Source organism: Paraburkholderia eburnea, assembly GCF_002917095.1.
Taxonomy (GTDB): Bacteria; Pseudomonadota; Gammaproteobacteria; order Burkholderiales; family Burkholderiaceae; genus Paraburkholderia; species Paraburkholderia eburnea.
In genome coordinates, this window is record NZ_PQGA01000015.1 from 1 (window position 1) to 57,132 (window position 57,132).

50 protein-coding genes and 1 pseudogene (1 of these 51 only partly in view) are annotated in these 57,132 nt (G+C 64.7%); 22 read left to right on the forward strand and 29 right to left on the reverse strand.

The window, feature by feature from the left end:
• The 11 genes and pseudogenes from B0G62_RS31950 to B0G62_RS22490 all read right to left on the reverse strand — a co-directional run.
• A pseudogene (locus tag B0G62_RS31950) lies at positions 1–667 on the reverse strand (hypothetical protein); the annotation flags it as partial.
• A 547-nt stretch (positions 668–1,214) separates the two neighbouring features.
• Positions 1,215–3,392 carry a dipeptide ABC transporter ATP-binding protein gene (locus B0G62_RS22445; protein WP_103706419.1) on the reverse strand — a complete coding sequence of 726 codons (2,178 nt, stop codon included), beginning with the start codon at positions 3,390–3,392 and terminating at the stop codon, positions 1,215–1,217.
• Positions 3,389–4,276, reverse strand: coding sequence for an ABC transporter permease (locus B0G62_RS22450; protein WP_103706420.1), 888 nt, complete (start codon positions 4,274–4,276; stop codon positions 3,389–3,391). The genes B0G62_RS22445 and B0G62_RS22450 overlap by 4 nt, the downstream gene beginning before the upstream one ends.
• A 21-nt stretch (positions 4,277–4,297) precedes the next feature.
• Positions 4,298–5,344 carry an ABC transporter permease gene (locus B0G62_RS22455; protein WP_103706421.1) on the reverse strand — a complete coding sequence of 349 codons (1,047 nt, stop codon included), beginning with the start codon at positions 5,342–5,344 and terminating at the stop codon, positions 4,298–4,300.
• A gap of 35 nt (positions 5,345–5,379) precedes the next feature.
• Positions 5,380–7,089, reverse strand: a complete 1,710-nt coding sequence (locus tag B0G62_RS22460) for an ABC transporter substrate-binding protein (RefSeq protein WP_103706422.1) — start codon at positions 7,087–7,089, stop codon at positions 5,380–5,382.
• Between the two features lie 242 nt (positions 7,090–7,331).
• The gene (locus B0G62_RS22465) at positions 7,332–8,384 is read right to left on the reverse strand and encodes a HoxN/HupN/NixA family nickel/cobalt transporter (RefSeq protein WP_103706423.1); all 1,053 of its coding nucleotides are present in this window, start codon (positions 8,382–8,384) and stop codon (positions 7,332–7,334) included.
• A 13-nt stretch (positions 8,385–8,397) separates the two neighbouring features.
• Positions 8,398–8,934 (reverse strand): cupin domain-containing protein, encoded by a 537-nt coding sequence (locus B0G62_RS22470; RefSeq protein ID WP_244193336.1) that lies wholly within the window; start codon positions 8,932–8,934, stop codon positions 8,398–8,400.
• Positions 8,935–9,105: 171 nt separating this feature from the next.
• The gene (gene fusA, locus B0G62_RS22475) at positions 9,106–11,214 is read right to left on the reverse strand and encodes an elongation factor G (protein WP_103706424.1); all 2,109 of its coding nucleotides are present in this window, start codon (positions 11,212–11,214) and stop codon (positions 9,106–9,108) included.
• Between the two features lie 296 nt (positions 11,215–11,510).
• Positions 11,511–12,020 carry a DUF192 domain-containing protein gene (locus B0G62_RS22480; RefSeq protein WP_103706425.1) on the reverse strand — a complete coding sequence of 170 codons (510 nt, stop codon included), beginning with the start codon at positions 12,018–12,020 and terminating at the stop codon, positions 11,511–11,513.
• 224 nt (positions 12,021–12,244) lie between these two features.
• Positions 12,245–12,445, reverse strand: coding sequence for a hypothetical protein (locus B0G62_RS22485; protein WP_027817526.1), 201 nt, complete (start codon positions 12,443–12,445; stop codon positions 12,245–12,247).
• 376 nt (positions 12,446–12,821) lie between these two features.
• Positions 12,822–13,418 carry a pseudouridine synthase gene (locus B0G62_RS22490; protein WP_103706531.1) on the reverse strand — a complete coding sequence of 199 codons (597 nt, stop codon included), beginning with the start codon at positions 13,416–13,418 and terminating at the stop codon, positions 12,822–12,824.
• 336 nt (positions 13,419–13,754) lie between these two features.
• Here B0G62_RS22490 and icd point away from each other — a divergent pair, with 336 nt between their 5' ends.
• Positions 13,755–15,011 (forward strand): NADP-dependent isocitrate dehydrogenase, encoded by a 1,257-nt coding sequence (gene icd / locus B0G62_RS22495; protein ID WP_103706426.1) that lies wholly within the window; start codon positions 13,755–13,757, stop codon positions 15,009–15,011.
• Positions 15,012–15,164: 153 nt separating this feature from the next.
• Here the strand turns inward: icd and B0G62_RS22500 are convergent, their stop codons facing one another.
• The gene (locus B0G62_RS22500; protein ID WP_103706427.1) at positions 15,165–15,743 is read right to left on the reverse strand and encodes a lipid-binding SYLF domain-containing protein; all 579 of its coding nucleotides are present in this window, start codon (positions 15,741–15,743) and stop codon (positions 15,165–15,167) included.
• 721 nt (positions 15,744–16,464) lie between these two features.
• On the opposite strand from B0G62_RS22500, the gene B0G62_RS22505 reads away from it, so the two are divergent.
• Positions 16,465–18,051, forward strand: a complete 1,587-nt coding sequence (locus B0G62_RS22505; RefSeq protein ID WP_103706428.1) for a multicopper oxidase family protein — start codon at positions 16,465–16,467, stop codon at positions 18,049–18,051.
• Between the two features lie 209 nt (positions 18,052–18,260).
• Here the strand turns inward: B0G62_RS22505 and cspD are convergent, their stop codons facing one another.
• Positions 18,261–18,467: a cold shock domain-containing protein CspD gene (cspD, locus tag B0G62_RS22510; protein ID WP_017776809.1), complete on the reverse strand. Its 207-nt coding sequence runs from the start codon at positions 18,465–18,467 to the stop codon at positions 18,261–18,263.
• A gap of 782 nt (positions 18,468–19,249) precedes the next feature.
• Between cspD and clpS the strand changes: the two genes are divergently transcribed.
• From clpS to B0G62_RS22525, 3 genes are all read left to right on the forward strand, one after another.
• Positions 19,250–19,564 (forward strand): ATP-dependent Clp protease adapter ClpS, encoded by a 315-nt coding sequence (clpS, locus tag B0G62_RS22515; protein WP_028213389.1) that lies wholly within the window; start codon positions 19,250–19,252, stop codon positions 19,562–19,564.
• A complete protein-coding gene (clpA, locus tag B0G62_RS22520) occupies positions 19,561–21,852 on the forward strand; it encodes an ATP-dependent Clp protease ATP-binding subunit ClpA (RefSeq protein WP_103706429.1) in 2,292 nt (763 codons plus the stop codon). Before clpS ends, clpA begins: the two co-directional genes overlap by 4 nt.
• Positions 21,853–21,990: 138 nt before the next feature.
• Positions 21,991–23,397 carry an amino acid permease gene (locus B0G62_RS22525; protein ID WP_244193337.1) on the forward strand — a complete coding sequence of 469 codons (1,407 nt, stop codon included), beginning with the start codon at positions 21,991–21,993 and terminating at the stop codon, positions 23,395–23,397.
• A gap of 71 nt (positions 23,398–23,468) precedes the next feature.
• Here the strand turns inward: B0G62_RS22525 and dut are convergent, their stop codons facing one another.
• From dut to B0G62_RS22555, 6 genes are all read right to left on the reverse strand, one after another.
• Positions 23,469–23,915, reverse strand: a complete 447-nt coding sequence (dut, locus tag B0G62_RS22530) for a dUTP diphosphatase (RefSeq protein ID WP_103706430.1) — start codon at positions 23,913–23,915, stop codon at positions 23,469–23,471.
• Positions 23,916–23,959: 44 nt separating this feature from the next.
• Entirely contained in the window at positions 23,960–24,964 is a 1,005-nt protein-coding gene (locus B0G62_RS22535) for an LLM class flavin-dependent oxidoreductase (protein ID WP_103706431.1), read from the reverse strand.
• Positions 24,965–25,025: 61 nt separating this feature from the next.
• The gene (coaBC, locus tag B0G62_RS22540; RefSeq protein ID WP_227473017.1) at positions 25,026–26,255 is read right to left on the reverse strand and encodes a bifunctional phosphopantothenoylcysteine decarboxylase/phosphopantothenate--cysteine ligase CoaBC; all 1,230 of its coding nucleotides are present in this window, start codon (positions 26,253–26,255) and stop codon (positions 25,026–25,028) included.
• A gap of 48 nt (positions 26,256–26,303) precedes the next feature.
• On the reverse strand, positions 26,304–26,837 hold the full coding sequence (gene lspA, locus B0G62_RS22545; RefSeq protein WP_103706432.1) for a signal peptidase II: 534 nt from the start codon (positions 26,835–26,837) through the stop codon (positions 26,304–26,306).
• Positions 26,837–29,686, reverse strand: a complete 2,850-nt coding sequence (gene ileS, locus B0G62_RS22550) for an isoleucine--tRNA ligase (RefSeq protein ID WP_103706433.1) — start codon at positions 29,684–29,686, stop codon at positions 26,837–26,839. The genes lspA and ileS overlap by 1 nt, the downstream gene beginning before the upstream one ends.
• A gap of 177 nt (positions 29,687–29,863) precedes the next feature.
• Positions 29,864–30,859 (reverse strand): bifunctional riboflavin kinase/FAD synthetase, encoded by a 996-nt coding sequence (locus B0G62_RS22555; RefSeq protein WP_103706434.1) that lies wholly within the window; start codon positions 30,857–30,859, stop codon positions 29,864–29,866.
• A 175-nt stretch (positions 30,860–31,034) separates the two neighbouring features.
• Here B0G62_RS22555 and purN point away from each other — a divergent pair, with 175 nt between their 5' ends.
• The 6 genes from purN (at position 31,035) to nadC (ending at position 38,288) form a co-directional block, all read left to right on the forward strand.
• Entirely contained in the window at positions 31,035–31,709 is a 675-nt protein-coding gene (purN, locus tag B0G62_RS22560; RefSeq protein ID WP_103706435.1) for a phosphoribosylglycinamide formyltransferase, read from the forward strand.
• Positions 31,706–33,097, forward strand: a complete 1,392-nt coding sequence (locus B0G62_RS22565; RefSeq protein WP_103706436.1) for an RsmB/NOP family class I SAM-dependent RNA methyltransferase — start codon at positions 31,706–31,708, stop codon at positions 33,095–33,097. Before purN ends, B0G62_RS22565 begins: the two co-directional genes overlap by 4 nt.
• 124 nt (positions 33,098–33,221) lie before the next feature.
• Positions 33,222–34,610 carry a mechanosensitive ion channel family protein gene (locus B0G62_RS22570; protein WP_103706534.1) on the forward strand — a complete coding sequence of 463 codons (1,389 nt, stop codon included), beginning with the start codon at positions 33,222–33,224 and terminating at the stop codon, positions 34,608–34,610.
• A 239-nt stretch (positions 34,611–34,849) separates the two neighbouring features.
• Complete coding sequence (locus B0G62_RS22575; protein ID WP_103706437.1) at positions 34,850–36,046, forward strand: DesA family fatty acid desaturase; 1,197 nt, start codon at positions 34,850–34,852, stop codon at positions 36,044–36,046.
• Positions 36,047–36,257: 211 nt separating this feature from the next.
• A complete protein-coding gene (gene nadA / locus B0G62_RS22580) occupies positions 36,258–37,388 on the forward strand; it encodes a quinolinate synthase NadA (RefSeq protein WP_103706438.1) in 1,131 nt (376 codons plus the stop codon).
• Positions 37,389–38,288: a carboxylating nicotinate-nucleotide diphosphorylase gene (gene nadC / locus B0G62_RS22585; RefSeq protein ID WP_103706439.1), complete on the forward strand. Its 900-nt coding sequence runs from the start codon at positions 37,389–37,391 to the stop codon at positions 38,286–38,288. It abuts the gene before it with no gap.
• 82 nt (positions 38,289–38,370) lie between these two features.
• Here nadC and nadB read toward each other — a convergent pair whose 3' ends face one another.
• From nadB to radC, 4 genes are all read right to left on the reverse strand, one after another.
• Positions 38,371–39,972, reverse strand: a complete 1,602-nt coding sequence (gene nadB / locus B0G62_RS22590) for an L-aspartate oxidase (RefSeq protein WP_103706440.1) — start codon at positions 39,970–39,972, stop codon at positions 38,371–38,373.
• A 273-nt stretch (positions 39,973–40,245) separates the two neighbouring features.
• Positions 40,246–40,413, reverse strand: coding sequence for a 50S ribosomal protein L33 (rpmG, locus tag B0G62_RS22595; RefSeq protein WP_027817504.1), 168 nt, complete (start codon positions 40,411–40,413; stop codon positions 40,246–40,248).
• A gap of 10 nt (positions 40,414–40,423) precedes the next feature.
• Positions 40,424–40,657: a 50S ribosomal protein L28 gene (rpmB, locus tag B0G62_RS22600; protein ID WP_027794135.1), complete on the reverse strand. Its 234-nt coding sequence runs from the start codon at positions 40,655–40,657 to the stop codon at positions 40,424–40,426.
• Positions 40,658–40,915: 258 nt separating this feature from the next.
• On the reverse strand, positions 40,916–41,614 hold the full coding sequence (radC, locus tag B0G62_RS22605) for a RadC family protein (RefSeq protein WP_103706535.1): 699 nt from the start codon (positions 41,612–41,614) through the stop codon (positions 40,916–40,918).
• A 277-nt stretch (positions 41,615–41,891) separates the two neighbouring features.
• Here radC and B0G62_RS22610 point away from each other — a divergent pair, with 277 nt between their 5' ends.
• From B0G62_RS22610 to B0G62_RS22640, 7 genes are all read left to right on the forward strand, one after another.
• Positions 41,892–42,347, forward strand: coding sequence for an FKBP-type peptidyl-prolyl cis-trans isomerase (locus B0G62_RS22610; protein WP_103706441.1), 456 nt, complete (start codon positions 41,892–41,894; stop codon positions 42,345–42,347).
• A gap of 9 nt (positions 42,348–42,356) precedes the next feature.
• A complete protein-coding gene (ispH, locus tag B0G62_RS22615; protein ID WP_103706442.1) occupies positions 42,357–43,316 on the forward strand; it encodes a 4-hydroxy-3-methylbut-2-enyl diphosphate reductase in 960 nt (319 codons plus the stop codon).
• Between the two features lie 577 nt (positions 43,317–43,893).
• A complete protein-coding gene (locus B0G62_RS22620; protein WP_103706443.1) occupies positions 43,894–44,454 on the forward strand; it encodes a hypothetical protein in 561 nt (186 codons plus the stop codon).
• 210 nt (positions 44,455–44,664) lie between these two features.
• Positions 44,665–45,615, forward strand: a complete 951-nt coding sequence (locus B0G62_RS22625) for a branched-chain amino acid ABC transporter permease (protein WP_103706444.1) — start codon at positions 44,665–44,667, stop codon at positions 45,613–45,615.
• Positions 45,616–45,630: 15 nt separating this feature from the next.
• A complete protein-coding gene (locus B0G62_RS22630; RefSeq protein WP_103706445.1) occupies positions 45,631–46,800 on the forward strand; it encodes an ABC transporter permease subunit in 1,170 nt (389 codons plus the stop codon).
• Between the two features lie 12 nt (positions 46,801–46,812).
• Entirely contained in the window at positions 46,813–47,589 is a 777-nt protein-coding gene (locus tag B0G62_RS22635) for an ABC transporter ATP-binding protein (protein WP_103706446.1), read from the forward strand.
• Positions 47,589–48,305: an ABC transporter ATP-binding protein gene (locus B0G62_RS22640; RefSeq protein ID WP_103706447.1), complete on the forward strand. Its 717-nt coding sequence runs from the start codon at positions 47,589–47,591 to the stop codon at positions 48,303–48,305. The genes B0G62_RS22635 and B0G62_RS22640 overlap by 1 nt, the downstream gene beginning before the upstream one ends.
• A 93-nt stretch (positions 48,306–48,398) precedes the next feature.
• On the opposite strand, the gene B0G62_RS22645 is transcribed toward B0G62_RS22640, so the two are convergent.
• The 3 genes from B0G62_RS22645 to B0G62_RS22655 form a co-directional block, all read right to left on the reverse strand.
• Entirely contained in the window at positions 48,399–48,869 is a 471-nt protein-coding gene (locus tag B0G62_RS22645; protein ID WP_103706448.1) for a GNAT family acetyltransferase, read from the reverse strand.
• Between the two features lie 16 nt (positions 48,870–48,885).
• Positions 48,886–50,070 carry an acetylornithine transaminase gene (locus B0G62_RS22650; RefSeq protein ID WP_103706449.1) on the reverse strand — a complete coding sequence of 395 codons (1,185 nt, stop codon included), beginning with the start codon at positions 50,068–50,070 and terminating at the stop codon, positions 48,886–48,888.
• A 320-nt stretch (positions 50,071–50,390) separates the two neighbouring features.
• On the reverse strand, positions 50,391–51,422 hold the full coding sequence (locus B0G62_RS22655) for a CDP-6-deoxy-delta-3,4-glucoseen reductase (RefSeq protein WP_103706450.1): 1,032 nt from the start codon (positions 51,420–51,422) through the stop codon (positions 50,391–50,393).
• A gap of 95 nt (positions 51,423–51,517) precedes the next feature.
• Here B0G62_RS22655 and B0G62_RS22660 point away from each other — a divergent pair, with 95 nt between their 5' ends.
• The gene (locus B0G62_RS22660; RefSeq protein ID WP_103706451.1) at positions 51,518–52,621 is read left to right on the forward strand and encodes an NAD-dependent epimerase/dehydratase family protein; all 1,104 of its coding nucleotides are present in this window, start codon (positions 51,518–51,520) and stop codon (positions 52,619–52,621) included.
• A 43-nt stretch (positions 52,622–52,664) separates the two neighbouring features.
• Here B0G62_RS22660 and B0G62_RS22665 read toward each other — a convergent pair whose 3' ends face one another.
• Together B0G62_RS22665 and B0G62_RS22670 are read right to left on the reverse strand one after the other, a co-directional pair.
• Positions 52,665–52,853 (reverse strand): hypothetical protein, encoded by a 189-nt coding sequence (locus tag B0G62_RS22665; RefSeq protein ID WP_103706452.1) that lies wholly within the window; start codon positions 52,851–52,853, stop codon positions 52,665–52,667.
• Between the two features lie 154 nt (positions 52,854–53,007).
• A complete protein-coding gene (locus B0G62_RS22670) occupies positions 53,008–53,715 on the reverse strand; it encodes a pseudouridine synthase (RefSeq protein ID WP_103706453.1) in 708 nt (235 codons plus the stop codon).
• Between the two features lie 291 nt (positions 53,716–54,006).
• Between B0G62_RS22670 and poxB the strand changes: the two genes are divergently transcribed.
• The 3 genes from poxB to B0G62_RS22685 all read left to right on the forward strand — a co-directional run bounded on the left by poxB (position 54,007) and on the right by B0G62_RS22685 (position 56,439).
• Positions 54,007–55,725 carry a ubiquinone-dependent pyruvate dehydrogenase gene (gene poxB / locus B0G62_RS22675; RefSeq protein WP_103706454.1) on the forward strand — a complete coding sequence of 573 codons (1,719 nt, stop codon included), beginning with the start codon at positions 54,007–54,009 and terminating at the stop codon, positions 55,723–55,725.
• 285 nt (positions 55,726–56,010) lie between these two features.
• The gene (locus B0G62_RS22680; RefSeq protein ID WP_103706455.1) at positions 56,011–56,244 is read left to right on the forward strand and encodes a DUF1902 domain-containing protein; all 234 of its coding nucleotides are present in this window, start codon (positions 56,011–56,013) and stop codon (positions 56,242–56,244) included.
• The gene (locus tag B0G62_RS22685; RefSeq protein ID WP_103706456.1) at positions 56,245–56,439 is read left to right on the forward strand and encodes a type II toxin-antitoxin system HicA family toxin; all 195 of its coding nucleotides are present in this window, start codon (positions 56,245–56,247) and stop codon (positions 56,437–56,439) included.
• Between the two features lie 241 nt (positions 56,440–56,680).
• On the opposite strand, the gene B0G62_RS22690 is transcribed toward B0G62_RS22685, so the two are convergent.
• Positions 56,681–57,132 carry the 3' portion of a hypothetical protein gene (locus tag B0G62_RS22690; RefSeq protein WP_244193338.1) on the reverse strand. It continues 382 nt past the right edge of the window, so the window shows 452 of its 834 coding nt (coding positions 383–834); its start codon lies beyond the right edge, outside the window; it ends in the stop codon at positions 56,681–56,683.

The window sequence follows — 57,132 nt, forward strand, 5'->3', positions numbered from 1 at the left end:
CACCGCCACCGCCACCACCGCCACCACCACCACCACCGCCACCGCCACCGCCACTGTTGCCACCGCCACCCGAGCCGGAATTGCTCGATCCGCTGGTCGCACCGCCGACGCCCGAGTTGCCGCCGCGGCCCGTGCCCGAACTGCTGCTTGATCCCGAACTCGTGCTGCCGGACACGCCCGCGCTGGCGGAACTCGACGACGATCCGTTGCCGCCGCGGCCGCCTTGACCGCATTTGCCGCTGTTGGAGCCATAGCAGTTCGTCGGCAGGAAAACCGTGGCCGCATCCGAGGCTTCGCTCACGGTCTCGCTGTCGGGCGCGCCGCCGGTGCCGGCTGTGCCCGCCGTTCCCGGTGCGCCGCCCGCGCCGGCCGCCTTGCCGGGGCCACTCGCACCACCCGCGCCGCTTGCCGGTTCCGCGCTGGCCGCGGCGAACGGACTGGTGCCCGGTCCCGAGCCTTGCACCGGCATACCCGCATCGTTGACGGCGCCGCCGCCTGGCGGCAACGCGGCATCGGCGACGACGATCCAGGTCGGGGACGTGACGTTGCCCTCGGCGTGCGCGCCGATGGCGGGCAGGAGCAGACTGGCTCCCGCCGCGCCGATTGCAACGATTGCGAGTCCTCGGCCAACCCGGTAGCAGTACTGATGAAATGATCTGTTCTTCATGACGTCCTCCCGGGAAGCGATGGCGAGCGTCCGCTTCGCTTCTCTTGCGCCTTGTGTCTGGCGCCGCGCAGAAACTGCAACGGCGTCGACCCCCGTCAGGCTGAATCCGCTCTACGCCGGTGTGCGCTCCATACGTGGGGGCGTCACGTCATGCCGGTTGAAACGGTACACGAGGCACACGGCCGGCTTCGCATCGGATGACCGGTTTGTGCAGGAGTCCTTGCCGATTGTCGGAGCCCTATGACGGGGCGGCAGAAAGCAGGTGCGTCGTGCGTCCGGTCATCCGTTCGTCCGGCGAGGGCGTAGCGCATGGATGCGCGGCGGAACCTCGTCAGGCGGCGACCGGATGCCTGGGGTCTATATAGCGAGTTCTGTGCCATCCGGCGCAGAAGGCCGCGCACAGAGGACTTAACAATTGACCTACGATGCTGCCGCAGAAAAAATCGCTGAAAACGTTTCGGCGATGAAACGTGTCATTGCCGGATGTCGAATTGCGTTGCAAATGCGGACAGCGCAACGAATTTCGTCTGATCTTCGGCGCGCCTTCTTACGACTTGCCGGGAGCCACGGCGCTCGCGCGTTGCAGTTCGCGCAGTTCGGCGGCGGGGATGTGGCAGCGGATGCGATGGCCGTCCGTATCGGATACGAAGGGCGGGGCGATTTCGTCGCACTGCGCGCCGAGCTTGCGCGGACAACGTCCGCTGAACACGCAGCCCGTGCCGGTGGAGGGCGTGCCGCTGGCGGCCGCGTCGCGCGTCGGTTGCTTTCCTGTCGCTGAGGCGGCGTTCAGCAGCGTTTCGGTATAGGGATGGCAGGGGCCGCCGAGCACGGCGTTCGCCGGGCCGCTCTCTACTACGTGGCCCGCGTAGAGCACCATGACCCGATCCGCGAGATAGCGCACGACGTCGAGATCGTGCGAGATGAAGAGATAGCTCACGCCGCGTTCGCGTTGCAGACGGGCAAGCAGGTTGAGAATCGCCGCCTGCACCGAGACATCGAGTGCCGAAGTCGGCTCGTCGCAGATCACCACGCGCGGATCGCCCGCGAAGGCCTGGGCGATCGCCACGCGCTGCTTGAGGCCGCCCGAAAGCTGCCGCGCCCGCGCGTTGAGATAACGGATGGGCACGCGCACCGCATCCAGCAAGCCGGCGATGCGGGCTGTGTTCGCGCTGCTCATGCGCTCGCCCCCGGCACGCGCGAGCGCGCGTCCTACCAGCCGGTTGACGGGCAACGCGCGATTGAGCGAAGCGTCGGGATGCTGGAACACGATGCGCAGCGCCCGTAACGCTTGCGCGTTGCGCCGCGCGAGACGCCCCGCGAGCGGCTGGCCGTCGAGTTCGACGATGCCGCCTGCGTCGGCGGCATGCACGCCCAGCAAGAGCTTCGCGAGCGTCGTCTTGCCGCTGCCCGATTCGCCGACGAGGCCGAGCGTTTCGCCCGCGCGCAATTCGAGCGAGACGTCGTTGAGCACGCGCAGCGACCGCGCGCCGTGACCGAAGGTCAGTGAAAGATGAGTCGCGCGCAATACGACTGGCATGGCCGCATTCACGGCGGGCTGGCCTGTCTGTGCGCTTGCGCGCACATCGATCTCATCGATGTCGCTCGCCTCGGCTGCCTCGGCTGCATTGGCGGCATCCGCGACGGGCAAGTCGATGGCGCGCTCGTGGTAATGGCAGCGCGACATCTGTTCGCCGTGCGGCGCTTCCATGCGATGCGGCGGCGGCGCGTGCTCGTGGCAGCGCGCGTCGGCCATACGGCAGCGCGGGGCGTAGATGCAGCCGTGCGTGAGCGTGCCTGGCGCGGGCAGCTCGCCCGCGATCGTATCGAGCGTGCCGTGCGCCCTGGTGCGGCCAGGCGCCGGCAGGCAGCGCAACAAACCCACCGTGTACGGGTGGCGCGCGCGTGCAAACACGTCCTGCGTCGGGCCTTCTTCGACCAGACGCCCCGCGTAGAGCACGCCCACGCGCTCGCACATGCGCGCGATCACGCCAAGATCGTGGCTGATGAGCAGCACCGCCATGTCGAGTTCTTCGCGCAGTTGCGCGACGAGCGCGAGGACTTCGGCTTCGACGGTGGCGTCGAGGCCCGTGGTGGGTTCGTCGAGGATCAGCAAGGTGGGATTGGAGGCGAGCGCCATGGCGATCACCACGCGCTGCTGCATGCCGCCCGAAAGCTGATGCGGCCAGCTCGCCATCACGCGCGCGGGATCGGCGATGCGTACGCGCGCGAGCATCGCGTGCGCCTGATCGAGCGCATCGGCGGGACTCGCGCCCGCGGCTTCGAAGGCCTCGCTCAACTGGCGCACGATCGTCAGCGTCGGGTTGAGCGCGCTCGCCGGGTCCTGATAGACCATCGATACCTTGTGCGCGCGCAACAGGCGCAGGCCTTCGCGATCGAGCTTGAGGACGTCCTCGCCCGCAATCGCGATGCGTCCGGATTTCACGCGGCCGTTATGCGCGAGGTAGCGCAGCACGGCCAGCGCGACCGTCGATTTGCCGCAGCCCGATTCGCCGACGAGACCGTAGGCCTCGCCGCGCCCGATGCGCAGCGAGACGTCGGTGAGCACGTCGCGCTCGCGCCCACGCACGCGGTACGACACGCTCAGGCCGACGAGCGCGAGCGCATCGTCGGCGCGCGGCGCGCCGAAGGTGGCGAGGGCGGGGCTGCGCGATGGGCGTGCGTCCGCGCGGGTGGCCGCGCCTTTGCCTGTGTCAGGGCGGTTCACGTTTGCAGCACCTCGCGCAGACTGTCGGCGATCAGATTCACGGCCACCACGAGCGAGGCGATCGCGAGCGCATCGAACGCCACGCTCCACCACGCGCCGCCCGCGAGCAGCGCATACGACTCCGCCAGCGCCAGGCCCCAGTCGGCGGAAGGCGGCTGGATGCCGAAGCCGAGAAACGAGAGCGTCGCCACCGCGAAGATCGCATAGCCCAGACGCACGGTGGCCTCCACGACGATCGGCGGCCAGACGTTGGGCAGGATCTCCGCGAACATCACGTAGAGTGCGCGCTCGCCGCGCAGGCGGGCGGCGGCCACATAGTCGAGATGGCGTTCGGCCAGCACGGCGGCGCGCACCGTGCGCGCGACGAGCGGCGCGAAGGTGATGCCGATCACCAGCACGACGGCGAGATTCGACGCGCCCACCGCCGCGAGCACCAGCAGCGCGACGATCACGAGCGGCAGTGCGAGCACGGCGTCGAGCGCGCGCGCGAGCAGCGTACCCGCCCAGCCTTCGAGATAGCCCGTGAGGAGACCGAGCGCCGCGCCCGCGAGCGTGCCGGCCAGGGTGGCCAGCGGCGCGATCGTGAGAATGTCGCGCGCGCCGACGATCACGCGCGAGCAGATGTCGCGGCCGAGCTGATCGGTGCCGCACCAGTGTGCGTGGTCGGGCGGCGTCAGCGAACTGAGCGGATCGGACGCGTAGGCGTCGTACGGCGCGATCCATGCGCCCGCGAGCGCGCAGACGATCCACGCGAGCAGGATCAGCGCGCCCAGCACGAAGGCGGGCGAGCGCAGCAGGAGACGCAGCGTCGCGAAGCCTCGCGACGACTCGTGCGGGGTGACGGACGCGCCGTCGTTGATCGTTTCGGAGGCCGTATCGTTCATGCGTGCTTTGTCGGCAGGTCTTTATCGGCTGGCGGGATTGCGCAGGCGCGGATCGAACAGCGCGTGCAGCAGATCGGCGCCGAGATTCGCGAGCGTGTAGACGAGGCCCACCGTGAGCACGCCCGCTTCAAGCAAGGGGAAGTCCTTCGCCTTGGCCGCGTTGTAGATCAGCGAGCCGATGCCCGGGTAACGGAACAGCGATTCCACCACCACCAGCCCGCCGATCAGATAGCCGAGCTGCGTGGCCGCCACCGTCACGCTCGGCAGCAGCGCGTTGCGCAGCACGTGGCGCACGATCACGGTATGGCGCGGCAGGCCCTTGAGGATCGCGGTGCGGGTGTAATCGGCGTCGAGCGCGTCGAGCATGCCCGCGCGCGCGATCCGCGCGAGATAGCCGAAGAACACCAGCACGAGCGGCAGCACGGGCAGCACGAGATGACGCAGCGTCTCGAACGCACCCGCGTCGGGCGGCGCGACGGCCTCGATCGGCAGCCAGCGCAGCCACACGCCGAACACGAGAATCAGCGCGATCGACGAGACGAACTCCGGCACCGCGCTCGCGCACAGCCCGAGCGTGCTGATCAGGCGATCGAGCCAGCGCCCGCCGTTGAGCGCGGCCCACACGCCGCCGCCGATGCCGAGCGGCACCACCACGACGAAGGCGAAAAAGCCGAGCTTCGCCGATTGCAGCAAGGCGTCGCCGACCATCGGCGCGACCGGCTGGCGAAACGTCCACGAACTGCCGAGGTCGCCGCGCAATGCGTGGCCGATCCAGGCGGCGTATTGATCGAGCAGCGGGCGGTCCGCGCCCAGTTGATGATTGAGCGCGGCGACGGCGCGCGCATCGGCAAGCGGCCCCAGCACGGCGCGGCCAATGTCGCCCGGCAGCAACTGGCCGCCCGCGAACACGAGCACGGAGAGCAGCCAGAGCGTGAACAGCGCCCACGCGGCGCGTTGCGCGAGAAAACGCGCCGCGCCGCCGCCGGGAGCCAGCGGAGGGCGGCTCGGGCGGCTCGGGCGGCTCGGGCGCGGCTCGGGGTGAGGCGGTTTCGTCAGCTCGGTGGCCATCGTCCTGGCAAAAGTGCGCAACTGAGCGCAGCGAATCAGCCCGCGAGCGTGGCGCGGTCGAAGTACAACTGCGCGAGCGCCGTGAAATGCACGCCGGAGAGCGTCGTGCGCTGCGCGATCAGCTGATCGTAGAAGTACGGAATGACGATCGGCGTTTCGTCGAGCAGCAGCGTCTGGATCTGCGCCGACACCTGCTTTTGCGCCGCCACGTCGAGCGTCGCCACGAACTGCGCCACCAGCTTGTCGTACTGCGGATTGCGGAAATGCGCCGCGTTCCATGTGCCGCCGCTCGTGAGCGGTGCGTTGAGGAACACGTTCGGCACGCCGCGATGACCGTAATCGGTGATGCCCATCGGCGCGTCTAGCCAGTCCGATTTGCCGTAGGTGCCCGCGCCGTAGTACTGCGACTGGCTCTCCACCTTCAGCGCGATGCGCACGCCGATCGCCTTGGCCGCGTTCTGCACGACCACGGCCAGATCGGCGATCTCCATGTATTTCTCGGTCGTGAGTGTGACGTCGAAGCCGTTCGCCACGCCCGCCTGGGCGAGCAACTGACGCGCCCTGGCCAGATCCGCCTTGCGTTGCGGCACGGTCGTGGCCGTGGACGGGAAGATCGGCGCGAACGGGCTGTCGTTGCCCACCACGGCGCGGCCCTTGAAGAGGCCGCGCACCATCACGTCGCGATCGAGCGCGAGCGCCAGCGCCTGGCGCACGCGCTTGTCCTTGAACTGCGCGACATCGTTGCGCATGTGGATCTGGCGGTGCGCGCTCGAACGCACGCCGATCACCTTGAAATCGGGATTGTTGAGGATGCCGAAGCCGCCCTGCACGGTGAAGGTGCCCATCACATCGGCCTGACGGCCCTGCAGTGCGAGAATCTGCGCCTGCTCGTCGGCGTAGAAGGCGAACTGCACGCGCGCGGGCAGCGCCTTGTCGCCCCAGTAGCCGTCGTGGCGCACGAAACTCGCGCCGCGCCGCGCTTCGTACTTGTCGAGCTTGAACGGCCCGGTGCCGATAAAAGTTTTCTCGTAGTTGCCCGCGTAGTTTGCAGGCAGCAGCACGGCGTTGTAGTTGTCCGAAGAAACGTAGTACGGAAAGTTGCCATTGGGCGCGTCGAGATGAAACGCGACGGTGTGTTCGTCGATCAGCTTCGTGCCGCCCTTGGACAGCACGCCCTTGAGCACGGACAACGCCGCCGAACCGCTGGCCGGATCGGCGAGCCGGTCGAACGTGGCCACCACGTCCTTCGCGCCGAACGGCTGGCCGTCGTGGAACTTCACGCCGGTGCGCAGCTTGAAGGTCCAGACGTCGGCTTTGTCGTTGGGCTGCCAGGAGAGCGCGAGGGCCGGTTGCAGACGGCCGTCGGCGTCGTCGTTGGCGAGAAATTCGCCGGTCTGGTTCAAGAGGCACAGTGCGCCCGCGTCGGTGACGGTGAGCGGATCGACCGCGCCCGCCGGCATCAGATGCGCGACGCGGATGGTCTGGTCGCCCGGCTTGCCCGCGCCCTGGGCGCGGGCGCCGCGCGGCGCGATCAGCCCGCCGCCTGCGAGCGCGATGCCCGACAGGCCCAGCACGCCCGCGTAGCGCAGCAGTTCGCGGCGGGTGAGGCGGCCGGCGAGAAACTCGTCGATGGCGTGGTTGCCGTAGTCGCCGGCTTCATGGCGCAAGGGTTCGAGAGTGGACGATGCGCGCTGGGGCGCGAGCGGGCGGGAAGGCCTGGACTGCCTGGACTGCGGACGTTTCATCGGCGCGAGATTCCGTGCGGTTCCGTGGATGGGCGCGACCGCATCGAAGCGGACACGACGGCGGCATACGGGTGCGGCAGACGACGGATGAGGCTTGCGCGGCCAGTTTACGCGTTTTCGGAGATCGGCACGAGGACCAGGGTTGTGCGGGGTTGCGCGCTCGCGCGAGTGAGGGCAGGCATGTAGTGCCCAAGGTGGCCGCGCTTGCGCGTCAAGGGACGCGCAAGCGGCGCAGGCGTGCGCTATTGCATGGGAATCGAGGGAGTCGTTGGCGTCGCCGCGGGCCGGCGCCAGCGATGAAACAGCACCGAGCCGATCCAGCAGGCGATGAAGAGCGCGACGATGCCATAGCCGAGTTCGCCGAAGCGGTCGTTCAGACCCGCCGCGACCGACCACACGCCGCCGCTCGCGCCGAGCCTGTCGCCGATCAGTCCGACGGCCTCCACGCCGCCGATGACGATTGCCACCAGCGCCGACACGAAAGTGATGCTCGCGTTGTAGTAGAGCTTGCGCCTGGGGTCGTCCATGGCCCAGCCGTAGGCGTGCACCATCAGCACGTTGTCGGTGGAATCGACGAGCGTCATGCCTGCGGTGAAGAGCGCCGGAAACACGAGGATCGAGTACATCGGCAAGCCCTTGCCCGCTTCGGCGGCGGCAATGGCGAGCAGGCCGATCTCGGTGGCCGTGTCGAAGCCCAGGCCAAACAGCACGCCCACGGGATACATATGCCAGCTCTTCGTGACGAGCCTGAAAAGCGGGCGCAGCGCGCGCGACAAAAGCCCGGCGGGGGGACTCGCCTGCGCCGCGAGCGTCGCGGCATCCTCGCCTGGCTGCGCGCGCCCGGCGATTCGATAGCGCCGCCACACGTCGCGCAGGATCACGAGATTCACACCGGCGAGCACCAGCAAAAAGCCCGACGACACCAGCGTGCCGATGGTCGAACCGATCTCGTGAAACTGTTCGAAGCGCCCATGCAGCGTGAGCGCCGACAGCGCGATGCCCACGGTCGCCGCGATCACGATGGTCGAGTGTCCCAACGAGAACGCGAGGCCCACGCCCAGCGGCTGCTGGCCGCGCTGCATCAGCTTGCGCGTGACGGCGTCGATGGCGGCGATGTGGTCGGCGTCCACGGCATGACGCAGGCCGAAGCCATAGGCGAGCAGGGCGGTGCCGAGCAACAGCGGATAGTGGCGAAAGGCGATCAGCGCCCACGCCCACGCCGCGAGATTCGCGGCGATCAGCACGGCATAGAGCGGAATCAATCGGCGGCGCAGCGGCCTGGCGGTGTGTGTCATGCGAAGGCGGTGTTCAGTGATCGTGCGGATGACGATGGATCGGATCGACCCAGTAGACCGTCTCGGGCGCTTCGACGGCGTCGATGTTCAGGTTCACGACGACGGCCTCGTTGTCGCTGCGCACCAGCACGCATTCGAGCGGATCGTCGGTGCTGGCGTTGATTTCCTGGTGCGGCACATAGGGCGGCACGAAGATGAAATCGCCCGGCCCGGCTTCGGCGGTGAATTCCAGATGCTCGCCCCAGCGCATGCGCGCGTGGCCGCGCACGACGTAGATCACGCTTTCCAGCGCGCCGTGGTGATGCGCACCCGTCTTCGCGTTGGGGTGGATCGTCACGGTGCCGGCCCAGATCTTCTGCGCGCCCACGCGCGCCGCGTTGATGGCGGCGGCGCGGTTCATGCCGGGCGTCTGCGCGGTGTTGCTGTCGAGCTGGTCGCCGCGAATCACCTTCACACCGTTCTCGCGCCAGTCGATGGGCGCGCCATCGTGAGGATGTTCGTGCGCATGTTCGTGCTCATGCTCGTGCTCAGGGTCGTGATCGTGACTCATCGTCTGTCTCCTTGTTGCGTCGGCTGCGCGCCGCGCGCAATGTCATCGGCGCATTGTGGCATGGTCAAAATTGCGGCGCGCGCATGTGAAAAAGCCCGTCCAGGAAGGGACGGGCTTGCGTGTGCGCAGCAACGTCTGCGGTGCCTGCGCGGTGCCTGCTCGTTGCCTGTATTACGTCTTCTTCGCGTTGATGACCGCTTCGGCGACGTTCTGCGGCGTCTCCGCGTAGTGCTTGAACTCCATCGTGTAAGTGGCGCGCCCTTGCGTGAGCGAGCGCAGCGACGTCGAATAGCCGAACATTTCGGACAGCGGCACTTCAGCGCGCACGATCTTGCCGCCGCCGCCCGCGATGTCCTCCATGCCCTGCACGATGCCGCGACGGCTCGACAGATCGCCCATCACGTTGCCCATGAAGTCTTCGGGCGTTTCCACTTCCACCGCCATCATCGGTTCAAGCAGGATCGGCTTCGCCTTGCGCATCGCTTCCTTGAAGGCCATCGATCCGGCCATGCGGAAGGCGTTTTCGTTCGAGTCGACGTCGTGGTACGAGCCGAAGGTGAGCGTGACCTTCGTATCGACCACCGGATAGCCCGCGAGCACACCGGCCTTCAGCGTCTCCTGGATACCCTTGTCCACGGCCGGGATGAATTCGCGCGGAATCACGCCGCCCTTGATGGCGTCGACGAACTCGTAGCCCTTGCCCGGCGTCTGCGGTTCGAGCGTGATGACCGCGTGGCCGTACTGGCCGCGCCCGCCCGACTGCTTGACGAACTTGCCTTCGACATCCTCGACCTTGTTCTTCACGGTCTCGCGATACGCGACCTGCGGCTTGCCGACCGTCGCCTCCACGCCGAACTCGCGCTTCATTCGATCGACGAGAATTTCCAGGTGCAGCTCGCCCATGCCCGAGATGATGGTCTGGCCGGATTCCTCGTCGGTCTGCACGCGGAACGACGGGTCTTCCTGCGCGAGACGGTTGAGCGCGATGCCCATCTTTTCCTGGTCGGCCTTGGTCTTCGGCTCCACGGCCTGCGAGATCACGGGCTCGGGGAAGATCATCTTTTCGAGGATGATCGGGTGCGCGGGGTCGCATAGCGTGTCGCCGGTCGTGGCTTCCTTCAGGCCCACGGCGGCGGCGATGTCGCCCGCGCGCACTTCCTTGATTTCCTTGCGCTCGTTCGCGTGCATCTGCAGGATGCGGCCGAGGCGCTCCTTCTTGTCCTTGATCGCGTTGAGCACCGTATTGCCCGACTCCACCACGCCCGAATAGACGCGGAAGAAGATCAACTGGCCGACGAACGGATCGGTCATGATCTTGAAGGCGAGCGCGGAGAACGGCTCCTCGTCGTTCGGATGGCGCTCGATTTCCTTGTCGTGCAGATCGTGGCCGAGAATCGCGGGCACATCGACGGGCGAGGGCAGATAGTCGATCACGGCGTCGAGCATCGCCTGCACGCCCTTGTTCTTGAACGCGCTGCCGCACAGCATCGGCACGATTTCATTGGCGATCGTGCGCTTGCGCAGCGCGCCCTTGATCTCGTCCTCGGTCAGGCTCTCGTGATCTTCGAGGTATTTTTCGAGCAGCGTCTCGTCGGCTTCGGCGGCCGCCTCGACCATCTTCTCGCGCCATTCCTTCGCCGTTTCCAGCAGGTTCGCGGGAATCTCTGCGTACTCGAACTTCACGCCCTGGCTTTCGTCGTCCCACACGATCGCCTTCATCTTCACGAGATCGACCACGCCCTGGAAGTGATCTTCCGCGCCCACGGGAATCTGGATCGGCACCGCCACGCCCTTCAGGCGCTCGCCGATCTGCCGCTGCACGCGAAAGAAGTCCGCGCCGACGCGATCCATCTTGTTGACGAAGGCGATGCGCGGCACCTTGTACTTGTTCGCCTGGCGCCACACGGTTTCCGACTGCGGCTGCACGCCGCCGACCGAGTCGTACACCATGCACGCGCCGTCGAGCACGCGCATGGAGCGCTCGACCTCGATCGTGAAGTCCACGTGCCCCGGCGTGTCGATGATGTTGATGCGGTGCTCGGGGTAATTGCCGGCCATACCCTTCCAGAAGGCGGTCGTCGCGGCCGAGGTGATCGTGATGCCGCGTTCCTGTTCCTGTTCCATCCAGTCCATGGTCGCCGCGCCGTCATGAACCTCGCCGAGCTTGTGATTCACACCGGTGTAAAAAAGGATGCGTTCGGTCGTCGTGGTTTTGCCGGCATCGATGTGAGCGCTGATGCCGATGTTCCGGTAGCGCTCGATGGGAGTCTTGCGAGGCACGGTGATCTCCTTGGAATGGACGCGCCATGGAAAGTGCCGGACAGCGCGCGGCGCGGCCTGCGCGTGATCCGGCGGTCCGCGTGGCGGCTGGTCCGGATGGCTCCGGGCCAGCGTGGTCCGCGCGGCGGACTACTAGGATAGCGCTTGCGCGAGGCTTTTGCAGAAACAGCGCCGGAGCGGGGCGCGAGCCCGACAGCGGCCGTGACCGGACGTAAAAAAACCGGCGCCGCCTGAAGCGGGGCCGGTTTGGGGAGCGAGGCCTGGAGGCGCGTTCGCGCCGGCGCCTGACGCAACGCTTATTGCATCGGCGGCAGACCGTCGATCTTCATGCCGGGCTTGATGCCCTTCGACGTGAAGAAACCCTTGCTCATTTCCAGCGCGTAGACGCCGTTGTTGCGCGGGCAGTGATTGTTGGTCGTTTCGGCATCCATCTCGTCGATGTCGGTGATCGTGCCGTCGGCGCGCATGAAGGCGATCGACAGCGGGATCAGCGTGTTCTTCATCCAGAAGCAGTGCACGGCGTTTTCGCCGAACACGAACAGCATGCCCTCGTTGGGCGCGAGCTGCGTGCGATACATGAGGCCTTGCTCGCGGTCCGCATCATTGGCGGCGACGGCGGCGTCGATCACGAACATGCCTGCCGTGAGCTTCAAACGCGGGAAATCGCCGGGCTGCTTTGCGCCTGGCGGCATCTGCTGGGCGTGTGCCGGCGAGCTGATGAGAGCCGACGTCAACGTGAAAGCCGACACGGTGGCAAACGCTGCGAGCGCGCAACGCGCGATCAACGGGCGCAGGGAAAATCGCACGAGTAGCTCCTTGCTAGAGATTAGTCCGCGCATGTTACGCGACCAGGTCGGCGCGGGTCAAAACTTGCAGCGCGATAACACGGGATCGCAGCGAAATCACGCGATGACACCGCAAAAAAACGATGCTGCAAAAACAAAAGGCAGAGCGCCTTGCGACACTCTGCCTTTCAAACGAAGCGAAGATCGGCGCGGTGCGCCATTCTCCGAGACGTCTTACAACAAGCTTACTCCGAGGCTGCCGAAGCTGCTTCAGCCTTAGCTGCTGCCTTCTTGTGCGACTTCTTGTGCGACTTCTTGTGCGAAGCCTTGTGTGCCGACGAAGCAGCAGCTGCCGGAGCAGCCGAAGCAGCTTCCGGAGCCGAAGCTTGTGCGAATGCAGCCGATGCGAAGAGGCCAGCGACCAGAGCAGCGATCAGTTTGTTCATTTTGTGAATCCTCAGCTTGAGTTAATTAACCAAGTGACCCGGTTATTGGATCAGGTCGGTAAACGTGCCATCCACCTTTCGGTTGACAGTCGGATCGACAAATTCTCGTGAACTTGCAATTCGTGTCTGCCAGCGGTCGGGACCGTGCATTGCTGCCTGGACCCTGAAGGCTGAATGCCGGATAGCTTCGGGCGGCATCTGCGTGGTTTAACGCATGGTCTCGCCAGACGGTTGACGCGAAATTTTCCGAAGTTTTTCGATGTTTTCGGATGTTTTCATTAGCTTCGTGCTTTTTCGACTATGCGCGGCAACTCAAAAGCAGCGCTTTTTTCAGGCCCGAATCGGCTTCAATGCCGAAAAAGTGCTTGCGCAACAGTCACTTGTGCGTGCGCCGCGCGTGCGATGCAGGCTTCCACGGAGCCTCCGTGGGGACGTCGACGCTGTCGCCAGGCGCAAGACCCAGCGAAAAAATATCGAGAGAACCGATCGCGACACGCACGAGACGCAGCGTAGGAAATCCCACGGCGGCCGTCATGCGCCGCACCTGACGGTTTTTTCCTTCGCTGATGGCGAGTTCGATCCAGGTCGTGGGAATCGCCGCGCGAAAACGGATAGGCGGATTGCGCGGCCAGAGAATTTGCGCATCGGCATCGGCAATTTTCCTTGCTCGACATGGCTGTGTCACAAAGTCCCCGAGATCGACACCGCGTTCGAGCGCTGCCAGCGCATCGTCGCCGGGCGCGCCTTCCACTTGCGCCCAATAGCGCTTTACGAGCTTGCGTTTCGGTTCGGCGATGCGCGATTGCAAGGCACCATCGTCGGTGAGCAGAAGCAGTCCTTCGCTGTCGGCATCGAGACGGCCCGCCGGATAGACGTTCGGCGTCTTGACCCAGTCCCCGAGCGACTGGCGCGTCTCGTGCGGCGAAAATTGACAGATCGTGCCGAAGGGTTTGTTGAGGGCGATCAAGCGCATGGCGAAAGAAGCAAAATGCAAAACGGTGAAAGGGCAGGCGCCGCGATCTTAATGCATATCGCGCCGCAGACCGCGCAACGTATTAGCTGCTGCATCTCATGGGTCTTATATAAGACATGAGATATCAGCTAGCTGAACTCCGGCGCTGCCAGCAGCATGAAGGCGCTGCGCGGCCCTTGCGAGGGCGCGGGCACGAGCGTTCGGGGCGTGGGCTAGAATAACGGCCAGAACCCGGCGTCGCCCAGGCTGCAGCAGGCTTCACCCCGGCGCCACCCAGAATAATTGCATTGCGAACTGTTCGCGCTCCGCAGACCGATCCCCCTACTGGAGTTGATCATGCCGTATCAGCACATCAAGGTCCCGGCGGGCGGTGAGAAGATCACCGTCAATCCGGATTTCTCGCTCAATGTCTCCGACCAGCCGATCATTCCGTATATCGAGGGCGACGGCACGGGCGTCGATATCACGCCGGTCATGCTCAAGGTGGTCAATGCAGCCGTGGAAAAAGCCTACGGCGGCAAGCGCAAGATTCACTGGATGGAGATCTACGCGGGCGAGAAGGCCACGCGTGTGTACGGCCCCGATGTCTGGCTGCCCGACGAAACGCTGGACGTCGTGAAGGATTACGTCGTGTCGATCAAGGGACCGCTGACGACGCCGGTGGGCGGCGGCATCCGCTCGCTGAACGTGACGCTGCGCCAGCAGCTCGACCTCTATGTGTGCCTGCGGCCGGTGCAGTACTTCAAGGGCGTGCCCTCGCCGGTGCGCGCGCCGGAGAAGGTCAACATGGTGATTTTCCGCGAGAACTCGGAAGACATCTATGCAGGCATCGAGTGGCCCGCGGATTCGGAGGGCGCGAAGAAGCTCATCGCTTTCCTGCGCGACGAAATGGGCATCTCGAAGATCCGCTTCCCCGACAGCTCGGGTATCGGCGTGAAGCCGGTATCGCGCGAAGGCACGGAGCGTCTCGTGCGCAAGGCGATCCAGTACGCGATCGACAACGAGCGCCGCTCGGTGACGCTCGTGCACAAGGGCAACATCATGAAGTTCACCGAAGGCGCGTTCCGCGACTACGGCTACGCGCTCGCGCAGAAGGAATTCGCGGCGGAACTGATCGACGACGGCCCGTGGTTGAAGATCAAGAATCCGAAGACGGGCGCCGACATCGTCATCAAGGACGTGATCGCCGACGCCTTCCTCCAGCAGATCCTGCTGCGCCCGGCTGAATACGACGTGATCGCCACGCTGAACCTGAACGGCGATTACATCTCGGACGCACTGGCGGCGCAGGTGGGCGGCATCGGCATCGCGCCGGGCGCGAATCTGTCGGATTCGGTGGCGATGTTCGAAGCGACGCACGGCACGGCGCCGAAGTACGCGGGCAAGGACTACGTGAATCCGGGCTCGGAAATTCTGTCGGCGGAAATGATGTTGCGCCACCTTGGCTGGACCGAGGCCGCGGATCTGATCATCGCGTCGATGGAAAAGTCGATCCAGCAAAAGCGCGTGACGTATGACTTCGCGCGGCTGATGGAAGGCGCGACACAGGTGTCGTGTTCGGCCTTTGGGCAGGTGCTGATCGACAACCTGTAAGCGCTTGTAGGCGCTGTCAGTGCGCGACACAAAAACCCCGGTGGACCATCGCGTCCGCCGGGGTTTTTGTTTTGGATCATCGAATAACCTGATGAGTTATATTAGTTATCCAAATTGATTTGTCGGGCGCTATCCGTCGGCAAACGGTGGGGCTTAGTTGCTGAGCCGGGTAATTTTCTGGCCTTGCACGCCGAGCCCCGCCATCAGGCCCGACTGCCCGTAGATGAACGCGTAGACGTCCGAGCGCGCGGTCGTGGTCGTGACGTCCCTGGCGATGCCCTCGTCGGCGACCACGACGCTCGGACCCACGCCGACCGACCAGCCGTCAGCGGTATCCAGGTTCTGCACCGCATCCGGCGTCATCAACACCATGGCTTCCGAGAAACTCTGCGCGCCGGCTTGCAGGCCCCACGAGACAGCGCCCGCGCTGTAGTAGCCCTTCACGCTGCCGTCCGGTCCGAACAGGACGCCGCGTCCACCCGACCCGCCAAGCAGGAAGCCGGCTTTCACGATGCTGGGGAAGATCAGCACGCCGGCGGCGTTGGCGCTCAGGTTCCTGGCGCTCGGGGTCGTGGCATAGAGGTTGTTCAGGGCGACTCGCGCTTCGCGTACGAGTTGCGCGTGCGAGGCGGCTTCGCTGCTTGCCGATGAGGTGGTGAAGCCCGTGGTCGAACAGGCGGCGACGAGCATGGCGGACATCAGCGCAGCGATGCGCAGGGGTTTGAGTGACATGGTGTAGGGCGCTCCTGGTTCGTATTGGATGAACGCTCGCCAGCGAACAGGGAGGTATCAATACGCCAGCGAGGACGTCAGATCTTATCGAGCAGTCCTGTGGGAGTCCTTGTCCTGGTCACGCCTTATCGTGCGTTAGCGTGCGCGTTATCCGACCTTGTGTGCGCTATCATGACGAGCATCAATCGCGCGTCGTCTTTCTCATGGCCGTTCTGTGTCGCTTCCTTCTCGTTTGCGTGTTGGCGCTGTCAGGCATGTGCGGCGCGAGCGCGTGCGAGCGCATGCTGCACGACGCGCAACCGCCTTCAGTCAGCCATGTCGTGCTCGCGCAGATGACCGGGCGTGCCCATTGCAGCGGCGTTGGTCACACCGGATGTGACGACTGCGGCCGCTGCCACGCGGGTTGTTGCAGCGTGGGCTGCGGCGTGCATTGCGGGTTGCCCGCGCTCGAATCTCAAATCGATACCCACGCGCCGGCGCACGACGCGCCTTCAGTGCACGTAGCCGCCTTGCGCTCGGGCATCATCCACGCGCCTCCTCTGCCTCCTCCGATCGCCTGAACGCAGGCCCGTGCACGCATACGTGAACTGGGCCGGGATCAGACGAAATGCTTCGTACGACGTGACGTATGTCATGCACATGACGCGCATGGACGTATTGCGTGCGAAGGCGATGCCGGCCTGCGCTGCTGCGCAGGCAGCCGTATTTGAGGAATTCATCGATGAAACGCAGAATGTTTTTGTCCGGCGTGCTGGGCGCCGCTACCGCTTCGCTGTTCGCGCGCGCGTCGTTGGCCGGGGAGTCCGGCGATGGCATGTCGGGAATGCCTGGCATGGCTGATATGACGCACGCTCCGGCGCCCGCGCCACTCGCACCACTCGCGGCGGTTGACGCGTTGGCCGCTGGCGCACCGCTCGCCAACTTGCGTACGCTCGCCAACGAAAGCCGCGAAGCGGGTGTATTTCGCGCAACATTGATCGCGCAACCCGCCGCGCATGCGTTGCTCGCGGACACGCCGCCCACCACCTTCTGGCAGTACGACTCAGGCGCAGCGAATAACGACGGTCCCATGATCGGTCCGCTGATCGACGTGCGCGAGGGCGATCGCGTCGAGATCCGCTTCGTCAACCGCCTCGCGCAGCCCACGACGATTCACTGGCACGGTCTGCCCGTGCCGCCCGATCAGGACGGCAATCCGGCGAATCCGATCGCGCCGGGCGCCATGCATGTCTATCGCTTCACCTTGCCGAAGGGCAGTGCGGGCACCTACTGGTATCACCCGCATCCACACATGCAGACGGCGGAGCAGGTGTTTCGCGGGTTGGCGGGGCCGATTGTCGTGCGGTCCGCCGACGATCCGCTCGCGGACTGGCCCGAGCGCCATCTGTTCGTCTCGGACCTGAAGCTTGCCGCCGACGGCACGATCGCGGCCAATAGCATGATGGACTGGATGAACGGCCGCGAAGGCCAGTTCGTGCTCGTGAACGGCGCACGCGAACCGCGTATCGGGATCGTGCGCGACGAGCGCTGGCGCGTCTGGAACGGCTGCAACGCGCGCTATCTGCTGCTGGCGTTCGACGACGGCCGCGCGTTCGCCCAGGTGGGGACCGATGGCGGCTTGCTGGGCGCGCCGCGCGAGGGTCTGACGTCGTTGTTGCTGGCGCCGGGCGAGCGCGTTGAGCTGATCGTGCGCGCGGGGCAGGGCGCGTCGTCGGCGCGTCTGCTCGCGGCGCAGTACGACCGCCGCAAGATGGCGATGACGCACGGCAGCTTGCCGCCTACGCCGATGGCGACGCTGGCCCAGGTGGCATTCGCGCCGCAGGCAGCGTTCGCAGGCAAAGCGCTGCCTGCTCAGCTGCGGCCGATCGCGCCGCTCGTGCCATCGAATGTCAAAAAATCCGTCGTGTTCGGCGAGGCGATGGACATGCACGCGATGCACCAGCCGGGTGCATCGCAGCGCCGAATGCCCCAAGGTATGCACTTCATGATCAACGGCGAGTCATACGACCCCGCGCGCATCACGCTCACGAGCCGTCGTAATGAAGTCGAACAGTGGACGATTGCGAACCAGACGGATATGGATCATCCCTTCCATCTGCACGGTACGCAGTTTCAGGTGCTTGCGCGCGAGTCGGGCGGCAATCGCATCGACGAGACCGTGCTCGCATGGCGCGACACGGTCAACGTGAAGCCCGGGGAAAGCGTGCATCTCGCGACCGTTCAGCATGAAGCGGGTGATCGCATGTTCCATTGCCACATCCTCGAACATGAGGATCTCGGCATGATGGGCACGCTGCGTGTCACGTAACTTGTTTTATCTCGCGTGCGCTACCACGCACGAATGAAAACAATGTGAATAATTGTGGCGATTGTGCAAAGCATTCCAGGTGTTTTATTCAAATCATCTGGCGTGCAATGACACAGAAATAACGCCGCAAAAGCGCGCGCCTAAAAAGCATTCAGACAAAAAAGAAACCCGGCCGAAGCCGGGTTCCCAAGGTACGGGTACCGAACGTATCAGGCCGCTGCCTGAATGTTCGATGCCTGTTTACCCTTCGGGCCTTGCACGACCTCGAAGCTCACCTTCTGACCTTCTTTGAGGGTCTTGAAACCATTCATCTGAATGGCCGAAAAGTGAGCGAACAGATCCTCGCCGCCTTCATCCGGCGTGATGAACCCGAAACCCTTCGCGTCGTTGAACCACTTGACCGTACCGGTTGCCATACCAACTTCCCCTGTAACTCATGTCACTACCACGAGCAGTTCGAAAAGCTAAACGATCGCGGAGTGCGATCGCCCCCTCCTCACAAGCTCACCAACGGCATTTTTTCGAAAATTAAAGGCGGTTGAAAAAAGTGCCAGCTTGATTGTTGAGGCTCTTTATTCTGGTGTCAAGAATATTTTGAGACGTTCCCGGACGCGTTGTAAAGATCGCATTTCCAGGGTTTTTCCGGCTTTTCTAGCGGGCTTTGCTGCTGCGCCTGGTGCGTGCCTTAGTGAGTGCCTTGGTGAGTTCAATACGCAGTGAGTTGGCGCCTGGTGCATCGGGTTCGCTTTTTGTCCCTACGCGCCCAAAGGGGTTGCACGGCTCATCTTGAAAAGTCGCATAATCGACTCACATGGGAAGCACGGCGGGAGCGGGCGTTAGCGCAGCGGAAAGCGTCGTTCAGGCAGACATCGGGCGCACGATGGCATGGAAACTGTTTGCAAGCGTGCGCAGGCCGACAAAGCGTGCCTGAATGGCCCGAGGGCGCTGCCCACGCGAGCGCGCAGGTTGTGCGATACTCGATTCGACGGTGGCCCGAAAGCTGCTGGCAGGAAGAATCGAACCGGCCCCGCAGCCGGGCGCCCACGCAAGTCGCGGTCAGGGCGAAGTTGATCGAGCCCGGAACGGGAAAGGCGCAGGGATTGCCCGTTGATGTCGGGGCGCCGGAGCCAGCTTCACCGAACGGCCGGTCGGGTTTCGGCAGGATTGCGGGCCTGTCCGAGTTGTTTAGAATGGGTGTATGGCGATTATCCCGGACAAGCAGGATTCAACCGTACTGGAGCGGCAGGAGCAAAAGGTCAAACCGCCCTCCATGTACAAGGTCGTGCTGATGAACGACGACTACACGCCGATGGAATTCGTCGTGATGGTCGTGCAGGAGTATTTCAATAAAGACCGCGAGACCGCAACGCAGATCATGTTGAAGGTCCATCGCGAGGGCAGGGGTGTTTGTGGGGTCTATACGCGGGACATCGCGTCGACCAAAGTTGAGCAAGTCGTTACCCACGCACGGCAGGCCGGGCATCCGCTGCAGTGTGTGATGGAGGAAGCATGATTGCCCAGGAACTGGAAGTCAGCCTGCACATGGCGTTCATGGAAGCACGTCAGGCGCGGCATGAGTTCATCACGGTCGAACACCTTTTGCTGGCGCTGTTGGATAACCCGACAGCAGCGGAAGTGCTGCGAGCGTGCGCCGCGAATATCGAAGACCTGCGACAGAACCTGCGCAACTTCATTCACGACAACACCCCTACGGTGCCGGGAACGGACGACGTCGACACACAGCCGACGCTCGGGTTCCAGCGCGTGATCCAGCGCGCGATCATGCACGTCCAGTCCACTTCCAACGGCAAGAAGGAAGTGACCGGTGCGAACGTGCTGGTCGCGATCTTCGGCGAGAAGGACTCGCACGCGGTGTACTACCTGCAACAGCAGGGCGTCACGCGTCTGGACGTCGTGAACTTCATTTCGCATGGCATTGCGAAGACCGGCAGCGGCGAAGCCGCCAAGTCGAGCGACGCCAGCGCGGAAGCGGAAGACGCCGCAGGCCAGAAGGAAACCCCGCTCGCCCAGTTCACGCAGAACCTGAACCAGATGGCGAAGGATGGCCGCATCGATCCGCTGATCGGGCGCGAATCCGAAGTCGAGCGCGTGGTGCAGGTGCTGTGCCGCCGCCGCAAGAACAATCCGCTGCTCGTGGGTGAAGCCGGCGTGGGCAAGACCGCGATCGCGGAAGGCCTCGCCTGGCGCATCACGCGCGGCGAAGTGCCGGACATCCTGGCCGACGCGCAGGTGTACTCGCTCGACATGGGCGCGCTGCTCGCGGGCACGAAGTACCGCGGCGACTTCGAGCAACGTCTGAAGACGGTGCTCAAGGAGCTTAAGGAACGTCCGCACGCGATTCTCTTCATCGACGAAATTCATACGCTGATCGGCGCGGGCGCGGCATCGGGCGGCACGCTCGACGCGTCGAACCTGCTCAAGCCTGCGCTTTCGTCGGGCACGCTCAAGTGCATTGGTGCCACGACTTTCACGGAATATCGCGGGATCTTCGAAAAAGACGCTGCCTTGTCGCGGCGCTTCCAGAAGGTCGACGTGATCGAGCCGACCGTCGAGCAAACCGTCGCGATCCTGCGCGGCCTGAAGTCGCGCTTCGAAGAGCACCACGGCGTGAAGTATTCGTCGGGCGCGCTCAACGCGGCGGCTGAACTGTCGGCGCGTTTCATCACGGATCGGCACTTGCCCGACAAGGCGATCGACGTAATCGACGAAGCGGGTGCCGCGCAACGCATCCTGCCGAAGTCGAAGCAGAAGAAGACCATCGGCAAGAGCGAGATCGAAGAGATCATCTCGAAGATCGCGCGCGTGCCGGCGCAAAGCGTGTCGCAGGACGATCGCAGCAAGCTGCAGACGCTCGACCGCGATCTGAAGGCCGTGGTGTTTGGCCAGGACCCGGCAATCGACGCGCTGTCGGCGGCGATCAAGATGGCGCGTGCGGGTCTGGGCAAGACGGACAAGCCAATCGGCTCGTTCCTGTTCTCCGGTCCTACGGGCGTCGGCAAGACCGAAGTGGCGCGTCAGCTCGCGTTCACGCTTGGTATCGAGCTGATCCGCTTCGACATGTCCGAGTACATGGAGCGTCATGCGGTGAGCCGTCTGATCGGCGCGCCGCCGGGCTATGTCGGCTTCGACCAGGGCGGTCTGCTCACCGAAGCCGTCACCAAGAAGCCGCATTGCGTGCTGCTGCTCGACGAAATCGAGAAGGCGCATCCGGATATATTCAACGTGCTGCTGCAGGTGATGGACCACGGCACGCTGACGGACAACAACGGCCGCAAGGCGGATTTCCGCAACGTCATCATCATCATGACGACGAATGCGGGCGCCGACACGATGAACAAGTCCACGATCGGTTTCACGACGCGCCGCGAACAAGGCGACGAAATGGCCGATATCAAGCGCCTGTTCACGCCGGAGTTCCGTAACCGTCTGGATTCGACGATCAGCTTCCGTGCGCTCGATGAGGAAATCATCATGCGCGTGGTCGACAAGTTCCTCATGCAACTGGAAGACCAGTTGCACGAGAAGAAGGTCGATGCGCTGTTCACCGATGCGCTGCGCAAGCATCTGGCCAAGCACGGCTTCGACCCGCTCATGGGCGCGCGGCCGATGCAACGCCTGATCCAGGACACGATCCGCCGTGCGCTCGCCGACGAACTGCTGTTCGGCAAGCTCCTGAACGGCGGCCGCGTGACCGTGGATGTCGATGCGGAAGACAAGGTGCTGCTCACGTTCGACGAGCAACCGGCGACACGGCCGCCGGAGGCGGTCGAAGTAGAATAAGCGGTTTCCGCTTCAGGTCAGCCGGAACGGCGCGGACTTCACGGTCCGCGCCGTTTTGTTTTCTGTGCGCAAGTTCGGCGAACGGCGTCGAACTTGCGCGCATCGTAGGCGTCAGGCCGCATGCCGTAGAGGGTGAAGGTGAGTTCAGATAAAAAGAGTGCGTTCGATTCCATCGTCGAGCGCGAACGCGGCCTGCGCCGCGGGCTGTCCGCGGGTCAGATGACCATGATCGCCATCGGCGGCGCGGTCGGCACGGGCCTGTTTCTCGGCAGCGGTTTCGCCATCGGCTTTGCCGGTCCGGGCGTGCTGATTTCCTACGCGATCGGCGCGCTGATCGCCTTGCTGCTGATGGGCGCGCTCGCCGAAATGACGGTCGCGCATCCCACCTCGGGTTCGTTCGGCGCTTACGCCGAGCATTACATCGGGCCGCTAGCGGGTTTTCTCGTGCGCTATGCGTACTGGTCGGCCTACGTGCTGGCGGTCGGCACCGAAGTGTCGGCCATCGCCGTGTACATGAAGTTCTGGTTCCCGCATGTGCCGGGGCTGTACTGGGTCGTGGGCTTTTCGGCGGCGCTGATCGTCGTGAACGCGATGAGCGTGCGTGCCTACGGCAGCATCGAATACCTCTTCTCCAGCCTCAAGATCGCCGCGATCGTGGCCTTCATCGTGCTCGGCGCGTGGTTCGTCTGGCATGCGCCGGCGGATTCGGGCGTGGGTGTGGCGAATTACACGTCGCATGGCGGCTGGCTGCCCAAGGGCTGGTGGGGCGTGTGGGTGGGCACGATCGTGTCGCTGTTCAGCTATCTGGGGCTGGAAACCATCGCCGTGGCCGCCGCCGAAGCGCAGGACCCGCAGCGCGCCGTCACGCGTGCGTTCCGCGCCACCATCGTGCGCCTCGTGCTGTTCTATCTGCTCACGCTGGCGCTGATGCTCGCCATTGTCCCGTGGACCGAGGCGGGCGGCAACGAAAGCCCGTTCGTGAAGGTGATGGCCGAAACCGGCGTGCCCTACGCGGCGGGCGCGATCAACTTCATCGTGCTGGTGGCCGCGCTCTCGGCGATGAACAGCCAGCTCTACATCACCACGCGCATGATGTTCAGCCTTTCGCGCGCGGGCTATGCGCCCGCCGCGTTCGGCCGCCTCACGCGCCAGGGCGTGCCGACGGCGGCGCTGTCGCTCTCGACGATCGGCATCGCGGTGTCGGCCGTGCTCAACGCGCTTTGGCCGCAGACGGCGTTCACGCTGATGATGTCGATCGCCATGTTCGGCGCGATGTTCACGTGGCTCATGATCTTCGTCACGCAGATTTTCTTCCGCGTGAAGAACACGGGCGAGCCGCTGAAATTCCGTATGTGGGGCTTTCCGTTCACGAGCGTGCTGGGCGCGCTCTTGATGCTGGGGATTCTGGCCGGCACCGCATTCACGCGCGAATTCCGCATGACGCTTGCATACGGTGTGGCCTTCCTCGTGGTGCTGACGATCGTGTATCTGCTCTGGTATCGGCGGCGTCATGAAGTTGCGGCCGCAACGAACGCCGCGCAGTAAAGGCCGGCAGCCAGAAGCAAAAAAGCACGCCTTCGAGCGTGCTTTTTTGCGGCTGCCGGAAAGCGTGAAGCTCAGTGCTTGCCGGTGCTGCCGAAGCCGCCTTCGCCGCGTTCGCTCGCTTCGAAGTCATCGACGATATTGAACTGCGCCTGCACGACCGGCACGATCACGAGCTGCGCGAGACGCTCCAGCGGGTTCAGCGTGAAGGTGGTGTGGCCGCGGTTCCAGGTGGAGATCATCAGTTCGCCCTGGTAATCCGAGTCGATCAGGCCGACCAGGTTGCCGAGCACGATGCCGTGCTTGTGGCCAAGACCCGAGCGCGGCAGGATCAGCGCGGCGTAGCCCGGATCGGCGAGGTGGATCGCGAGGCCCGTCGGGATCAGCTTCGTTTCGCCCGGTTCGAGCGTGACCGGCGCGTCGAGGCACGCGCGCAGGTCGAGGCCCGCGCTGCCCGGCGTGGCGTAGTGGGGCAACTGGTCGCGCATGCGGTCGTTGAGGATCTTGATGTCGATTTTCATGAGGTAAGCGGTTAGGTCGGTTTGATCGAGGCAGCTTGGGTCACTCAGGCGCGGGGTAACTCAAACGCCTCGGCGAGCAATTCGTACGAGCGCAGGCGCGCCTTGTAGCTGCCCGCGACGGTGAGCACGACGAGTTCGTCGGCGCCAAAACGCTCTTGCAGCGCGTGCAGGCGTTCCGTGACGCTCTCGGGCGTGCCGATGATGCTGCGCGGCTTCTCGCGGTCAATCACGATCTGCTCGCGCTCGCCGTATTCCTGCGCGCGGCCTTGTTCGAGGCTCGGAATTGGCGCGTTCAGGCCGTAGGCCATCTGCACGCGGCGCAGATCGACGGCTTTTTCCAGGTCGGCGGCTTCGGCTTCGGTATCGGCGCAGATCGCGAACACCGCGCAGGCCAGATACGGCTTCGCTTCATGGCCCGGCTGGAAGCGCTCGCGATAGGCGTTCGCCACCAGATGACCGAAGTGCGCGTTGATGAAATGCGCGAACGTGAAGCGCAAGCCCAGTTGCGCGGCGAGGTCGCCGCCAAAGTCGCTGGAGCCCAGCACCCAGAGCTGCGGTCGCGTGGCGATCTGCGGTTGCAGCACGACGCCGTGCGCGAGATGGCCGGACGCCAGCGTGCCGTCCATCAGGCCGACGAGATCCTGCACCTGCTGCGCGAACTGGTCGCCGCGATTGTAGGCGCCGGCCGCCACCGCTTGCGCGGTGCGCATGTCGCCGCCCGGCGCGCGGCCCACGCCCAGATCGACGCGGCCCGGAAAGAGCGCTTCGAGCATCATGAACTGCTCGGCGACCTTGAAGGGGCTGTAGTACGGCAGCATGATGCCGCCCGAGCCGATGCGGATGCGCTTCGTCACGCTGCCCAGGCGCGCGAGCAGGACTTCGGGGCAGGGGTTGCACACGCCCAGCAGGCCGTGGTGCTCGGCGCACCAGTAGCGCGTGTAGCCGAGGTCATCGGCCAGTTGCGCAAGCTCGATCGTGGCGGCGATGGCGTCCGCCGCGCTATGCCCGGCGATCACGGGCGACTGGTCCAGTACGGAAAGCAGTGTCATGGCAGTACGGCTCCTTCAACTTCGTGTCCTGACTGACGTGCGCGGCGCGTTGCCGCGCGTATCAGGACAGGATGCCCGTATCCGGCAGACGTTTCGCGATTTCGGCGATCAGCGTCTGCGCGAGCGTGATCTTGGCCGCGCGCGGCAGCGGCGTGCGGCCGCTGGCTTCGAACAGCACGACCTCATTGTCGTCCTGGCCGAAGGTGAGCGGGCCGAGGTTGCCGATCAGCAGCGGCACCTTCTTGCGTGCGCGTTTTTCCTCGCCGTGCACGTCCAGGTCGCCGCTTTCGGCCGCGAAGCCCACGCAGTAGGGCGGGTGGGGCAGCGCCGCGACCGAGGCGAGAATGTCGGGGTTCTCGACGAAATTGAAGCTCGGCATACGCTGCTCCGCCGTCTTCTTGATCTTGTGTTCCGCAACGTGGTCAACTCGCCAGTCGGCCACCGCCGCCACGCCGATGAAGACATCGGCATCGGGCACGCCGCGCATCACGGCGTCATACATCTGCTGCGCGGTCTGCACGTTCTCGCGGACCACGCCCCACGGCGTGTCCAGCGCGACCGGCCCCGCGACCAGATGCACTTCGGCGCCTGCCTGCTGTGCGGCGCGCGCGAGCGCGAAGCCCATCTTGCCGCTTGAGCGATTGGTGATGCCGCGCACCGGATCGAGCGGCTCGAAGGTCGGCCCGGCGGTGATCAGGAGCTTGCGGCCCGCGAGCACCTTGGGCGCGAAGAACGCGACGATCGCTTCATAGACGGCTTGCGGCTCCAGCATGCGCCCGTCACCGACTTCGCCGCAAGCCTGCGGGCCGGAATCGGGGCCGAGCGTTTCGATGCCGTCCGCGCGGATCTGCGCGACGTTGCGCTGGGTGGCCGGGTTCTGCCACATCTGCCGGTTCATGGCCGGCACCACCAGCAGCGGACAATCGCGCGCGACGCACAGCGTCGAGAGCAGATCGTCGGCGAAACCGTTGGCGAGCTTGGCGATGAAGTCGGTCGAGGCGGGCGCGATGACGATCGCATCCGCTTCACGCGACAGGTCGATGTGCGCCATGTTGTTGGGCACGCGGCCGTCCCACTGGCTCGTGTAGACGGGGCGCCCCGAGAGCGCCTGCATCGTCACGGGCGTGATGAACTGCGTGGCCGCCTCGGTCATCACGACCTGCACGGTCGCGCCGGCCTTGGTCAAGAGGCGCGTGAGTTCGGCGATCTTGTAGCAGGCGATGCCGCCCGACATGCCGAGCACGAGATGGCGTCCGGCCAGCTCGCCCGGCGTTGCTGCGGAGGTGTTCAAGGCAGGTCTCCTCTGTCTCGCCCGTCTGGTTACGCGTAGGGGCAGGGGTCAGCGCGAACCGCGCACGCGGCGCAGTTCGTCGAACACCAGCAGCACGGCGCCGACGGTGATCGCGCTATCCGCGACGTTGAACGCGGGCCAGTGCGACAGGCCCAGGTGGAAGTCGAGGAAGTCGATCACATGACCGTACATCAGGCGGTCGAGCACGTTGCCGAGCGCGCCGCCCAGGATCAGCGCGAGCGCCGTGCAAAAGAGGCGCTGCCCTGCGTGACGCTTGAGCAGATAGCCGATCACCACGGCCGCCACGACGCCCAGCGCCGTGAAGGCCCAGCGCTGCCAGCCGCCGGCCGCCGCGAGGAAGCTGAACGCCGCGCCCTTGTTGTACACGAGCACGAGGTTGAAGAACGGCGTGATCACGCGCCCTTCGCCGTAGGCGAACACCTTGGAGATGGCGATCTTCGTGAGCTGATCCGCGAGGATCACGATCAACGCGATGCCGAGCCACGGCGCGAGCGTGCCCTTTGCCCCATTCGCACCATTCGCGCCGCCGGATTTCGCCTGCTTCGACACGGTCTTGGCCATCACGCCGCGCTCCGGTTTTCGCCGTTACCGAACAGATTGACCACGCAGCGGCCGCACAGGCCCGGATGCTCGGCGTTCGCGCCCACGTCCTCGCGGTAGTGCCAGCAGCGCTCGCACTTGAGGTACTTCGAGGTCACCACTTCGACGCCTTCGTCCGCTTCGCTCTCCACCTTCACGACTTGCGCCGCCGAGGTGATGAGCACGAACTTGAGATCGTCGCCGAGACTTTGCAGCGCGTCATGGCGCGCGCCGCTTGCGAGGATGCGCACTTCGGCCTGCAGCGACGAGCCGATCTGGTTCGCCACGCGCGCCTCTTCCAGCGCCTTCGTCACGTTGCCGCGCACTTCGCGCAGCAGCGTCCACTTGGCGATCAGCTCCGGTGCGCCTTCGACGTCCGGGAACGCGTGGAAGGTTTCGGTGAAGATGGTTTCGCTTTGCGGCTGGAACACCTTCCACGCTTCTTCGGCCGTGAACGAGAGGAACGGCGCGAGGATGCGCAGCAGGCTGTGCGTGATGTGGTGCAGCGCCGTTTGCGCAGCGCGACGGGCGGCCGAATCCGGCGCGCTCGTGTAGAGGCGGTCCTTCAGCACGTCGAGATAGAAGCCGCCGAGGTCTTCCGAGCAGAACGTCTGCAGCTTCGCCACGACCGGGTGGAACTCATAGCGGTCGTAGTGCGAGAGCACGTCGTTTTGCAGCGTGTGCGTGAGCGCGACGGCGTAGCGGTCGATTTCGAGCCATTGATCCGCGGGCAGCGCGTGCTTCTCGAAGTCGAAGTCCGACAGGTTCGAGAGCAGGAAGCGCAGCGTGTTGCGGATACGGCGATAGCCTTCCGTCACGCGCTTGAGGATTTCCTCCGAGATCGCCAGTTCGCCCGAGTAGTCGGTCGAGGCGATCCATAGACGGATGATTTCCGCGCCCAGGCGGTTCGCCACTTCATGCGGATCGACGCCGTTGCCGAGCGACTTCGACATCTTGCGGCCTTCGCCGTCGACGGTGAAGCCGTGCGTGAGCAGGGCGTTGTACGGCGGGCGGCCGTCGAGCATGGAAGCGGTGAGCAGCGACGAGTGGAACCAGCCGCGATGCTGGTCCGAGCCTTCCAGATACAGGTCGGCCGGGAATTGCAGGTCGTCCTTGTGCGAGCCGCGCAGGACGTGCCAATGCGTCGTGCCCGAGTCGAACCACACGTCGAGCGTGTCGCGGTTCTTCTCGTACAGGTTGGCGTCGTCGCCGATCAGCTCGCGCGGATCGAGCGTCTGCCAGGCTTCGATGCCGGACTTCTCCACGCGCTGCGCGACTTCTTCGAGCAGCTCCAGCGTGCGCGGATGCAGCTCGCCGGTTTCCTTGTGCACGAAGAACGCCATCGGCACGCCCCATTGGCGCTGGCGCGAGAGCGTCCAGTCCGGGCGGTTGGCGATCATCGAGAAGAGGCGCTGCTTGCCCCACGACGGGTAGAACGCGGTGGCTTCGATGCCTTCGAGCGCGGTTTCGCGCAGCGTCTTGCCGCCGTCCTTGGGCGTGACGTCCATGCCCGCGAACCACTGCGAGGTGGCGCGGTAGATGATGGGCGTCTTGTGGCGCCAGCAGTGCATGTAGCTGTGCAGGTACTTTTCGCTGCGCAGCAGCGTGCCGGCGGCGTCGAGCGCGTCGACGATCTTCGGATTCGCGTCCCAGATCGACAGGCCGCCGAACAGCGGCAGCGATTCGACGTAGCGGCCATCGCCCATCACCGGGCTGATGATGTCCGAGTCCGCCATGCCGTGCGCCTTGCACGAGATGAAGTCTTCCACGCCATACGCGGGCGCCGAGTGCACGATGCCCGTGCCGGTGTCGGTCGTCACGTAGTCGCCTAGGTAGATCGGCGAAGTGCGCTGGTAGCCCGGATGCGCCGAGGCCAGCGGGTGGTTGAAGCGCAGCAGCGAGAGCTTTTCGCCCTTCGTGGTGGCGATTACAGTGCCTTCGAGACCGAAGTCCTTCAGGCACGCCTCGACGCGCTCGGTCGCGAAAATCAGCAGGCCGCGCGGCGTATCGACGAGCGCGTACTCGATTTCCGGATGCACGTTGAGCGCCTGGTTCGACGGGATCGTCCAGGGCGTCGTGGTCCAGATGACGATGCCGCCTTCCTCGCGCGGCAGGGCGGCCAGGCCAAAGGCCGCCGCCGTTTCAGCCGGCTGCGCGAACGTGAACAGCACGTCGATGGTCGGGTCGGTCTTGTCCTTGTACTCGACTTCAGCCTCAGCCAGCGCCGAGCCGCAGTCGAAGCACCAGTTCACGGGCTTCAGGCCACGGAACACATAGCCCTTTTCGATGATCTTCGCGAGTGCGCGGATTTCGCCCGCTTCGTTCGCGAAGTTCATGGTCTTGTACGGGTTGTCCCAGTCGCCGAGCACGCCCAGGCGCTTGAAGCCCGCCTTTTGCGTCTCGATCTGGCCCGACGCGTACTCGCGCGCCTTCTTCATCACTTCCTGGGCGGGCAGCGACTTGCCGAACTGCTTTTCGATCTGGATTTCGATCGGCATGCCGTGGCAGTCCCAGCCCGGCACGTAGACCGCGTCGTAGCCCGCCAGATTGCGCGCCTTGACGATCATGTCCTTCAAGATCTTGTTCACCGCATGGCCGAGGTGGATGTCGCCGTTCGCATACGGCGGGCCATCGTGCAGGATGAACTTCTTGCGGCCCTTCGAGGCGGCGCGGATCTTCTTGTAGATGCCCTTTTCTTCCCACTCCTTGACCCATTGCGGCTCGCGCTTGGGCAGATCGCCACGCATCGGGAATGCGGTGTCGAGCAGGTTGACGGGGTACTTCGATTCGGACTTCTGCGGCTTGCCGGAGGATGCTTTCTTGTCGCTCATGGTGAGATCACGGTGAATTCGAGGATGCACGGCGTCAGCATTGCGGCCAGGCCGCGCAACCGTCGCCTCGCGCGCCGTCTGCGGACCATGCCGCATCAGGCGCCTGGGGCGGGGCGGTCCAGGCGGGCGTCGGGCAGGCTGGATGTTGAGCCTGGCGCGACGCTCGCGGACCGCAAGTCACCTAATTCGGTCGGTCGCCGAGGTGGCGAAACCGGTGGAAGCGCCGCCGGGCACGTGTGCGCCCGCCGCGGCGAACCACGCGCGGGCGTTGGTCACATCGCGCGCGATGGCGGCGGTGAGGGTTTCGAGGTCGGCGAATTTTTCCTCGTCACGCAGCTTCTTGAGGAATTCGACGCGCACGAGCTTGCCATAGGCGTTGCCGTGCCAGTCGAGCAAATGCACTTCGAGCAGCACGCGGCCCGAATCGTCCACGGTCGGGCGCAGGCCGAGGCTCGCGACGCCTGGCAGCGGATGGTCGGCGAGCCCATGCACCTGCACGACGAAGATGCCCTTGAGCGCCGGACGCTTGTGGCCGATCGGCAGGTTCAGGGTGGGAAAGCCCAGGTCGCGGCCGAGCTTCAGGCCGTGCGTGACGTGTCCGCTGATTTCGTAGCCACGGCCAAGCGAGGCGCGCGCCGCGTCGAGGTCGCCCGCCGCGAGCTGCGTGCGCACGGCCGAACTGGAGATACGCACGCCCGACGGATCGGCCACGGTCGCCATCTGCTCGACTTCGAAGCCGTGCTGCGCGCCCGCGACCTGCAGCGAGGCGAAGTCGCCCGCGCGCTTCGCGCCGTAGCGGAAGTCGTCGCCGATCATCATCCAGCGCGCGTGCAGGCCGCCCACGATGATGCGCGAGACGAAGTCGTCCGGCGACTGGCTCGCGAAGGTGTGGTTGAAATGCTCGACCACCACGCGGTCCACGCCGTTTTCGCGCAGCGCTTCGAGCTTGTCGCGCAGCATGGCGATGCGCGGCGGGGCGCTTGCCGGGTTGAAGAATTCGCGCGGATGCGGCTCGAAGGTCATCACGCAGACGGGCAGGCCGCGCGCGTCGGCGGCTTCGCGCACGCGCGCGAGCAACGCCTGATGCCCGCGGTGGACACCGTCGAAATTGCCGATGGTGAGCGCGCAGGGCGCGCGGCTTTCGGCATTGGGAAGACCGCGGAAGACTCTCACGATAACGGGACCTGAGCGGAAACTGAGCGGACGCCGGCCAGGCGCCCTGAATATGACCGAATGAGACCAGTTACACGGCCCGGTGGCCGCGACGAAACAGACGATTATAAACGCACGGGAGCCCGATCGCCGCCGCCCGAGCGTTGGGGGTGCCGCCCAATGATAAAATCCGCGGATGAAAAATCTCGTCATCCTGATTTCGGGGCGGGGCAGCAACATGGAAGCCATCGTGCGCGCCTGTGCGCACGAAGCCTGGAGCGCGCGCATCGCCGCCGTGATTGCCAATCGCCCGGATGCCGCGGGGCTTGCCTTTGCAGCCTCGCACGGCATCGCCACGGCGGTGGTCGATCATCGCCAGTATCCTGATCGCGCCAGCTTCGACGCGGCGCTTGCGCAGGCCATCGACGGTTACGCGCCCGACCTCGTCGTGCTCGCGGGCTTCATGCGCGTGCTGACCGAGGGTTTCGTCCAGCATTATTCGGGCCGGATGCTCAACATCCACCCGTCGCTGCTGCCGAGCTTTCCGGGTCTCAAAACGCACCAGAGCGCGCTCGACGCGGGTTGCCGCGTGCACGGCGCCACGGTGCATTTTGTCACGCCCACGCTCGATCATGGGCCGATCGTGGCGCAGTCGGCGGTGCCGGTGCGCACCGGCGACGATGCCGCCGCGCTGGCCGCGCGCGTCCTGAAGACCGAACACACGATGTATCCGCGGGCGATCCGCTGGTTCGTCGAAGGGCGCCTCGCGCTCGACGGCGAGCGCGTGACGCTCACGCCACCCGAGCCGCAATGGCTCTTCCTTGACGACGCAAACGAAACACAAGCACACACCGCCGGGGAGGGCGCATGAGGCTACATGGTTTTTTGATTGGACAAACTGAGACGTTGCTGGCCGACGTTTTGAAGTTCACGGGTCCCGCCGATGCGGCGACGAGCCGCTTTTTCCGCGAGCATCCGAAGCTCGGCCACGCCGAACGCGGTGTGATCGCCGAGGCGGTGTTCGCCGTGCTGCGCCGTCGCATGGAGTTCGCGCATCTGGCCGAAAGCGGCACGGGCAGCCCGACGCGCCGTCTCACGCTGCTCGGCCTGATGGCGACGGCCGGTCGCGGCGCCATCCGTCCCTTTGTCTCGGATGCCGAAGCCAACTGGCTCGAACACGTCGCGAAGATCGACCCGGCGAGCCTGCCGCTGCGCCAGCAGCTCAATCTGCCCGACTGGATCGTCAAGGCGCTGGAAACGCGCTTCGACGCCGCCGAACTCGCGCAACTGGCCGCCGCGCTGAACTATCCGGCGCCGCTCGATCTGCGCGCGAACCCGATCAAGGCGAGCCGCGACGAACTGCTGCGCTCGCTGTCGCAGGCCGGCATCGAAGGCGGCGAGACGCCGTTCGCGCCGTTCGGCGTGCGCGTGACGGGCAAGCCGGCGCTCTCGAAGCTCGACGCGTTCAAGGACGGCTGGTTCGAGGTGCAGGACGAAGGCAGCCAACTGCTGTGCACGCTGCTCGCGCCGCGTCGCGGCGAGATGGTGGTGGACTTCTGCGCGGGCGCGGGCGGCAAGACGCTGGCGCTGGGCGCGATGATGCGCTCCTCGGGCCGTCTGTATGCGTTCGACATTTCGGAAAAGCGTCTGGCCAAGCTCAAGCCGCGTCTTGCGCGCAGCGGCCTGTCCAACGTGAACCCGGTGCTGATCGACAGCGAACACGACGCGAAGATCAAGCGTCTGATCGGCAAGATCGACCGCGTGCTGGTGGACGCGCCTTGCTCGGGCCTCGGCACGCTGCGCCGCAACCCCGACCTGAAATGGCGTCAATCGCCGGAATCGATCGCGGAACTCGCGCCCAAGCAACTGTCGATTCTCACGAGCGCGGCGCGCCTGCTCAAGCGCGGCGGCCGTCTCGTCTATGCGACCTGCAGCATTCTGGAAGCCGAGAACGAAGCGGTCGTGAAGCAGTTCCTCGACGCGCATCCGGACTTTGCGCTGGTGAGCGCGCGCGACGTGCTGGCGGATCAGCGCGTGGACCTCGATACGGGCGACTACTTCTCGCTGTGGCCGCACCGTCACGCGACGGACGGCTTCTTTGCCGCCGTGCTGGAGCGTCGCGGCGACGCGCAGCCGAAGACGAAAAAGGCCAAGGCCGAAGCCACGCCTGAGGAAGCCGCAGCGGCGGGCGAAACCGCCGACGCGATCGCCAAGGCCCAGCAGCCCGAGGCCGCCGAGCCGGACGCTGCGCTGGAATAAGCGGCATATCGCCGGCTAGCAAGTCTCGCGGGGCCGTCCGGTGCAGACCGGGCGGCCCCGCGCCGCTTGGCTGTGCCGTTTCTCTCTTTATGTTTGCGTACTACCTGACGCGAAAGCGCTCATGATGGAAAACCGTTTGCTCTCTCACATGCTGGGCGGCGTGATCCGCGACTTCGGCCAGCCGGTCATGCTCTGGCAGTCCGGCGTGCTGATCGGCGCGCTCCTGATCGCCTGGCTGCTCGCGCGGCTGCTGCGCCACGCGCTCGAAGCGCGCCGCCAGGACCGCTACGAGGCGCTGCGCTTCGGCGCCGAAAGCCTCACCCGCGCGCTCTTTCCGCTGATCGGCGCAGGCTGCGTCTGGGCCGCGCGCGAAATCGCCGGCAACTTCATCCATACGTCGCTGCTCAATCTCGCGCTGGTGCCGCTCTTCGGTATCGGGCTCATTTACATCGCTTTCTTCTTCGCGCGGCGCGTGTTCGGTCGCGACGGTCAGACCCACGCGTGGCTGTCGATCGTCGAAAAGCTGGTTTCGCTGATCGTCTGGCTCGGCATGCTCTTCACGGTGCTGGGCATCCAGGACGATGTGCTCGAATGGATGGAGAGCGTGCGCTTTCGCATCGGCACCGCGCACGTGAGCCTGCTGTCGCTCTCCAACGGCGTGCTGTGGGTCTGCGTGACCATGGTGGTGGCCATCTGGGCGGGCTCGGCGCTCGAAGAGCGCCTGATGCGCGCGAGCACCATCGACGCCAATCTGCGCGTCGTGCTCGCCCGCGTGGGCCGCGCGCTGCTGGTGTTCGCGGCGATCCTGTTCAGCCTGTCGATCGTCGGCATCGACATCACGGTGCTGGGCGTGTTCGGCGGGGCGCTCGGCGTGGGGCTCGGTTTTGGCTTGCAGAAGATCGCGAGCAATTACGTGTCGGGTTTCATCATCCTGATCGACCGCTCGTTGCGTCTGGGCGACACCATCAACGTGAGCGGCCTCGCGGGCAAGGTCACGCAGATCCGCACGCGTTACACGGTGGTGCGCGGGCTCGACGGCGTGGAGACGCTGATTCCGAACGAAAAACTGATCACCGATGTGGTGCAGAACCAGTCGTCGTATCTGACGCGAGGTTATGCCAAGGCGGCGGTGCAGGTGGCCTACGATACGAATCTCGACGAGGCCATGGCGCTGCTCGCCCGCGCAGCCGTCGGTGTGGACCGGGTCTTGAACGATCCGGCCCCGACCCCATATCTGGCTGGCTTCGGTGCGGACGGCATCAACCTGGAGCTGGGCTTCTGGATCGCCGACGCGGCTAGCGGAACGTCAAGCGTGCGCTCGAACGTGAACCTGAACATCTGGCGCTTATATAACGAGCACGGTATTTCGATTCCGTTCGCGCAGCGCGAGGTGCGGATCGTCGGGCAGGGCTTGCCGGTCGCCAATGCGGTCGTTGGGCCTGGTGCCGCCGAAACCGGCGAGGCAAGCGGGGCGGTCCAGGCCCGCCGATTGCTGTCCAAAGAAGAAGAGTAAAGGACCGAAAGATCGCGGCGTCTGGGAGGAGCGAGCCGGGTGCGGCAAAGCGCCTCCACGGGCGATATTTCGGTCTCCAGACGTTGACTAAGACGTCGATAAAGAAAAAAATCTTCATTTGTTACAAACACTTGGAACGGTTCTAGTAGAATGCCGTCCAAACTCTTCGAACGCTTTCACTTTTCTGACAACCGCGTAAGGCTCCCGGGCTGGCGCGCTTCGTTTCACGGGTACGAACCTTGTTGAATTCCCTGCTTGATTTTCTCGCCCACGGGGTGCTGCATTTCTCGTGGTGGCAGATCCTGCTTTGCGCGGCTGTGGCCACGCACATCACGATCGTCGGCGTGACGGTGTATCTGCACCGTTGCCAGGCGCATCGTGCGCTCGAATTGCATCCGATCGCGAGCCACTTCTTCCGTTTCTGGCTGTGGATGACCACGGGCATGCTCACGGGTCAGTGGGCGGCGATCCATCGCAAGCACCACGCCAAGTGCGAGACCGAGGAAGATCCGCACAGCCCGCAAACGCGCGGCCTCTGGAAGGTGCTGCTCGAAGGCGCCGAACTCTATCGCGCCGAAGCGAAGAACGAAGAAACGCTGCGCCGTTTCAGCCACGGCACGCCTAACGACTGGATGGAGCGCAACGTCTACACGCGTTTCCCGATCCTCGGCGTGAGCATCATGATGGTGATCGACGTCGCGCTGTTCGGCGTGGTCGGTCTGTCCGTCTGGGCCGTGCAGATGGCGTGGATTCCGTTCTGGGCCGCGGGCGTCGTGAATGGTCTCGGCCACTTCTGGGGCTATCGCAACTTCAATTCGTCGGACGCCAGCACGAACCTGTTTCCGTGGGGCATCATCATCGGCGGCGAAGAACTGCATAACAACCACCACACCTTCGCGACCTCTGCGAAGCTGTCGAACAAGTGGTACGAGTTCGACATTGGCTGGATGTACATCCGCCTGATGTCGGTGGTGGGTCTGGCCAAGGTCAAGAAGGTCGCGCCCACGCCGCGTCTCGCCAAGGGCAAGCTGGTGGCCGACCACGAAACGCTGCAGGCCGTGTTGTCGAACCGCTACGAAGTGATGGCGCGTTACGCAAAGGCGGTGAAGCAGGCCTACCGCCAGGAACTGGCGCACCTCAAGGAAGTGGGCGAGCGCGAGAAGTACAAGTTCATGCGCGGCGCGAGCAAGTGGGTCGCCAAGGAAGAAGCCAGCCTGAACGAGCCGCAAAAGCGCCAACTGCCGCAGATTTTCGCCAACAGCCAGAAGATGCGCACGTTCATCGAGCTGCGTAACGAACTCGCGCAGATCTGGGACCGTTCGAGCGCCTCGCGCGAACAACTGCTCGCGCAGCTTCAGGATTGGTGTCATCGTGCCGAACAAAGCGGCATCAAGGCACTCCAGGAATTTGCGTCGCGTCTGCGCCGCTACGCCTGATTCCGTGGATTTCCGTGCACTGGCGGCCCATGCGCCCCGAGTGACCCACGGAAAAATCCATTAGAATTCAGGTACGTCACAAAACCCCGCGCTGGCGGGGTTTTTCTTTTTGGGCCGCGGAAATTCAGTGATGCCGCGGCGGTCGGCAGGGCAGCAACTGGCATGGGACCGGAGCGAGCTGAAGCGCCCGCTCTGGTCGACAGAGGAGATCATGAGTCAGGCGATTAAAGCGGTCGAATATGACCGTCCGCAGGGCGCGATGTGCGGTGTCGGACAGGCGTGGGCGAAAGTGCCCGATGCCCCTTCCGCAACGGAGCGCGCTGCGTTGAAGGAGCGCATTCGCGCATTGCTCAAGCGCGAGAAAGCGGTGCTCGTCGCGCACTATTATGTCGATCCTGAATTGCAGGAGCTGGCCGACGAAACCGGCGGCTGCGTGGCCGATTCGCTCGAAATGGCGCGCTTTGGCCGCGATCACGACGCGCAGACGCTCGTGGTTGCCGGCGTGCGCTTCATGGGCGAGACCGCGAAGATCCTGAGCCCGAACAAACGCATCCTGATGCCGGATCTCGACGCGACCTGCTCGCTCGACCTGGGCTGCCCCGCCGACGAGTTTTCCGCTTTCTGCGACCAGCATCCCGATCGCACCGTGGTGGTCTACGCCAATACCAGCGCCGCCGTGAAGGCGCGCGCGGACTGGATGGTCACCTCGTCGATCGGCCTGGAAATCGTCGCCGATCTGCACGCGAAGGGCGAAAAAATCCTCTGGGCGCCGGATCGCCACTTGGGCAGCTACATCCAGAAGAAGACCGGCGCCGACATGCTGCTCTGGCAAGGCTCCTGCCTCGTGCACGACGAGTTCAAGGGCATCGAGCTCGATCTGCTGCGCGCCGAGTATCCCGATGCGAAGGTGCTCGTGCACCCCGAATCGCCCGAAGGCGTGGTGGCGCTCGCGGACGTGGTCGGCTCGACCACGCAGTTGATCGACGCCGCCGTGAAGCTCGACGCGCAACGGTTCATCGTCGCGACCGATCTGGGGATTCTGCACAAGATGCGGCTCGCCGCACCTGGCAAGACCTTTATCGAAGCGCCCACGGCCGGTAACAGCGCGACGTGCAAGAGCTGCGCGCATTGCCCGTGGATGGCCATGAACGGCCTCGCGAATCTCGCCGACGTGCTGGAGCGCGGCCACAACGAGATTTTCGTCGATGCCGCCATCGGCGAGCGCGCGCGTCTGCCGATCGACCGCATGCTCGCGTTCGCGGCCGAGCACAAGCGCCGCGTGCAGGCGAGTGGCGATCTCGCGCGCGATGGCGCGCTGTTCTCGCAAGTGGGGGCGGCGTAAATGGGGGCACTGGAATTGCTGGCAGTGGACGCGGTGTCGTCCGTGCTGCCCGAAGTGCGCGCGCAGTACGGTGCGGCGTTCGATGAAGCGATCGCGCGCAACGTTGCCGACACGCTGGCGGAAGACGTCGGCACGGGCGACCAGACCGGGCGTCTCGTGCCTGCCGACGACGTGCGCGACGCGCGCATCATCGTGCGCGAAGACGCGGTGCTGTGCGGCGTGCTCTGGTTCGACGGCGTGGTGAAGCAGGTCGATCCCCGCATCGAAGTGCGCTGGCACTATCGCGAAGGCGAGCGCATGGCGGCGGATACGCCGGTCTGCTCGCTGCGCGGTCCGGCCCGCTCGCTGCTCACGGCCGAGCGCAACGCGATGAACTTCCTGCAACTGCTTTCGGGCGTGGCGAGCGCGACGCGCCGTTACGTCGATGCGATCGCGCACACGAAGACGCGCATCCTCGACACGCGCAAGACGCTGCCGGGCCTGCGGCTCGCGCAGAAGTACGCGGTGCGCGTGGGCGGCGGCGCGAATCAGCGCCTCGCGCTCTACGACGGCATCCTCATCAAGGAAAACCACATCGCGGCAGCCGGCGGCGTGGACGCGGCGATGGATGCGGCGCTGGCGCTCAATGCCGGCGTGCCGATCCAGATCGAAGTGGAAACCCTCGACCAGCTCGATACGGCACTTGCGCATGGTGCGAAGTCGGTGCTGCTCGACAACTTCTCGTTCGAGATGATGCGCGAAGCGGTGGCGCGTACGGCGGGGCGCGCGGTGCTCGAAGTCTCGGGCGGCGTGAACTTCGATACCGTGCGCACGATCGCGGAAACGGGCGTGGACCGCGTCTCCATCGGCGCGCTCACGAAGGATGTGTGCGCGACCGACTTTTCGATGCGTATCGTCTGACTTCCCGCGTGCAGTTTGAAATGCAAAAAAGGCCGTCTCGCGAGAGACGGCCTTTTCGTTTCTGCAGGCGGCAACAGGGCGCTCAGGACATCGTGCGATTGCGCACGCGTTCCGGCGACAGCACGCTCGGCAGCGCCTTGGGCAGCGTGTTCGGCCAGTCGCGGCTGTAGTGCAGGCCACGGCTCTCGCGGCGCGAGCGCGCGCTTTCGACGATCAGCGAGGCTACGTCGACGAGATTGCGCAGTTCCAGCAAATCGCGCGTGACGCGGAAGTTCGCGTAGTACTCCTGGATTTCGTCGCGCAGCAGCGAAATGCGATGTTGCGCCCTCTCCAGGCGCTTGTCCGTGCGCACGATGCCCACGTAATTCCACATCAGACGGCGCAGCTCGTCCCAGTTGTGGGCGACCACGACTTCCTCGTCGGAATCGGACACGCGGCTCTCGTCCCAGTCGGGCAGCGGTGCGTGTGCGGCGGCCTCGAAGCCCTCGGCTTCGATCGCCTCGGCGGCCGAACGGCCAATCACGAGACATTCGAGCAGCGAGTTGCTGGCAAGGCGGTTCGCGCCGTGCAGACCCGTATACGAGGTTTCGCCGACGGCATAGAGGCCCGCGAGATCGGTGCGGCCCGCCAGGTCGGTGACGACGCCGCCGCAGGTGTAGTGCGCGGCGGGCACGACCGGAATCGGCTCCTTCGTCATGTCGATGCCGAACTCGCGGCAGCGCGCGAGCACGGTGGGGAAGTGCTCTTCGAGAAACGCCGCCGGCTGATGACTGATATCGAGATGCACGCAGTCGATGCCGTGCTTTTTGATCTCGAAGTCGATGGCGCGCGCGACGATATCGCGCGGCGCGAGTTCCGCGCGCGGATCGTGTTCGGGCATGAAGCGCGTGCCGTCGGGCAGGCGCAGCAGACCGCCTTCGCCGCGCACGGCTTCGGTGATCAGAAACGACTTGGCGTGCGGGTGGAACAGGCAGGTCGGGTGGAACTGGATGAACTCCATGTTCGCGACGCGGCAGCCCGCCCGCCAGGCCATGGCGATGCCGTCGCCGGTGGCGGTGTCGGGGTTCGTCGTATAGAGATAGACCTTGCCCGCGCCGCCCGTCGCCAGCACGGTATGCGGCGCCTGGATCGTCACGGTGCGGTCGTTGCGCAGATCGAGGGCGTAGAGGCCGTGGCAACGGCGGCCCGGCAGGCCAAGGCGGTCGGACGTAATGACGTCGATCGCCTGGTGATCTTCGAGGATCGTGATGTTCGGATGCTGGCGCGCGCGTTCGAGCAGCGTTTGCACGACGGCATGGCCGGTGGCGTCGGCGGCGTGGATGATGCGGCGATGGCTGTGGCCGCCTTCGCGTGTGAGGTGAAAGCCCAGCTCGGCTGCGGCGTCCTTCGTGAACGGCACGTCCTGGGCGATCAGCCATTCGATGGCGGCGCGGCCATGCTCGACGATATAGCGGGTCGCGCTTTCGTCGCAGAGTCCGCCGCCGGCGACGAGCGTGTCATCGACATGGTTTTCCACGCTGTCGGCCGAATCGAGCACCGCCGCGATGCCGCCTTGCGCGCGATCGCTCGCGCCTTCGGTCATCGCGCGTTTGGCGATCACCACCACGCGGCGCGTGTCGGCGAGGTTCAGGGCGACGCTCAATCCCGCCAGCCCGCTGCCGACGATCGCTACATCGAAATTCATGGTCCTGCTTCTCCGTCTCTCTTGTTCTGCGCTGTCCGCTGTCAGGCTCGTGGCGGGTGAAGCGGCAAGCATACTCCGAGTGGGGAGCGTAGGAAAAGCCGCACGTGTGACGGGAAGGCGAATAGTCGCGGAAAACGCGCGCAAAAGACTGTTACGCGATGCAGGAGGAGAGAGGGAGGCGGGGTGATGCTTGTGAAAAGCGCGTAGGAAAAAGAAAAGCCCCGCCAGAAGGCGGGGCTTTTCTTGTCTTCGTCAGGCTCGAAACCGGATCAATTACTTGATCTTGGTTTCCTTGTACTCGACGTGCTTACGAACAACCGGGTCGAACTTCTTGATCGACATTTTTTCCGGCATGTTGCGCTTGTTCTTCGTGGTCGTGTAGAAGTGACCCGTACCTGCGGTCGATTCGAGCTTGATCTTGTCGCGGATGCCCTTGGCCATGATTTACTCCTTACAGTTCGCCGCGTGCGCGCAGATCTGCGAGCACGGAATCGATGCCGTTCTTGTCGATCAGGCGCAGGCCTGCGTTCGAGATGCGCAGGCGCACCCAACGGTTTTCGCTTTCAACCCAGAACCGGCGGTTTTGCAGGTTCGGGAGGAAACGGCGCTTGGTCTTGTTGTTCGCGTGGGAAACGTTGTTGCCGCTCATCGGCGCTTTCCCAGTGACTTGGCATACTCGTGCCATGAAAGCACTCCTACGATAATTCTGAGTTCGAGAGCCGCTGAAGTTTCCCAGGCGAGAAATGGCCAGACACGAGCGCTCACGTATGGATGAGAGACAACCTCGAACCCAGCGCATATTCCCCCCCGGAATGCCTTGATGGCTTTCGGTACAGGGTTGGAAATAGGCAAACCACAATTCTAGCAGAAAAATGCCAGGAAAATCAAACGTGATTTGCCGATGCTGGGGTAGCGGCGCATGCCTCTCGCAACTAATCCAGCCCTAATCCAGTCCATGACGCGCGAACGAAAACGTCTCACGCGCGCCGATGATCAGATGATCGACCAGCTGGACGTCCACGAGAGCAAGCGCTTCGCGCAGGACCCGCGTGAGACGGCGGTCGCTCGCGCTTGGCTGAACCGCGCCGGACGGGTGGTTGTGCGCCACGATCAGGTGGGCGGCATTGAGCATCAGCGCACGCCGCACGATTTCACGCGGATACACCGCCATGCGCGTGAGCGTGCCGCGCGTGCTTTCTTCGGTGCGGATCAGCCGGTGCCGGATGTCCAGAAAGAGGCAAATGAACACTTCATGAGTGCGCCCGCCTATCAGTAAGCGCAAATAGTCTTCCACCGCGCCGGGCGAATCGATCAGCGGCTTTTCCTCGATCTGCTCGGCGAGCGCGCGCCGCGCCAGTTCCAGCACGGCCACGAGTTTCGACGCCTTGGCCGGGCCGATGCCGCGCAAGCCCTCGAATTCCTCGCGCTGGGCGTCGAGCATCGCGCGCAGCGAGCCGAAGTGCTTGAGCAGCGAGCGCGCGACATCGAATACGTCGTGACCCGGCAGGCCCGAGCCGAGTAGCAGCGCGACCAGTTCGAGATCCGAAAGCGCGCCGGGCCCCGCCTCGCGCAGCCGCTCGCGCGGCATGGCGGTACGGCGCGGCACGCCGGGCTCGGGTGGGGCGAAGGAGACCGAAGGCATGGACCCGACTGACGTCCCGGGTTTCAAACCCGGCAACGGCGGCAGGGGAGACACATAGGCGGCGTCGCCGCCCACGAGCGGCTTGTCACAGGCGATTTCGAACATCGGACCTCCTCGCTTCAGGGCGCCGCCGGCCATGCGCGTGGCGTCCGCCCTGGAACTATGTGGCTTACAATACGGGTTTTCCGACCGCTGTCAGGCGGCGGCCGGGCCGGCCCCTTGGGGCGCTTGGGGCGAGCACGCGCGGCGGGCGCGCCCAGACGAAAATGAGTACCGCATGAGCATCATCGACATCTCCGAGGTGAAACCCGGTTCCCACGTCACGTTGCACTACCGGCTTGCGCTCGCCGATGGCACCGAGATCGTCAACACCTTTGTCGACCGGCCCGCCACGCTGCTGCTGGGCGCCGGCCAGCTCGCGCCGCCGCTGGAAGACATTTTGCGGGGTCTCAAGGTGGGGCACCACTCCACCTTTCAGCTAGAACCGGGCGTCGCCTTCGGCCAGCGCAACCCCGACCTGATCCAGCGCATCTCGCTGAAGACCCTGCGCGACAATGCGATGATCGGCGAGAGCTTTCGCCCCGGCGACCTGATCGAATTCAACGCGCCCAACGGCGACCGTTACGCCGGCGTGCTCAAGGAAGTCAACGAGACTTCCGCGCTGTTCGATTTCAACCACCCGCTCGCAGGCCAGGCGGTTGCGTTCGAAGTGCAAATCATTGGAATCCTGTAAAGAAAGCCCATGACCACGGACACGTCCCTTCTCGCCAACGCTGAAATTCTGCTAGCCCAGCCGCGCGGTTTCTGCGCCGGCGTCGATCGCGCCATCGAGATCGTCGAGCGGGCCATCCAGATCCACGGTGCGCCGATCTACGTGCGCCACGAGATCGTCCATAACGCGTATGTCGTCGAGGATCTGCGCAAGAAAGGGGCGATCTTCATCGAGCAGCTCGACGAAGTGCCGGCGGGCAACACGGTGATCTTCAGCGCGCACGGCGTCTCCAAGGCGGTGCGCGCCGACGCCGAGGCGCGCGGCCTGCGTGTGTACGACGCGACCTGTCCGCTCGTGACCAAGGTGCACGTCGAAGTCGCGAAGATGCGCGACGAAGGTCTCGATATCGTCATGATCGGCCACAAGGGCCATCCTGAAGTCGAAGGCACGATGGGCCAGGTCGGCGAGGGCATGTATCTTGTCGAGGACTTCGCCGACGTCGAGGCGCTCACGCTGCGCGACCCCGAACGCGTGGCCTTCGTCACGCAGACCACGCTCTCCGTGGATGATGCGGCCGACATCATCGCCGCGCTCAAGTCGCGTTTCCCCGCGATTCGCGAGCCGAAGAAGCAGGACATCTGCTATGCAACGCAAAACCGCCAGGACGCCGTCAAGTTCATGGCGCCGCAGTGCGACGTCGTGATCGTGGTGGGCAGCCCCAATAGTTCGAACTCGAACCGCCTGCGCGAAGTCGCCGAAAAGCGCGGCATCCCGGCCTATATGGTGGATGCGCCCGACCAGATCGATCCGCGCTGGCTCGAGGGCAAGCGCCGCATCGGCCTGACCGCCGGCGCGTCGGCGCCCGAGGCGCTCGCGCAGCAGATCATCCAGCGTCTGAACGAGCTGGGCGTGAGCAATGTGCGCGCGCTTGAAGGCATCGAGGAAAACATCGCGTTTCCGCTGCCGCGCGGTCTCGGCCAGACGGCCTGACGCCAGGCGGGCTTGCCGTCATCCAAAAGCGCGCCTTGAGCGCGCTTTTTTATTGCCTATGTTTATTGCCCGCGCGCAGGCGAAGGGGTGGTGGGGTGTCGATAAATAGGGTTCGATTGAGAAAAACGCGAGGTAAACCGCGTTGCTACACCCTGTTCGTATCAGTGTTTTCGCTATAGGGCAGGGTCGATTCTATCGATATGACCCCGATTAATAGAGCGCCAGCGCCCTGGATTTCACCCTTGCATCAATTTGGTGCTTACGCTCAATGATCGCTTAAATACGGGCCATCACGCACGCGATGCCCGCCCCATAAGGGACAGCGGCCGGCGCTCACAACACTTGATGTAAAACGCGTCGAATTCTGGTGCAACTGATGCACGAAAATGCGGCGCAACCAAGGTGCAACCTCTGCCGGCTTCTTCTTTCAAGAAATGGTTGCAATGCAGGAAAACCCTGTCGGTTCAACAATATTGCCGGCCGCATAATTGGAGTTACAATGCGCGCGTTCTGAGGGCCGGACGTCCGCGCGAGGCCCACCAGGCAAGCATTTCGGAAGGTGCAGGAGACCTGTTTAATGCAATTCGAGTTTGCTTTCGCCGCGTCTTCGGCGGCTGCGGTTGCGCCATACCCCGTGTGGCTCTCCCGTGGTGTCGAAACGGGCAAGAATGCGACATCGATGACCGTTGCGCTCCCGGAGAGAGCCGATATGCATTCCGGAAACGACGATGACAACGGCCACAAACGCCTTGGGGAAAGGCGTTTGAGCCACGTGTGCCTGAAGCAGGCGCACGCTGCCGAGCCGACCGGAACTGCAATCCTCTCCGTAGTCATGAAAACTGGCACGCATGTTGCGTATGACAACAGCGCCACGAAGCCCGCAGAAGCGGGTTTCGTAACGGACCCCAAAGTTGGGGCCGATGCTGCCGTAAAAGGTGGCACGGCTCGAACACGAGATCTGTCTGCCGGTTTGTCCGCAGTCCTGCGCGGCCCCACAGTGTCTACCGACGCTGTGTCCGCGAGTGCCGCGGGCCGCCTGGAAGAGGGAGTCATGAAGGGAGTCATGACGCAAGGCGCAGATGTAGCCGGCCGCGAGGCTCGCTACACGCGCGTCGCAGCGAATGTGACAGGTAGTTGAACCCGACGGCACCGAACCATCCGACGGTGCCGTTTTTGCATCCGCCTCTGGCGAGCCTGCCGCTGCAACACAGCGGCAATGCGAACCGGGGTGGCCAACCGTTACCGGTCTTTTACTTCAGTACCCGAGAGTGTCGTTGCGGTTCCGTAAAACATCGCCCACCGGCCGATGACAAGCGCGAATCCGGTCGCACGGGCAAAGGAGCATTAAATGGATATTTTCATCCAGCAGATCCTGAATGGGCTGGTGCTTGGCAGCATCTACGCCATCATCGCGCTGGGCTACACGATGGTGTACGGGATTCTGGGCATCATTAACTTCGCGCACGGCGACGTGCTGATGGTCGGCGCGATGGTTGCGCTGTCCGCGATCACGGTGCTGCAGAATCACTTCCCGGGCCTCGGGAACATCCCTACGCTGTGCATTGCGCTCGTGATCGCCGCGATCGTGTGTGCGCTGGTCGGGTACACCATCGAAAAGGTCGCCTACCGGCCGCTGCGCCGCGCACCGCGCCTCGCACCGCTGATCACCGCCATCGGCGTGTCGATCCTGCTGCAGACGCTCGCGATGCTGATCTGGGGCCGCAATCCGCTGCCCTTCCCGCAGCTCATCTCGACCGATCCGATCAACGTCATCAAGGCGACTGATACCGGCGTCGGTGCGGTGATCTCGCCGACCGAAGTCGTCATCATCATCGTCGCGTTCGTCGTGATGGCCGGCCTCCTGCTGCTCGTGCACAAGACCAAGCTCGGCCGCGCCATGCGCGCGATCGCGGAGAACCCGAACAACGCCTCGCTGATGGGCGTGAATCCGAACTTCGTGATCTCGGCCACTTTCATGATCGGCTCGGCGCTCGCGGCGCTGGCTGGCGTGATGATCGCCTCGGAATACGGCAACGCGCACTTCTACATGGGCTTCATCCCCGGCATGAAGGCGTTCACCGCGGCGGTGCTGGGCGGTATCGGCAACCTCGGCGGCGCGATGGTCGGCGGCGTGGTGCTCGGTCTCATCGAGCAGCTGGGCGCGGGCTACATCGGCAATCTGACCGGTGGGGTGTTCGGCAGTAACTATCAGGATGTCTTCGCATTCGTCGTGCTGATCGTCGTGCTCGTGTTCCGTCCGTCGGGGCTGCTGGGCGAACGTGTCGCGGACCGCGCATAAGAGGGGGTAGACAACATGACTTCCATTCAACCGATCGAGCCGTCGACGACGCTCATTCCCGAAAAGAACACGACGAAGACGCTCGCCGTGGGCATTCTCACCGCGGCCTTCGTGATCGCGCTGCCGATGGTGGTCGGCGCGACCGGCGGCAACTACTGGGTGCGCGTGCTCGACTTCGCGATGCTCTATGTGATGCTCGCACTGGGCCTGAACGTGGTGGTGGGCTTCGCCGGCCTGCTGGACCTGGGCTATATCGCGTTCTACGCGGTGGGCGCCTACGTGGCTGCGCTGCTGTCCTCGCCGCATCTGACGAGCCAGTTCGAGTGGATCGCGCACCTGTTCCCGAACGGTCTGCATGCACCGTTCTGGGTCATCATTCCGTGCGCGATGGCGTTGGCCGCCTTGTTCGGCGTGCTGCTCGGCGCACCGACGCTGCGTCTGCGCGGCGACTACCTGGCGATCGTGACGCTGGGCTTCGGGGAAATCGTTCGTATCTTCATGAACAACCTCGACCGCCCGGTGAACATCACCAATGGTCCGAAGGGCATCACGGGCATCGATCCGCTGACGGTGGGCGGCTTCAACCTCGCGCAGTCGCACACCTTCCTGGGCTTCACGTTCCCGTCGGTGTACATGTACTACTACGCGTTCGTGGTGTGCGCGCTGTTCGTGATCTGGGTCTGTACGCGTCTGCAGCACTCGCGTATTGGCCGCGCATGGGCCGCGATCCGCGAAGACGAAATCGCCGCCAAGGCGATGGGCATCAACACGCGTAACGTCAAGCTGCTGGCCTTCGCAATGGGCGCGTCGTTCGGCGGCCTGTCGGGCGCGATGTTCGGCTCGTTCCAGGGCTTTGTCTCGCCGGAATCGTTCACGTTCTGGGAATCGGTCGTGGTGCTCGCCTGCGTGGTGCTCGGCGGCATGGGCCATATTCCGGGCGTGATTCTGGGCGCGGTGCTGCTCGCCATCTTCCCCGAGTTCCTGCGCTCGACCATGGGTCCGCTGCAGAACGCGATCTTCGGTCACGAGATCGTCGATACGGAAGTCATTCGCCAGTTGCTCTACGGTCTCGCCATGGTCGTCATCATGCTGTATCGCTCGGAAGGCCTCTGGCCCGCACCGAAGCACGAAGACAAGATCGCGAAGATCGCCAAACGCAGCAGCAAGAAGCCGGCGCGCGCTTAAGGGGGCCACACTATGAGCAACAAGCAAATCCGCCTGTCCGTAAAGGGCGTGAACAAGCGCTTCGGCGGCCTGCAGGCGCTGTCCGATGTGGGCCTGCAGATCGAGGAAGGCACCATTTATGGCCTGATCGGCCCGAACGGCGCCGGCAAGACCACGTTCTTCAACGTGATTACTGGCCTCTACACGCCGGATTCGGGCGAGTTCAAGCTCGACGGCGAAGCGTACACGCCGACCGCCGTGTACCAGGTCGCGAAGGCCGGCATTGCGCGCACCTTCCAGAACATTCGCCTGTTCGGCGGCATGACGGCGCTCGAAAACGTGATGGTCGGCCGTCACGTGCGCACGAAGCACGGCTTGCTGGGCGCCGTGTTCCAGACGCCTTCGGAGCGCAAGGAAGAGCGCGAGATCAAGGAGCGCGCGATCGAACTGCTCGAATACGTGGGCATCGCGCAGTACGCGGACTACACCTCGCGCAATCTCTCCTACGGCCACCAGCGCCGTCTGGAAATCGCACGGGCGCTTGCGACCGATCCGAAGCTGCTCGCGCTCGACGAGCCGGCGGCGGGCATGAACGCGACCGAGAAGGTCGAACTCACGCGCCTGCTCGACAAGATCCGCGCCGATGGCAAGACCATTCTGCTGATCGAGCACGACGTGAAACTGGTGATGGGCCTGTGCAACCGCATGACAGTGCTCGACTACGGCAAGGTGATCGCCGAGGGTCTGCCGCAGGACGTGCAGAAGGACCCGAAGGTGATCGAGGCATATCTGGGCGCAGGAGTTCACTGATGGCTACAACGATGTTGAAAATCAAGGGCCTTCAGGTCAATTACGGCGGCATCCAGGCAGTCAAGGGCGTGGACATGGAGGTCCAGCAGGGCGAGCTCGTCACGCTGATCGGCGCGAACGGCGCCGGCAAGACCACCACCATGAAGGCGATCACGGGCCTGAAGCCGTATTCGGCGGGCGACATCGAGTACATGGGCAAGTCGATCAAGGGCGTGCCCGCGCACGAACTGCTCAAGCAAGGCCTGGCGATGGTGCCTGAAGGCCGCGGCATCTTCGCGCGCATGTCGATCATCGAAAACATGCAGATGGGCGCGTACCTGCGCAACGACAAGGACGGCATCCAGAAGGACGTCGATCGCATGTTCGGCTTCTTCCCGCGCCTGAAGGAACGCGCCGCGCAGCTCGCGGGCACGCTCTCGGGCGGCGAGCAGCAGATGCTGGCGATGGCGCGCGCGATCATCAGCAAGCCCAAGCTCCTGTTGCTGGACGAGCCGTCGATGGGTCTCTCGCCGATCATGGTCGAGAAGATCTTCGAAGTGGTGCGTGAAATCTCGAAGGAGGGCATCACGGTGCTGCTCGTCGAGCAGAACGCGCGTCTCGCGCTGCAGGCGGCCAATCGCGGCTACGTAATGGATTCGGGTCTCGTCACGATGGAAGGCGACGCCAAGCAGATGCTCGACGATCCGAAGGTGCGCGCCGCGTATCTGGGTGAATGACTGAAGGCGGTCTTCTCGACCGCCAAAGTACAAAAGCCGCATGGGCGTGATGCCCATGCGGCTTTTTTCATGGCAAAAAGCGCTTGAAGCGTGTCAGGCAATCGCTTCGGGTTCCTGCACACCGAGCCGCTTGCCCAGACTCACGACGGCGTCCGCGCGATAACCCAGCGCGTCGTAGAACGCGATCACCTCGGGTTTATCGGCGAGTACCTGCAGATTGAGCTTGAGGCAGCCCATGGCCGCGAGCGCGCTTTCGGCATGGCGCACGAGCCGCGTGCCGATGCCCAGACGCCGCGCCTCGGGCGCGACGGCCAGCGAGTAGAGCCAGCCGCGATGCCCGTCGTAACCCGTCATCGCCGTGCCGACGATCGCGCCATCCTCGCCACGCGTCGCGACAAAGAACAATTCCGGCTGCGTGCCGAGTTTGTTCGCGATCGACAGACGCGGGTCGCGGTGCGGCCGGGTCGGGTCGCCGTACTCGGGGAAGGCCTGAAGCCAGAGCGCGAGCACGGCTTCGGTATCGGCCTCATCGAATGCGCGGATCGTGATCGAGGCTGCGGACATCGCGTGCTCCATGCGCTTACAGCGAGTCGAGGATGTTGCGCAGCATCGCCATCATCTGGTCGATTTCCTCGTTCGTGACGTTCAGCGCGGGCATGAAGCGCAGCAGGTTCGGGCGCGCCGCGTTCAGCAGCAGGCCGTCGGGCTGCATGACGCGCGCTTTTTCGACGATTTCCGGGCCGATGTCCTTGCCGAGCATCAGCGCGCGCAGCAGACCTTCGCCGCGCTCGCCCTGGAAGCCGCGTTCCGCCGACAGTTCCAGCAGCTTTTCGCGCAGGTATTCGCCGCGTGCGCGCACGCCTTCGAGGAAGCCCGGCGCGACCAGTTGCGAGATCACCGAGTAGCCCACCGCCGTCATCAGCGGGTTGCCGTTGTAGGTGCCGCCCTGATCGCCCGCTTCGAACACGCAGACTTCCTTCTTCGCGCACAGCGCCGCGAGCGGCACGCCGCCGCCGATGCCCTTGCCGAGCGTCATGATGTCCGGTTCGATGCCCGAGAGTTCGTAGGCGAACAGGGTGCCCGCGCGGCCGCAACCGGTCTGCACTTCATCGACGATCAGCAGGATGCCGTGCTTTTGCGTGAGCGCGCGCAGTTGCTGCATGAATTCGCGCGTGGCGGGAATCACGCCGCCTTCGCCCTGGATCGGTTCGAGCATCACGGCGACGGTCTTGCCGGTGATGAGCTTTTCCACCGACGCGATGTCGTTCAGATCGGCCTTCGGAAAGCCCGGCACTTGCGGCGCGTAGATCGTGTCCCAGCCCGGCTTGCCGCTCGCCGACATCGTCGCGAGCGTGCGGCCGTGGAAGCTGTGGTCGAACGTGATGATCTCGAACGCGCCGTCGCGATGCTTCCTGCCCCACTTGCGGGCGAGCTTGATCGCACCTTCGTTGGCCTCGGCGCCGCTGTTGGCGAAGAACACCTTGTCGAAGCAGCTATGTTCGGTGAGCAAACCGGCGAGCTTCGCCATCGGCTCGTTATAGAAGGCCGGCGACGGATTGATGAGCAGGCGCGCCTGCTTTTCCAGTGCCTCGATCATGCCTTCGTTGCTGTGGCCGAGGCTGTTGACGGCCCAACCCTGGATGAAGTCGAGATAGCGCTTGCCTTCGTTGTCGTAGAGCCACGACCCCTTGCCATGCGTGAAAACGATTTCGGGCCGATTGGTGATGTACATCAGCGACTCGATCGGGTACTCGGAAAAATTCATGGCAACGGCTCCGTGCCGGGATGGCAAAAAAAGTTGAAAACGAGGTGAACAGTTACGGCAGAAAAACAAAAAGCCACGGACTGGCCGTGGCTTTCGTGATTCGAACTTCCTGTGCGTGGGGGGCGAAACCCCCGTGCAACGCGCGTCCGCGACTAGCCAGGCCCTAAAGGTGGGGCGAGCGGCGACGTCGGGTAGCGGACAGGATGCGATTCATGGGCGCAAGAATACGACAAGCGGATCGGCGATGTAAACCGTCAATGTGCAGACCGACGAAGAAATTTTCATGACGGCCGGTCTGCCATCGCGCCACAGGCGTTCCTTTAAACCGGGTTCGCGAGGTCCGCTGCGCTCGTGAACGAGTCCGCGTAGAACTCGTCTTCGGGCAGGCCGTGGTGCTGCGTGAAGTCGCGCTGGGCCGACTCCACCATCACCGGCGCGCCGCACGCGTAGACCTGGTAGCCCGACAGATCGGGCAGATCCTCGGTCACCGCGCGATGCACGAAGCCCGTGCGGCCGGTCCAGGCGTCCTCGGCGGCGGGTTCGGAGAGCACCGGCACGAAGCGGAAGTTCGGGATGTCCTTCGCCCATTGTTCGGCGAGATCCATCAGGTACAGGTCCTTCTTCTGGCGCGCGCCCCAGTAGAGCGTCATCGGACGGTTCAGGTTCTTGTGAACCGCGTGCTCGACGATCGCCTTGAGCGGCGCGAAACCGGTGCCCGAGGCGAGCAGCACGATGGGCTTGTCCGAATCCTCACGCAGGAAGAAGGTGCCGAGCGGCGCCTCGAAGCGCAGGATGTCGCGCTCCTTCATCTGCGTGAAGACGTGATCGGTGAAGCGGCCGCCGGGCATGTGGCGGATATGCAGCTCGATCGGGCCTTCCTCGTGCGGGGCGCTGGCCATCGAGTAGCAGCGGCGCGTGCCGTCCTTGAGGATGAATTCGAGGTACTGCCCGGCGAGGTATTGCAGACGCTCGTTGGCGGGCAACTGCAGCTTGAGGACGACGACGTCGTCGGCGCGGCGCTCGATGGCGGCAATGCGGGTAGGGAGCTTGCGCACCTGCATGTCGCCGACGCCCGCGACTTCGCGAATGTCGATTTCGAGGTCGGTTTGCGCCGTCGCGCAGCACAGGAGCGCCATGCCGCGCGTTCTTTCGTCGTTCGACAGCGCCGAGGCCGCGTGGGCGCGCTGCTCGACTTCACCGGCGCAGACCGTGCCCTTGCACGAACCGCATGCGCCGTTCTTGCAGCCGTAGGGAATGCCGACGCCCTGACGCAGGGCCGCGTTGAGAACGGTTTCGTCGGGCTCGACCTGGAATTGCCGGCCACTTTGCTTAAGCGTTACGTTGAAAGCCATATTCGAAAAAGCGTAAGTCTGTCATTCGAGGGGGAACCGGTCTGAGCCGGTTCGGGCCGTCGCCGGTCGGCGCCGGCGGCTAAAATGGGTCCACCATGATTGCCACACGAACCTTGCGCCGCGCGCGCATCCTTATCGTCGGTTGCGGCGACGTCGGCTTGCGCTGCGTCGCCCAGTTGCAGACGCGCCGTTCGCGCCCGCGCGTGTTCGCGCTGACGCGTCGTGCGGAGCGCGTCGATCTGTTGCGTGCCGCCGGCGCCGTGCCCGTGCTGGGCGACCTCGACCAGCGCGCGCGCTTGACGCGGCTGGCGGGCCTCGCCGGCACGGTGCTGCACCTCGCGCCGCCGCAGAAAGACGGCGACGACGACCTGCGCACCCGCCGCCTGATCGCCGCGCTCAAAACACGCCGGCAACCGGCGGCGCGAATTCCGAAAACGGGGCGGGGCGGCCTTGCGAGCCGCCTGCTCCGGCGTGCATCCGGCCAGGGATCCGACACCGCAGCGCACCCGGCATCGCGACCTTTTTCGGCGCCAAAATCATCCGCTATTGTACCCGAGCGCATCTGGCGGACCCGTCGCGCCCACCCGCTCGCCGCTGTGCGTCCGACGCTCGTGTATGCGAGCACTACGGGGGTCTACGGCGACTGCGGCGGCGCGCGAATCGACGAAACGCGCACGCCGCGCGCCGCCAACGGACGCGCAAAACGCCGTGTGGCGGCGGAGCGCCAACTGCGGCGCGCCACGGCGCGCGGCGCGCTCAAGGCGACCATTGCCCGCATTCCCGGCATCTACGCGGCCAACCGCCTGCCGCTCGCGCGGCTCGAAAAGCGCACGCCCGCGCTCGCGGCCGGCGACGACGTCTACACGAGCCACATCCACGCCGACGATCTCGCGGCGATCCTGCTGCGTCTGGCGACTCACGGCAAAGCGGCGCGCATCGTGCACGCGAGCGACGATAGCGAACTGAAAATGGGGGAGTATTTCGACCGCGTGGCGGACGCTTTCGGACTTGCCCGCGCGCCGCGCGTGAGCCGCGCCCTGGCCGAGCGCGAACTCGACCCGGTGCTGCTGTCGTTCATGCGGGAATCGCGGCGTCTGGACAACGGACGCCTGAAGCGCGAATTGGGCGTGCGCCTGCGTTATCCGGACGTGGAGGCGTTTTTACGGACTTCCGCGCGCTCGCTGCCGCCGCGCCCGTAATCGCCAACGCGAGCGGGCGGGCGGCGCGGCGCAAGCGTGCCGTTCACGTGATGGCCGGCAGCGCCTCGATCAGGAGGAAGCACAGCAGCGCCCCGATGAGCGCCCCAATCAGGTTCGGATGGTATTGATGCCGATAATGCATCGACGCCAGCAGGCCGCCGATCAGAATCACCCCTAGACCCATGAAAGCCATCAACACGAATGGAATGCCGAATGTGTCGTTGATGTCCATGATGCCCCTCCTTGAAACTTGTAATCGTTGTTTAAGGGAGTATAGGGCGGGACGTCAGGAAGGACATGCTGCGGCGCGGCATAAAAGGGGCGCATTCACCCGCTGACAATCACCGACGCCCGGCTGGACAAGGCCCCACAGCCCGCGCTGTGGTTTACCCAGGGGTGCTCAACGCGCCCAGTGCTGCAGCATCGAGCCACCGCCAGGCGCCCGGCGCGAGGTCATCGGGCAGCGCATAGCCGCCAATGCGTTCGCGATGCAGGGCCTCCACGCGATTGCCCGCAGCGGCCACCATGCGTTTGACCTGGTGATACTTGCCTTCGAGCACGCTCAGTTCCAGTTCGCGCTCGCCGCGCGCGCTCGCCGCGAGCGCCACGCTGGGCACGCGTTCCCCGTGCAAAAGGACGCCGTCGCGCAGCGCCTGCAACTGCGTTTCGTCGAGCGGATGGCGTGTCGTCGCCACGTAGATCTTCGGCACCTTGCGCCTGGGCGAGGTGAAAGCGTGCACGAACTGGCCATCGTCGGAGAGCAGCAGCAGGCCGGTCGTGTCCTGATCGAGACGGCCCACGCACTGCACGTTGCGCTCGGCGAACTGCGGCGGCAGCAGATGAAACACGCTCAGATGATGTTGCGGATCGCGCGAGCACTCATAGCCCGCCGGCTTGTTGAGCGCGAGATAGGCGCGCTCGTGAAACGGCCAGGGCGCGCCGTCGACGCTGAACACGAGACCGGCGGTATCGAAGACGGCGAGCGGATCGGTGCAGGTTTCACCGGCGACAGCCACGCGCGCACCGGCGATCAGACCGCGGCATTGGCGGCGCGTGCCGAAGCCCTGCGAGAAAAGAATACTTTCGAGATTCATGACGGAACGCCGCAGCTTGAAACCGCAGCATTTTAGCGAAGCGCCGGGGCGGCCAGGCTCACAACGTTTGAGCCGCTGACGGTTGCCTTGCGGCTCACATCCAGATCGATTGCAGTTGAACGCCGTTCGCGACGTGTTTCGCGAGGATCGCGTAATGTATCGCGGTGCAGTGGCCGGACACGGAATCATGGTGTCGCGCGAGGGCCGCTCGCTTCCCCTTTTTCTTTGGCGCAGCGTCGCGCCGCCGCCATACGGCGCGCGCTGCGCCTGTCAGCTCACGCGGAGGGCAGCATGGCGAAGACGATTGCGGATTTTCTGGCGAAGACACTCGAAACGGTGGGCGTCGAACGGATCTGGGGCGTGACGGGCGACAGTCTGAACGGATTGTCGGCGAGCCTGCGCAAGCTCGGCACGATCCGCTGGATGCACACGCGCCACGAGGAAGTCGCCGCCTTCGCGGCCGGCGCCGAAGCCGCCGCGACCGGGCGCCTCGCCGTCTGCGCGGGCAGTTGCGGCCCGGGCAACCTGCACCTCATCAACGGCCTCTACGACTGCCATCGCAACCGCTCGCCGGTGCTGGCGATCGCCGCGCACATTCCGTCGACGGAAATCGGCCTCGGCTATTTCCAGGAAACGCACCCGACCGAGCTTTTTCGGGAGTGCGCCCACTACGTCGAGCTGGTGACCAATCCCTCGCAGTTCCCGCGCGTGCTGGCCACGGCGCTGCGCACGGCGATCGACCAGAAGGGCGTGGCCGTGATCGTGCTGCCCGGCGACGTCGCGCTGCTCGACGCACCCGACGAAGAGCCGATGTGGGCGCAGACCTCGCGGCCCGCGACGCTGCCCGCAACGGCGGACCTTGACCGGCTGGCGGACCTGCTCAATCGCTCGGAAGCGGTGACGCTCCTGTGCGGCAGCGGCTGCAAGGGCGCGCACGACGAAGTGGTGGCCTTCGCCGACGCGCTCGGCGCGCCGACCGTGCATGCGCTGCGCGGCAAGCAATACGTCGAATGGGATAACCCGTACGACGTGGGCATGACGGGGCTGATCGGCTTTAGCTCGGGCTATCACGCGATGATGTCGTGCGACACGCTCGTGATGCTCGGCACCGACTTTCCGTACCGCAATTTTTATCCCGAGCACGCGAACATCGTGCAGATCGACCGCGATGCGGCGGCGCTCGGCAAACGCGCGCCGCTCGCGCTCGGCCTGATCGGCGACGTGCGCGAGACGCTGCGCGCGCTGACGCCCAGGCTCACGCGCAAGACAGATCGTCACTTCATCAACCGCGCGCGCGGACATTACGCCGATGCGCGCAAAGGCCTCGACGACCTCGCGCGCCCGGCGCCCGCGGGCAAACCGCTGCATCCGCAATACGTGACGGCACGCCTCGACGCGCTTGCGGCCGACGATGCGATCTTCGCCGTCGATGTCGGCACGCCCACGCTGTGGGCCGCGCGCTATCTCACGATGAACGGCCGCCGACGGCTGCATGGCTCGTTCAATCACGGCTCGATGGCGAACGCGATGCCGCAGGCGCTCGGCGCGCAGGCCGCGCATGTGGGACGCCAGGTGATTTCGCTGTCGGGCGACGGCGGCCTGTCGATGCTGCTCGGCGACATTCTCACCGCGCGCCAGCTCGATCTGCCGATCAAGATCGTTGTCCTGAATAATGGCTCGCTCGGCTTCGTGGCGATGGAGATGAAAGCGGGCGGCTACGTGGAAACGGGCACGGACCTGGCGGCGACCAATTTCGCGGATATCGCCCGAGGCGCGGGGCTGTTCAGCGTGCGGGTGGAGACTTCGGAGGCGCTAGACGACGCGTTGCGCGAGGCGTTCGCGCATCCCGGGCCGGCGCTCGTGGACGTGGTGACGGCCAGGCACGAACTGGCGATGCCGCCGAAACTGCAATGGGCGCAGGCGAAGGGCTTCAGCCTGTATATGCTGCGCGCGGTGCTGAGCGGGCGCGGCGATGAAGTGGTGGAACTGGCGCAGACGAATTTGCGGTGAGGGTGTTGTGCCGTGCGCTGAAACGACAAAGCCCCGCGAGAGAGGATATTCGCTGGGCGTATGTACCTGGTGAGGTGGGACAGATCGGAGCGCGGGTGCGATTTTATCTGTCCCTGTATGAGCAGACCTTGCTTTCGATCCCTTCAGCGTCAAATTGGCTGTGTGCGGAGTCGCACGGAGCAGTTGTGACACAGTGCAACGGTCCTATCGGCCTACGTACAGGTAGCTAAACTTGTGTGTAGAATTGCACAAAAGTCCACTATTACCCCCAAAGGAGAGCGCGACATGAAGCAAGTGCATGTGACGGCCTTCTGGGATGCGGAAGCAAGTGTCTGGGTCGCTGAAAGCGAAGACGTCCCTGGTCTCATCACCGAAGCTGAGAGCATGGATGCCCTGATGAAAAAACTTGAGATTCTTATCCCCGAATTGCTTGACGAAAATGGCTACCCCGACGGAGACGAGGTGCCGTTTGAACTCAATGCGAAGATCACGGGAACCGCGCATCGTATGGCCGCGTGAATGTCCGACTTTACTCCGGAAGTGAAGAAAGTCCTCGAAGCTCACGGGTGTCGCTTCAAGCGGCACGGCAAAGGGGATCACGACATCTGGTGCAACCCACGTACCGGAAAGTCGTTTCCGGTTGATGCCCACATTAAATCCCGCCACACAGCGAACGGCATCATGAAGCAAGCTGACATTGATTACAAATTCTGAGCCCCGCCTCGAGCGGGGTTTTTCATTTGCAGGGAGTGAGGTCGTGGAGGGCTCTCGGCATAGAGTTGGACCGCGCGGCGCGAGATACCGAGTTCTCGCTGGTGGCCTATCGCCACATCCTCACTTCCTTTCCCACTGGCATATTGCTCCCGCCGCGATTGCAGCCACTCGGCGAAATTGATCGACAGAGCCAAGTTCGATGGACGCGTCGTGATCTCCCTCTTGCTGAGTTTGCTCCACCCTACTTGAACACTGCACCGTAGCGCAAGAACAGGTGCGTCTGTGCCGGTCGCAGCGAACCGCAGACGCGACGAAAGCGCGCGGGCACACATCGTCGGCGACGCCTGCCACGAAGAGGCCTGAAATCCGGCGAAATGCTCTCCACGCCGTCAAAAACAGACGGCTGGCGGCGCGCCGTGGCCTCCGCTCGGGCGAGGCGGGCATCGAGGGTGGCCGACTGGATTGCGAAATATCGGGCAAGCGCGTTGCTGTCGCCGTCGAACTGGTCGAACACGTGGTAGTACGCGACGGCCTCGGAGAATTGCGCTTGAATCATGCGGGCAGCTTCGGCGGCCTCTTCCGCCCGCTGCAGCGAAACCTCGGGCTCGTAGCTCCGCGAAGCCATCAGCCGGGCGGACACGGCATTCTCCCGGAAGTCGCCGTCGTTGTCGCGTTCCTCCTGATCGAGCCGGA

Bases quoted from the DNA above. Each gene is read 5' to 3' on its own strand.
- B0G62_RS22450 (WP_103706420.1), bottom strand. From the start codon at position 4,276: ATGAACGATACGGCCTCCGAAACGATCAACGACGGCGCGTCCGTCACC.
- B0G62_RS22455 (WP_103706421.1), bottom strand. From the start codon at position 5,344: ATGGCCACCGAGCTGACGAAACCGCCTCACCCCGAGCCGCGCCCGAGC.
- B0G62_RS22460 (WP_103706422.1), bottom strand. From the start codon at position 7,089: ATGAAACGTCCGCAGTCCAGGCAGTCCAGGCCTTCCCGCCCGCTCGCG.
- B0G62_RS22465 (WP_103706423.1), bottom strand. From the start codon at position 8,384: ATGACACACACCGCCAGGCCGCTGCGCCGCCGATTGATTCCGCTCTAT.
- B0G62_RS22470 (WP_244193336.1), bottom strand. From the start codon at position 8,934: ATGAGTCACGATCACGACCCTGAGCACGAGCATGAGCACGAACATGCG.
- B0G62_RS22485 (WP_027817526.1), bottom strand. From the start codon at position 12,445: ATGAACAAACTGATCGCTGCTCTGGTCGCTGGCCTCTTCGCATCGGCT.
- B0G62_RS22490 (WP_103706531.1), bottom strand. From the start codon at position 13,418: ATGCGCTTGATCGCCCTCAACAAACCCTTCGGCACGATCTGTCAATTT.
- icd (WP_103706426.1), top strand. From the start codon at position 13,755: ATGCCGTATCAGCACATCAAGGTCCCGGCGGGCGGTGAGAAGATCACC.
- B0G62_RS22500 (WP_103706427.1), bottom strand. From the start codon at position 15,743: ATGTCACTCAAACCCCTGCGCATCGCTGCGCTGATGTCCGCCATGCTC.
- B0G62_RS22505 (WP_103706428.1), top strand. From the start codon at position 16,465: ATGAAACGCAGAATGTTTTTGTCCGGCGTGCTGGGCGCCGCTACCGCT.
- cspD (WP_017776809.1), bottom strand. From the start codon at position 18,467: ATGGCAACCGGTACGGTCAAGTGGTTCAACGACGCGAAGGGTTTCGGG.
- clpS (WP_028213389.1), top strand. From the start codon at position 19,250: ATGGCGATTATCCCGGACAAGCAGGATTCAACCGTACTGGAGCGGCAG.
- clpA (WP_103706429.1), top strand. From the start codon at position 19,561: ATGATTGCCCAGGAACTGGAAGTCAGCCTGCACATGGCGTTCATGGAA.
- dut (WP_103706430.1), bottom strand. From the start codon at position 23,915: ATGAAAATCGACATCAAGATCCTCAACGACCGCATGCGCGACCAGTTG.
- B0G62_RS22535 (WP_103706431.1), bottom strand. From the start codon at position 24,964: ATGACACTGCTTTCCGTACTGGACCAGTCGCCCGTGATCGCCGGGCAT.
- lspA (WP_103706432.1), bottom strand. From the start codon at position 26,837: ATGGCCAAGACCGTGTCGAAGCAGGCGAAATCCGGCGGCGCGAATGGT.
- ileS (WP_103706433.1), bottom strand. From the start codon at position 29,686: ATGAGCGACAAGAAAGCATCCTCCGGCAAGCCGCAGAAGTCCGAATCG.
- purN (WP_103706435.1), top strand. From the start codon at position 31,035: ATGAAAAATCTCGTCATCCTGATTTCGGGGCGGGGCAGCAACATGGAA.
- B0G62_RS22565 (WP_103706436.1), top strand. From the start codon at position 31,706: ATGAGGCTACATGGTTTTTTGATTGGACAAACTGAGACGTTGCTGGCC.
- B0G62_RS22570 (WP_103706534.1), top strand. From the start codon at position 33,222: ATGGAAAACCGTTTGCTCTCTCACATGCTGGGCGGCGTGATCCGCGAC.
- nadA (WP_103706438.1), top strand. From the start codon at position 36,258: ATGAGTCAGGCGATTAAAGCGGTCGAATATGACCGTCCGCAGGGCGCG.
- nadC (WP_103706439.1), top strand. From the start codon at position 37,389: ATGGGGGCACTGGAATTGCTGGCAGTGGACGCGGTGTCGTCCGTGCTG.
- nadB (WP_103706440.1), bottom strand. From the start codon at position 39,972: ATGAATTTCGATGTAGCGATCGTCGGCAGCGGGCTGGCGGGATTGAGC.
- rpmG (WP_027817504.1), bottom strand. From the start codon at position 40,413: ATGGCCAAGGGCATCCGCGACAAGATCAAGCTCGAATCGACCGCAGGT.
- rpmB (WP_027794135.1), bottom strand. From the start codon at position 40,657: ATGGCACGAGTATGCCAAGTCACTGGGAAAGCGCCGATGAGCGGCAAC.
- radC (WP_103706535.1), bottom strand. From the start codon at position 41,614: ATGCCTTCGGTCTCCTTCGCCCCACCCGAGCCCGGCGTGCCGCGCCGT.
- B0G62_RS22610 (WP_103706441.1), top strand. From the start codon at position 41,892: ATGAGCATCATCGACATCTCCGAGGTGAAACCCGGTTCCCACGTCACG.
- ispH (WP_103706442.1), top strand. From the start codon at position 42,357: ATGACCACGGACACGTCCCTTCTCGCCAACGCTGAAATTCTGCTAGCC.
- B0G62_RS22620 (WP_103706443.1), top strand. From the start codon at position 43,894: ATGCAATTCGAGTTTGCTTTCGCCGCGTCTTCGGCGGCTGCGGTTGCG.
- B0G62_RS22625 (WP_103706444.1), top strand. From the start codon at position 44,665: ATGGATATTTTCATCCAGCAGATCCTGAATGGGCTGGTGCTTGGCAGC.
- B0G62_RS22630 (WP_103706445.1), top strand. From the start codon at position 45,631: ATGACTTCCATTCAACCGATCGAGCCGTCGACGACGCTCATTCCCGAA.
- B0G62_RS22635 (WP_103706446.1), top strand. From the start codon at position 46,813: ATGAGCAACAAGCAAATCCGCCTGTCCGTAAAGGGCGTGAACAAGCGC.
- B0G62_RS22640 (WP_103706447.1), top strand. From the start codon at position 47,589: ATGGCTACAACGATGTTGAAAATCAAGGGCCTTCAGGTCAATTACGGC.
- B0G62_RS22645 (WP_103706448.1), bottom strand. From the start codon at position 48,869: ATGTCCGCAGCCTCGATCACGATCCGCGCATTCGATGAGGCCGATACC.
- B0G62_RS22650 (WP_103706449.1), bottom strand. From the start codon at position 50,070: ATGAATTTTTCCGAGTACCCGATCGAGTCGCTGATGTACATCACCAAT.
- B0G62_RS22655 (WP_103706450.1), bottom strand. From the start codon at position 51,422: ATGGCTTTCAACGTAACGCTTAAGCAAAGTGGCCGGCAATTCCAGGTC.
- B0G62_RS22660 (WP_103706451.1), top strand. From the start codon at position 51,518: ATGATTGCCACACGAACCTTGCGCCGCGCGCGCATCCTTATCGTCGGT.
- B0G62_RS22665 (WP_103706452.1), bottom strand. From the start codon at position 52,853: ATGGACATCAACGACACATTCGGCATTCCATTCGTGTTGATGGCTTTC.
- B0G62_RS22670 (WP_103706453.1), bottom strand. From the start codon at position 53,715: ATGAATCTCGAAAGTATTCTTTTCTCGCAGGGCTTCGGCACGCGCCGC.
- poxB (WP_103706454.1), top strand. From the start codon at position 54,007: ATGGCGAAGACGATTGCGGATTTTCTGGCGAAGACACTCGAAACGGTG.
- B0G62_RS22680 (WP_103706455.1), top strand. From the start codon at position 56,011: ATGAAGCAAGTGCATGTGACGGCCTTCTGGGATGCGGAAGCAAGTGTC.
- B0G62_RS22685 (WP_103706456.1), top strand. From the start codon at position 56,245: ATGTCCGACTTTACTCCGGAAGTGAAGAAAGTCCTCGAAGCTCACGGG.